Below are 53,701 nucleotides of genomic sequence, written 5' to 3'. Positions count from 1 at the left end.
CCCATGATCACGCCGCTCACCGCCAGCGATGCGCGCAAGGGCGCTCCCGCATCGACCTCGGCGCTGTCGGCCTTCATGCAGATATAGAGCGGCAGGATGAGGAAGAGTGGCGTCAGCCATCGGTCGGCGACGTTGTCGACGCCGGCAAGCAGGATCATCAGCGCAATGGCGCCGATCTCGATCAGCAGGATGCGCCCGGCAATTCTCGACCAGCGGCTGGAAGCGCGCGACATTGCCGGCAGCGATTTGGCAAAGAGCGCCAGAAAGATGACGACGGAGACGCCGGCAATGCCGACCATCGCGGAGATGAAGCGGAGAAAGCCGGTCGATATCTGCGAGAGATAGCCTTTCTCCTCACCGGTCATCTTGTGCAGCGTGCGATCGATGGCGAGGTCGAGATGCTGCAGGAACCAGATTGCATGCGGCGTGACGATAGCGATCGAAATCACGATGGTCAGTATCAGTCGCCGATCGAACAGGCGCTTGCGGAAATCGGTATCGATCAGCGCAGCGACGAATGCCGCGGCTGGAAGAAGCGCGAAATTATACTTCGATATGATGCCGATGCCGGTCGCAACGCCGACGATCGCATAGGAAATGGCCGACGGCGTCTTCAGCGTGCGGAAAAAGCCGTAGAGGAATAGCGATCCGGCAAAGATCGTCGCCACCGAATGCGTCAGGTCCCGCTGCGCCTCGAAGACGATCTGCGGCACGGTGAGCAGGCCAAGCGTCGCGACCACCACCAGGCTGCTGTTCTTCAATGTCAGCCGCGCCGTCAGCCAGTAGAAGACATAGGACAGGAACAGCATGGTGCATTTGAGGAGCGACAGCGAAAACAGCGACGCGCCAAGCAGCGATGTCACCCCGTACTGCACCCAGTTGTAGAAGGGAGGTTGCGAATTATAGCCGAAGGCGAACCACTGCGAGAGCAGCATCTGCTCCGCCTCGTCCAGCTCCAGCGCATTCGGAATGCTGAGCCGCACGATCAGGTGGAGCAGAAAATAGGTTCCAAGCACCGCCAGGATGAGATTGGGCCGGCGGCTGAAAAGGCTCTGCACCTCAGCTTTCTCGGGAGAAGATCTGGCGCACGATATAATTCGGCGAGGCATCGTCGCGGTAGTAGGTCCGCGCGATCATCTCCGCCAGGATGCCGGTCGTGATCATCTGCACGGACGACAGCAGCAGCACGACGCCGACCATGAGCATCGGTCGCGTGCCGATATCATTGCCCATGATGAACTTGTCGAAGCCGAGATAGAGCAGGATCAGCGCTGCGAGGCCGCCGAGGCCGAGGCCGAGCGAGCCGAAGAAATGGCCCGGACGCGCCTTGTAGCGCATGAAGAACATCACCGACAGCAAGTCCAGGATCACGCGGAAGGTGCGTGAGATGCCGTATTTCGACGTGCCGTGCTGGCGTGCGTGATGGGTGACAGCCATTTCGCCGATGCGCGAGCTCGGCACGACGCCGGCAACCCAGGCCGGGATGAAGCGGTGCATCTCGCCCATCAGCTTCACCTGCTTGATGATCGAGGCACGGTAGATTTTCAGGCTGCAGCCGTAGTCGTGCAGCTTCACGCCGGTGATGCGGCCGATGAGGTAGTTCGCGCACCAGGAGGGGATCTTGCGAAGCAGCAGCCCGTCCTGGCGGTTCTTGCGCCAGCCGACGAGCAGGTCGAGTTCGCGCCGTTCCAGCTCCGAAACCATCGAAGGGATATCCTTCGGGTCGTTCTGCAGGTCGCCGTCCATTGTGGCGATCAGCCGGCCTTGCGCGGTATCGATGCCTGCCTGCATGGCGGCGGTCTGGCCGAAATTGCGCTGCAGCTCGACGATGCGCAGCGTCAGTCCCTCGTGGTTGACGAACTTGCGGGCATTGACGAGCGTTGCATCGGTGCTGCCGTCGTCGACGAGGATCAGTTCCCAGCGATGCGGATAGTCGACCATCGCCGCGGCAATGCGCTCGACGAGCGGGCCGATGCTTTCTTCCTCGTTGAAAACAGGAACGACCAGCGACAGCTCGAGCGGTTGCACCTGATCATTCGCACCGCGAATGGACTCTACCGTTGTCTGCAACTTTCATTTCTCCTAAAAGGCCCAGCAATGGAAAACCCGCTGGAAAACCAGCCGCCGCAGCCAAACTTAGGAAGCCTGATACATGAAGACCCCGAGTGTTGAAAGCGGGCAATCCTGGTTTCTGCGCAATCGCATGAGCCTGCTGACGGTGGCAATCGTCGCAGCCTATGCGCTTTTCATCGAATGGTTCTGGGGCTGGTCGGTCATATTGCAGCAATGGGCGGCCGTCGGTCCACGTCCGGTCATCGGCGCGCTGATACTCCTGACAAGCACCTATTTCCTACGTACATGGCGCATCTACGATTATTTTCCACGGGAGACGGCGGGCCGTTTCGCGGCCCTCTTCCGCGTCACCCAGATCCATAATCTCCTGAACATCATGCTGCCGTTCAGGGCAGGTGAGACCAGTTTTCCGGTGCTGATGCGCACGGAATTCGCCATTCCCCTGACGCGCGGCACGTCAGCACTCTTCGTCATGCGGCTGCTCGACCTGCACGCGCTGCTGGCCGCCGCCGGCCTCGGCTTTGCTGTGGCCGCCCCGAACGCCGCGTTCGCCTGGCTCGTCTGGGTGCTCTTTCTGTTCCTGCCGATCTTCGCCTTTGCCGCCCGCAAGCCGCTGCTGCGCCTCGGTGCGAAACTTCTGCCGCGCAAGGCGCAGGCGCTGCTTCATGAAATCGAGAACGGCCTGCCTTTCGATGCCGTCGCCTTCAGCCGTGCCTGGGCGATGACGATCGTCAACTGGCTGGTGAAGGTGCTGGTGCTCGCCTGGGCGCTCGGCTTGATGGGCGTCACGCCGATGGCCGCAAGCTTCGGCGGCGCGCTGGGCGGTGAGCTTTCCTCCGTGCTGCCTGTGCACGCGCCTGGTGGCGTCGGCACTTATCCGGCCGGCATCACTGCCGGTGCCGTCGCATTCGGTGCATCGAGCGAACGCTCGGCCCTGGACGCCCTGGCTCAGGCAAGCGTCAGCGCGCATCTGCTCATCATCGTTTCCGCCTTGACCGGCACCGCCATCTCGCTGCCGCTCGGCCGCCGTAAGGGTTGAGGATGGTTCAGGGCGAGGCCGCAAGCTCCGCGATACGCTTGCGCAGAAAGACCTGCTCCGGTTCCTGCCGGCAGAGTGTCAACGCCGTCTCGTAAGCATCGATCGCCTCGGCCCTGCGTCCGAGCCGGCGCAGGAAATCCGCCCGCGCCGAATGCGCGAGATGGTAGGTCGTCAGTTCGCCCTTGCCGATGATGGCATCGACAAGCGCCAGGCCTGTCTCCGGTCCTTCGGCCATGGCGACCGCCACGGCGCGGTTGAGTTCGGCGATATCAGAGGGATGTGCGGCAATCAGCAGGTCGTAATAGAAGGCGATGCGCCGCCAGTCCGTTTCCTCGATGTTTCCGGTCTTCGCGTGCTCCGCGGCGATTGCCGCCTGAACCGTATAGATGCCGATATCAGACGTACGCATGGCGCTCGCCAGCAGCGACAGCCCCTCTGATATTCTTGCCCGGTCCCAGAGCGAGCGATCCTGATCGGCAAGCAGCACCAAAGCTCCCTCGCCATCCTGCCGGGCAGCACGGCGCGACTCCTGCAGAAGGAGCAGTGACAGCAGGCCAGCGACATCCGGATGCGGCAGCAGGGTTGCCAAGAGCCGCGCCAGCCGGATCGCCTCCGTCGTTAGGTCGGCGCGCACGATCATATTGCCCGAGGATGCCGAATAGCCCTCGTTGAAGACGAGGTAGATGACATGCAGCACGCGATCCAGCCGCTCTGGCAGCTCGGCTCCGACAGGCACTTCATAAGGGATCTTTTCCGTCCTGATCCGGTTCTTGGCGCGCACGATGCGCTGGGCGACGGTTGGCGCCGGCACCAGGAAGGCGTGCGCAATCTCTTCCGTCGTCAACCCGCAGACCTCGCGCAGCGCCATCGCCATCTGCGCATCGGCGGCAAGAGCCGGATGGCAGCAGATGAAGATCAGCCGCAGCATGTCGTCCTCGATCGGTTCCATGTCGCCGATCTCCGTTTCCGTGCCGCCAGGGTAGAGCCCATCCTCGATATGCTGCAGCGAGGCATTGAAACGCGCCCGCCGCCTGAGGTGATCGATCGCCTTGAAGCGGCCGGTCGACACCAGCCAGGCGACGGGATTGTTGGGCATGCCGTCAACCGGCCATGCCCGCGCCGCAGCCGCAAAGGCATCGTGCAACGCTTCCTCAGCGCGGTCGAAATCGCCGAGCAGGCGGATCAGCGTTGCGAGAACCCGGCGCGAATGCTGTCGATAGAGTTCCTCGATCACCCGTTCCAATTGCCTATCCTCACTGCGGCAGGGTGAGCGTTCTCACCGGCCGCAATTCGATCGCCCCGACCCGGACGCTCGGAATGCCCGCGACGACTTTGCGCGCCTCTTCGAGATCGGCCGCCTCGATGATGTAGATGCCGGCCAGATGTTCCTTGGTCTCGACATAGGGGCCGTCGGTCGAAGACAGAATGCCATGACGCACTCTTAGCACTGAGGCACTGTCAGGACCTTCCAATGCATCGGAATGGATCATGATGCCCTTATGCTCGAGCTCCTCGTCATACCGGAAATGCGCCCTCACGAGCTCGTCGCCCTCGGCCTGGCTGAGTGTGCCGTCCATGTCGGCGGGATTATAGATGAGGCAAACGAAGCGCATGGCTATTTCCCATCCTTGATCGAATAGGCGGGCCGGATCTCGATCGACGCATATTTGAGGATCGGGAAGGTGGAGATGATCGACTGTGCCTCCTCCATATCCCTGGCTTCGATCACGACGAAGCCGCCGAGATGCTCCTTGATTTCGGCGAAGGGGCCATCCGTCGCGGCGACAGTGCCGTTGCGAACCCTGAGCGTCACGGCCTGCGCCGGCTCGTAAAGCGCCAGCGCGCTGAGCATATGGCCGCTCTCGCGCCATCCGTCGTCGCTGACGATACATTCCTGCGTGATCGCCGCCCACTCTTCCTGAGTGACGAGTTTGCTCTTTTCAGTATCGAACCAGATCTGACCGAGAAACTTCATGACACGACCCCCTCAACCGAATTCATGGATGGGGCGAACCTCGATTGCGCCGAGCTTTGCCAGCGGAATGCCCGCTGCAACCCGGATCGCATCATTGAGGTCCTTGGCGTCGATCAGGATGAAGCCCCCGAGCGCTTCCTTCGTCTCGATAAAGGGGCCGTCGGTGACCGACATCTCGCCGCCGCGCACCCTCACCGTGACGGACGATTGCGGCGACTGCAGCGCCTGGGCGACGATCATGTGACCGCTCTCGGCAAGGTCGCGGTCATAGGCGCGCGAATCCCGATCGAGCTTGTTCTTCTCGTCCTGTGACATGGCCGACAGCACCGTGCCGTCGAACCAGACCTGGCAAAGATATTTCATCCTCTTGTCCTCCACGCTGTGTTTTCACAGTCCTTGGACGAGCAGCCTATGCGCTTTTCGACAGGGAAGAAAAAAATCTTTTGAGCGGTGCATGTGTCGAAAGGCCGGGGCAGCGCTCGACAAGCTTCCATCGAAACCTATCGAGGAGATGGAGCAATGAGCATGCTTGAAATCGCAATCGCGCATGTGATCGTCACGCGGGACATACGCAACGCGAGGCCGATCGAAAACGCCGAAGTAGTGAAGGTGTTGGTCAGGACCGGAATCGCACTGGCCATATTTGCCGGCGTCGTCGCGGCCTTGCAGATCGCAGCAGGCGCCTAGAAGAAAGACAGCCCGGCAAATGATGACGGGCTGTCCAAGATATCTTACTGAAACGCCGTTTCGAAGAAGCTGCGCAGCTTGCGCGAATGCAGGGCTTCCGGCGGCATGGCGGCAAGCTTCTGGATCGCCCTGATGCCGATCTGCAGGTGCTGGTTCACCTGCGTGCGGTAGAAGGCGGTCGCCATGCCCGGCAGCTTCAGCTCGCCATGCAGCGGCTTGTCGGAAACGCAGAGCAATGTCCCGTAAGGCACGCGGAAGCGGAAGCCGTTGGCGGCGATCGTTGCCGATTCCATGTCGAGCGCGATGGCGCGGGCTTGCGACAGTCGCTTTACCGGGCCCGCCTGATCGCGCAGTTCCCAGTTGCGGTTATCGATCGTGCCGACTGTGCCGGTGCGCATGATACGCTTCAGCTCGAAGCCTTCGTAACCGGTGATCTCGGCAACCGCCCCCTCGAGTGCCACCTGCACTTCGGCAAGTGCGGGGATCGGCACCCAGACCGGCAGGTCGTCGTCGAGCACGTGGTCTTCGCGCATATAGGCATGCGCCAGAACATAGTCACCGAGGCGCTGGCTGTTGCGCAGGCCGGCGCAATGACCGAGCATCAGCCAGGCATGCGGGCGAAGCACGGCCACATGGTCGGTGATCGTCTTGGCGTTGGAAGGACCGACGCCGATATTGATCATGGTGATCCCGGCATGGCCCTTCTTCTTGAGGTGGTAGGCCGGCATCTGCGGCAGGCGGGTAAGCGTTGCATCCGTTTCCGGAACGCTCGATCCTGCCAGCGTCACGATGTTGCCCGGCTCCACGAAGGCCGTGTAGCCGTCGCCGCCTTCGGCCATCAGCTTGCGCGCCCAGGAGCAGAATTCGTCGACGTAGAACTGGTAGTTCGTAAACAGCACGAAGTTCTGGAAATGCTCGGCACCGGTCGCCGTATAGTGCGACAGGCGCGCCAGCGAATAGTCGATGCGCTGCGCGGTGAAGGGCGCAAGCGGCGAGGGCTCGCCCGGAGGCGGCAGGTATTCGCCGTTGGCGATCTCGTCATCCGTCGTGTTGAGGTCAGGCGTATCGAAGAGATCGCGCAGCGGAATATCGACGAAAGCCGCCGCCGACGCTTCCACATGCGCGCCTTCGCCGAAAGCGAAGTGCAACGGGATCGGCGTGGAAGATTCCGAGACCACGACAGGCACGTTGTGGCTCTTCATCAGGAGCAGCAGCTGCTCCTTCAGATAATGCTTGAAGAGCTTCGGCCGCGTCACCGTCGTCGTATAGACGCCCGGTGCCGTCACATGGCCGTAGGAGAGGCGGGAGTCGACATGGCCGAAGCTCGTCGTCTCGATGCTGACCTGCGGGTAGAGGGCGCGGTAACGGCAGGTGACCGGCGCACCCTGGGCGAGCTTCGTGAAGCTGTCGATCAGGAAGGAGGTGTTGCGCTCGTAAAGCTCTGTCAAAGCTTCGACGGCTTTTACCGGATCATCGAAGGTTTGCGGCTCGAAAGGGGGAGGCGACGAAATGTCGAAAGCGGACAGGGGAGAGATTCGTTTGCTCATGGTGCATTATAGAGAGTTGTTTTTAACAAGCAAACGACGGGCGAAGGCTGAGCCTCAGATATTTTCCCGATATCAGCGGATGACGGTGCAGTAACCGCCGCTGCTTTCCAGGCAGGTATAGTTCGCGCCGAAATGCGACTGCAATGCACCGCCGCCGCCAGTACGCACGATAACTGCCGAAAACGAGATCGCGAAGATCGCCGCAAACAGCGTTATGATTGTAAACCGTCTCGCCAGAATGAACACGTCCACGTCCTTACCCCCGATATACGCACTTCATGGTGCTCTTTTGCCATGATGTGGCTGAACGGGTGCTGAGATGGCGGTTCATTTGGCGTTCAGTTTCCGAGGCCGGCTAAGGTCCTCAGAGGCTGGCTCACTGTCTCAGAGACGGGTCCAGGTCTGCGACTTGCAGAGGACATTCAGCACGCAGCCTTTCAGCTTGAGAGATCTGCCGGAAACGCTGCCCGAGCCGCTGTAGATCTTGTCGTCGGCGGGATCGGTGATCTCACCGCTATAGCTGCCGCCGGTGCCGGCTAGCGTGCCGATCTTCTTGCCGGCATATTTGCCCGACTTGAGTGTGATGCAGTATCCCCCACCACAGGGGCCGATCGCTGCCGTGTCGCCGGCGACCGTCTTCCAGTTGCCGACGATCGGTTCTTCCGCCTGTGCAAGGCCTGCCACAAGTGCCAGCGCGCCGGCGAGAACGAGGGTACGGATCATCTCTTTCCTCCATGAGATACGAAATGGCGCGAAAATAACTGACGCGAACGTAAAGGTAAATATCCCGTCGAAAGCGCCTGAAATGCAGCCTTCGGCATCCGTTTTTTCTGCCGGTGGCCTGATCGATGCTGATTTCAGGGTAAACAAATCCTCAATTTCCAAATCCTAATTTTTCGTAAAAGGCGCGCAAAAATCCTTAATTCGCAGGGATTCCGATGTTTAACAAAAACCCAATTTTACCAAGCATTTGCACTTTGTTTGCGTCAAATTAATCATGCATTTTAGGCGTTTTTTGAAAGCCGTTTGGCATAGTGAACCCATCAAACGAGCGGGGCAAACCCGCCGGACCGGCAAGGCCGAAAGCCACACAAGATGGCAAGGCCCAAAGGTAAAACAGGGTACGTCTAAACAGGCTAACAGGGATAGAACCGATGGCACGCTTTGAAATGCACAATGCTGAAATGGCCACCATGGGTGGCGACAACAACAGCGCCGATGTCTTCTGCGAAATGGGTCTGATGTATGCGACCGGCCGTGGTTGCGAGATCGATCTCGTCTCTGCCCACAAGTGGCTGAACATCGCCGCAATCAAGGGCAACGACCGTGCCGCCGAGCTGCGCGCCGATGTCGCCGCTTCGATGAGCAAGATGCAGCTTGCATCCGCGCTCCGTGCCGCCCGCGAATGGATGACGATCCACTAGGGAACGTCGCCACACGACAATTCGAAATAACAACCTCAAAAGAGGGGAGCTGGCGGGGCGCTTTGGACGGGGCCGACGCCGGGAGAAGGAAACCGCGACCGGCAACACCCGCCGGCCGCGGTTCACCCGTTTTTGGGTTTCTGTTGTCAGGCGAGTTTTTTCAAGACCAGTGGCAGCGCCGCTTCGAGCCGCGCCATATCGGCTTCCGGCCCGACGCTGACACGAATGCAGCGGTTCAGCGGCACGACACCCGGCATGCGGATGAAGACGCCACGCTCCATCAGCCCGTCCACGACGGCCCGCGCATGGGTGCCGTCGCGTCCGGCATCGATCGCCACGAAATTCGTGGCCGACGGCAGCGGCTGCAGGCTGTTCCTCCTGGCAATATCAGCGATCCTGTCGCGTGCGGCATGGATCTTTCCGATCACTTCGGAAAGGTAAGCCTGATCCTTGAGGGCTGCGAGTGCGGCGACCGTCGCAAGGCGGTTCATGCCGAAATGGTTGCGGATCTTGTCGAAGGCCTGCGCGGTGCCCGGCGTCGAGATGACATAGCCGACGCGGGCACCGGCAAGCCCGTAGGCCTTGGAGAATGTGCGGGTGCGAACGATGTTCGGCAGGTCGATAAGGGAATCGATCGAGGGAACGGCGGAGGCCGGACCGGTCTCGCTGTAGGCTTCGTCGAGGATCATCATGCAGGTTTCCGGCAGGGCGCGCGCAAAGGCGACGATCTTGTCGGCATCCCACCAGCTTCCCATCGGATTATCGGGATTGGCGAAATAGACGAGCGGCGCGTTCTCCCGCTTGACTGCATCGAGCAGAGCGTCGAGATCCTCGCGGTCGCCGGCATAGGGAACGGTGACCAGCCGGCCGCCGAAACCGTTCACGTGGAAATTGAAGGTCGGATAGGCGCCGAAGGACGTGACCACGGCGCCGCCGGGCTCGATGACCAGCCGCACGATCTGGCCGAGCAACTCGTCGATGCCGCCGCCGACGGCGATATTGGCCGGTGTCACACCGAGATGGGCGGCGAGCGCTTCGCGCAGCACGTAGTTTTCCGGATCGTTATATTTCCAGATATCGCCGGCCTGTTCCCGCATGGCGGCAATGACCGAGGGAGCCGGGCCGAAGCCGTTTTCATTTGCGCCGATACGTGCTTCGACCTTCAGGCCGCGCTGGCGCTCGATGGCCTCGGGCCCGACGAAAGGAACGGTGGAAGGCAAGGCGCCGGCAAGCGGCGTGAAGCGCGAGAAGGCAGACATGCGATGGCAATTTCCCGGAATTGTTGAAAAAGCCGCGCAAGAATAGGCTCTCGCTTCGCCAAGGCAAGCAAGATTATTTCTCGTTCGGCTCAGACGCGGCTGCCGTTGCGGCGCGCGTCGATCGCTTCCGTATTGCCGATCATGAAATCGGCCCGCACTACCTTGCGTAGAACGTCCGGATCGATGATGTTGATGAAACGAACACCGATGCGTTCATGATGGCGGTAGACCTCGGCACAGCCGATGCGGTAGGCAAGCCCCAGAATGTTCAGGTAATAGTGTTTGGGCAGGCCGGCCGTAGTCGACACGACGAAGGTCGCGCCGCCCTGGGAAATGTCGAGGATTTCGGCACTCCGCATCGAAATCCCGGTCAGACAGGGGCGAACGGCCACGATACGGGCCGGTCGTTTGACGTTGAACTCCTCCCACCGAATGTCGTAGACAGCCGACTTCACCGTGGCGAGGTGCGTTGCGCGGAGCATTTCCATTTCGCATTCTCCGTCAGACAGTTCAAATTTCGGGCTGTTCTACGGAGAGGCTCACACGAATGTTTTTCACATTCGTCAAATATAAAACTACAATTTTACCGAGTTTGAAATTTGTGCGTTAGCGGCACATCTATTGTACTCTCTTGGGAATATGACAGCGCCGCTCAGGCGAAAAATCTTGCCGCGCAATAGCCTCCAACAGCACTAAGTGCCGTCAGAAACGTGCCCCAGACCATGTCCACCAGGCTCATGGCGAGCGGCCAGTTCTTAAGTGTCGACAAATTTGTGATGTCATAGGTGCCGTAAGCCGCCAGTCCCAAAATGGCACCATAGAGAAGCGCCGTTCCGATCGAGCTGCTGGAGAGCGCCGGCAAGACCGCAAGTATCACAATCGCAACCGTGAAGAGCAGATAGAAGAGGGCTGCAATGGCAATATTCGGTGACGGCAACATCAGTTCGCCGAGCTGATCGCGGTAGAAGCTGCGGGCCACAATGCCGAGCCATATTGCGTCGATGACGGCAAGGGTGAGAAGGCAACCGGCGTAGGCGACAAATGCTGTCTTCATCGTCTTGATCTCCCGCTTCGGCCTTTCTACGGCGAGGCCGGCCTTTCGGATCGCCGACCGCCGCTCTTTCCGCAGAATTTCCCGAACTCTTTCAATTGCCGGGCGTTCTCTTCAAGCCATGCGCTGCTTCCAATGATGAAAGCGAGGAAACTCAAATGACAGACATCAAAATTCCCTGGGAATCCTGGGTCGTTGTCTGCGATGGGGCCAAAGCCCTGATCATGCAGAACGCGGGTGACGCGGAACTCATGAATCTCCAGGTTCGCGAAACCCTTACACAACCCAACCAGCCCGACCGTGAACTCGGCACAGACAAGCCGGGGCGCTCCTACGCCCCGAACGGGATGAGCGGCAGCGCCATGGAGGAGACCAATTGGCAGGATCAGGCAGAAGCCGACTTCCTGAAGGGGATTGCCGACAAGCTTGACGAACTCGTCCATGAGAAAGAAGCGCGCCGCATCGTTCTGGTCGCACCTCCGCGCGCTCTCGGAACGCTGCGCCCAAATCTCAGTGCCGACGCGCAGGCGGCGATTTCAGCCGAAGTGGCGAAGGACTATACCAACCTTCCCGTCGATCAGATCGAGCGGCATCTCGCCGCCTGATCGTCGCAAGCCATCGCTCTTCGAAACGCGGGTCGCAAGGCCCGCGTTTTCTTATGCGAATGAAGACGGAGATCAGAGCTCGGTTTCGAAGCTCAACCGCAGCACATGATGCAGGAATTCGGGGTTCAGCAGCATGTTGAAGCTGATGGTCACGAATTCGCCTTCGCGCTTGACCACGGTCGAGCCGATCTCGTCGTGGATGCCGAGGATTTCCAGGAAGAAATGCTGCGGTATTTCAACGCTGGGGCTGACTTCCAGCAGCGCGCCGGCAAGCGTGATGGTGCGGATCAGGCAGCGGACTTGCGTGCCGGTGCTGAGGTGGTGGCCGACAAAGATGATGTTGCCGGGCCGGTCGAGGTTGAATTCTCTGTAAGCCTGTTCGGGCTTGGGATGTTCTGTGTCGAGGTGCATCTGAAAGGCCATGTCAGCCTCCGCTTGTTGTATGATCTGACTTTAACGCAGGATTGCTCACATCTACTGAATAATGTCTTTAAAATTGAAAGCTTGTGCAAAATCTAACGGCATAACGCTTTTATTGCCGACAATACTGTCCAGAATCTGCCCAATTTTTCACCACCCGTGTGCCGTCATTGACTTGGCGTCCGTCGTCGCGCATAGAGAAGCCGGTTCGAGGCACCGGCCGCTCGCGGATGAAGATCCATGGTGAAGCCCTCGCGATCATGGTCACAGCCACTGTGCATGCTGACTGACGGCAATGCGAGCCCCCCTGACAGTCGAATGGCATGCCTTGAGAGGCTGAATCCATGACTCATACGCCTATGACTCGTATACCGATGACTGGGACCTATCCGCCGGTCGACGAATTGAAGACCCAGGCAAAACGCCTCCGACAGGCCATGACCGAACGCGGCAGCGAGATAAACCATGCCGCCGCTCTGGAACTGATCGCCCGCCAATATGGCGCCCGCGACTGGAATACTCTGTCGGCCCTTGCTGCAAAACCCAATGACAAGCCCGCCTCGCCGATTTTCGTCGGCGCCCATGTCCGCGGTCGCTACCTGAACCAGCCCTTCACCGGCAAGGTCCTGGCTCTTTCGGGTGTCGCGGGCAGCGAGTTCTACAGGGTCACCATCCATTTCGATGAGCCGGTCGACGTCGTGACCTTCGAGAGCTTCTCGGCCTTTCGTCAGCGCATCCACGCCCAGATCGATGAGAACGGCATCTCGCCGCGCAAGACCTCCAATGGCCTGCCGCACCTTGTCCTTGATCTCTGATCGCCTGATCGCAAATCCGGATTCCGTCCATGACATCAAATTCCGAAACCAATGCCTTCCTGACAGGCCCGCTGCCATCGGTCTTCGCCCGCACCGCGTTGCCGATTATCCTGATCACCACCATCAACGGCCTTTTTGCCGTGGTGGACGCCTATTTTCTCGGAGCTTATGTCGGGGCAGGGGCGCTTTCTGCCGTCACGCTGATCTTTCCCGGCCTGATGATGCTCGTCGCCCTGCAGTCGCTCGTCTCGAACGGCATGGCGAGCATCCTTGCCCGCGAGCTCGGCGGCGGCAATCGCGATGCGGCGCGCCGCACCTTCGCTGTTGCCCATGTGCTGGCGATCGTGGTCGTCCTGCTCGTCAACGGTATCTACTGGACCGTCGGCTGGCGGATCGTCGACAATGCGGCGGCAGGAGATCTTGCCGTTGCCGAAAATGCCCGGACCTTCATGGGGATCATGGTTGGAGCTGCACCCATAGCTTTCTTCCTGTCGCTCAATATCGATGCCCTGCGCAGCGAAGGCCGGATCGGCTTCATGACCATGGTGATGCTGACTGCCACAGGACTCAACATCGCCGCCAACTGGTTCTTCATGGCAATCCTGCAATGGGGTGTCGCAGGCTCTGCGCTCGGCTCCGTGCTGGCGCAGGCAATCTGCCTCGTTGCCGTACTGGTTTATCGCTGGCGCAATGAACGCGCGCTTCGCCCGGCAGCGGGCTTTCCGCTTGCGGACTGGCGGCCAATCCTGGCGCTCGGCGCCCCGATGAGCCTCGGTTTCATCGGCATCTCGCTCTGCTCGGCGGCTGTCATTTTCAACCTGTCGGTCTGGGGTGAGGGGGATTATGTCTCGACCATCGGCGCTTACGGCATCATTACCCGCGTCATGACGGTTGCCTATCTGCCGCTGCTCGGTCTCAACATCGCCTCCCAGACGATTTGCGGCAATAATTATGGAGCGGGTCTTTCGGAGCGGGTCGGCCGCAGTCTGCAGATCGCCCTGATCGCGGCCCTCATCTACTGCACCGGCGTCGAGATCACGGTGGAGCTGCTGGCAACGCGCCTCGGCCATGTCTTCGTCGCCGATCCCGTCGTCATCGCCGAAGTCTCGCGCATCCTGCCCTGGACGGTCGGCGCCTATTTCCTGTTCGGCCAGATGATCGTGCTGTCGGGCTATTTTCAGGCGATCGGCGATGCCAGGCGCGCGGCGATCTTCGGCCTGTCACGCGCCTATCTCTTCACGCTGCCGCTGACTTTCCTGTTGCCGCATGCTTTCGGGGAGATGGGCATCTGGATGGTGCCGGTCTTTGCGGAAGCCTGCATGTTCCTGCTGGCCTTTGCCGTCCTTACGCGGAATGCAAAGCGGCTGGGCTGGCGCTACGGGCTGCTGCCCGCTTGAGGGCAAAGCAATTCCAGCAAAAGTGTGTAGCGGTTTTGCGTCCGGAAATGCGTAAAGCAAAGGAAAAGACCGCGCCTCTCGGCGCGGCCTTGTTTTCAATCCTGGCTGGCTGCGGGCGCGGATGCCGCAGCAGCCTCCGCTTCCCCCAACGCCTGAGCGCATTCCTCGCAGCAGACTTCGACGGTCTTGCCACCAAGCTTGACGCTGATCGCATCAGGGCCGAGTTCGCAATCGCAGGCGGCGCATGTGGTCTTTTTCATCTGGTGATCCTCCGGTTTGTGCCCATTTGGGCAGGATCATAAAACCACTGCAGGCATTCTGCCTGCTGTCGAATTCTTTAGCGACTTTACGCTCGCAGCCGCGTCGCGCGCTGAAATTCCGCCGGCGTCTGACCATAGGCCTGGCGGAAGGATGAGGTGAAATGGCTGTGGCTGGAAAAGCCCAGATCGAGCCCGAGCGCCGTCAGATCGTCGTACTCGCCGAGAAGATCGAGCGCGCGGGCAAGACGAAGCCGAAGCTGATAGCGATAAAGCGGCGTCGCCTCCACCTGCTGGAAAACCTGCGTGAGATAGACAGGTGAAACGCCGACTTCGGTCGCGATTTCCGCCAGCGTCCAGCGCCGTGCGAGATCGGAGGAGAGCACGAGCTTTGCCCGGTCGACAAGCTTCTGCCGTCCAGCACTGGCACCCGCCGCATGCGAGGTGCGCTCGCCGAGCGAACGACGAACGAGGGTCAGCGCCAGCGTTTCCGCCTCCAGCGTCTCTGCGACACCTCGGTGAAGACCATGGCGCAGAAGCGCAACGAGGGCCTGTGCGCGTGGATCGACGCGCCGGCGCTGGCGTTTAAAGCCGAACAGTTCGCCGGCCTGCACCTGATCTCCAGGCGCAAGCTCGGCAAGCAGGGATTCGTCGATGGACAGATCGATGCAGGCATCGCCGCCATCGACCGGATGGCTGATGCGATAGCCTTGGCCGGCATTGAAGAACAGCACCTGATTGGCTTCCGCCACGGTGTCGTTGCGCCCGACATGGCGCATGAAGACGCCGCGATAGGGATAGACGAGGCTCGTCTTGTGGGCGCACTCCTCGTCGCTCTTGTGACGGCATTCGCCATTGCAGACGATGTCACGGATCGTGACGGTCTTCGTCTTCAGGAGCAATGCGGTCGAAAATTGCGACATCGGTCTTTCCGGAATTCGGGCAGCAGGGCATCGCCCGCCGCACCACCCTATCACAATCCCTTGTTGTTCCAGTAGTGGCTTGAGATATGCACGTCGCTTTCGATCTGGCCACGGGAGAGGCCGATATCCTTCAGCTGATCGTCGGACAGCTCCATGACGGCGCTGCGATTGCGCCGCTCGGCGAGCTTGCGCGCCATCCACCCCAAACCATCAACGAGGCTGGCAAGAAGCCGGGATTGCCTGATTTCTGACCGGCGGGTGGTCTGAGAGTATACGGTAAGGCTTGAGCCGCGCATGGTGTTCCTCCATCCATTGCGTTTGAATGGGAGGATTGAACCATTTGCGCGGCTCGCCCGCTGTCAGATTATTTAGCGATCTGCGGCCGGATCAGGCTTTCAGCAGCCACTCGTGCTCCGGTGCATTATAGAACTTCCAGACGCGCTTCGGCCCTGCCATGACATTGAGATAATAGAGATCGTAGCCATGAGTTGCCGCGCAGGGGTGATAGCCCTTCGGGACCAGCGTCACGTCGCCGTCTTCGATGGCCATCGCCTCATCGAGCGAGCGGTCGTCGGTATAGACGCGCTGGAAGCCGAAACCCTGCGGCGGGTTGAGGCGGTGGTAATAGGTCTCTTCCAGCATGCTCTCGTGCGGAAGATTGTCCTGATCATGCTTGTGCGGCGGATAGGAGGAAGTGTGGCCGCCAGGCGTAATGACCTCGACGACGAGCAGCGAATGCGCCGAGCTGTCATCTTCCGGCATGATGTTGTTGACATGGCGCACATTCGTGCCCTTGCCGCGCGTCAGCGGCGGATGCGTGCCGGGCGGAACGGCCTTCGCCTCATAGGTACCGCCGCCGGGTGCCGAGCAGACGGCTAGCTCGAGATCGGTCTCGGCTGTGACAGACCATGTCGATTCCATCGGTATATAGAGAGCGTGCGGCGCTCCATCGAAGGGGCTCATGCGTTCGCCAAGCGTGCCGAAATCCCTGGTGCCTGCCGAGGCCTTGCCCTTGCCGCTCACCCAGACGAGGCAGACTTCCCGCTCGCCCGTCTCTCCAGAGGCTGTTTCGCCCGGCTTCAACCGGTACATGTCGAAGCCGACATAGGTCCAGCCGGCGCTTTCGGGCGTCACATGCGTGACGCGGCCAGTCTTGCCTGACGGTTTTACCTTGAGGTTTGGCATTGGTGTTTCTCCTCCTGAATTGGTGGGTGCGGCCCCCTCATCCGGCTGCCGCCACCTTCTCCCCGCTGGGGAGAAGGGATATGCCGCGCCGCCTCTTTCCTCCCCTTCTCCCCAACGGGGAGAAGGTGCCCGAAGGGCGGATGAGGGGGCTCCTTGCTCTGACGGCCGTCCAGTTACCCCTTCGGGAAACCTTCCGTCTCCACCGTATAACCAGCCGCCGTCATCACCCGCATCAATTCTGCGTGGCCGATCTCGGCCATCTTCTGCGGCGGCGCTTTACGCGGATCCTGCTCGGCTTCGACGACAAACCAGCCCTCATAACCATAATCGGCAAACCGCTTGACGATCGCACCGAAGTCGAGCGAACCGTCACCCGGCACGGTAAAGGCGCCGAGCGCCACCGCATCGAGGAAGGACTGCCGGCTGCGGTCGAGCCCATCGACGACAGACTTGCGGATATCCTTGACGTGCACATGATTGATGCGGGCGTGGTGATTGTCGATGGCGCGCAGCACATCGCCGCCGGCAAAGGCGAGATGCCCGGCATCGAGCAGCAGCGGAATGCCGGCACCCGAATTCTTCATGAAGGCGTCGAGTTCCGGTTCGGTTTCGACGACGGCCGCCATATGGTGGTGATAGGAAAGCGGCATGCCCAGGTCGGCGCACCATTCGCCGAATTCGGTGACACGGCGCGCATAAGCCTTCATCTCGTCATCGGCAAGACGCGGCTTGGTCGCGAGCGGCTTGGAGCGGTCGCCCTGGATCGAGCGGCCGACTTCACCATAGACGATGCAGGGCGCATTGACCGCCTTGAACAGCTCGATCATCGGCGCGATGCGGTCCTTGTTGGCCGAGAGATCCTCGTTGACAAGCGTGCCGGAGAACCAGCCGCCGCAGAGCGTCACGTCGGCGGCGCGCAGGATCGGCAGCATCTCTTGCGGGTTGCTCGGGAAGCGGCGGCCCTGCTCCATGCCGGTAAAGCCGGCGGTGCGGGATTGCCGCAGGCATTCCTCGAGGGATACGTCGTCGCTGAGTTCAGGAAGGTCGTCGTTCCACCATGCGATGGGCGACATGCCGAGTTTGGCCTTCATCACTAGTCTCTCCTTAAAAATAGCGCGGAGGAGCGTTGCCGCTCCTCCAGAAATCATAGCAATCGATCAGCCAACGCGCTGGGCAGCGCGCGCTTTGACATAGGCCTCATGGGCCTTGTTGACTTCGCTGCGCGTGCTGACCTCAGGCACCGCGACATCCCACCAGTGGCCGCCGGCATCCGTGGTGATGAGCGGATCGGTGTCGATGACGAAGACCGAGGTGCGGTCGTTCTTCTTGGATTCCGCAATCGCCTGTTCCAGTTCGGCAATCGAGGACACCTTCACCGCAATCGCACCCATCGCCTCGGCATGCGCCCGGAAGTCGATCTCGGGCATGACCTCGTGATAGGAGTCCTTCAGCAGGTTGTTGAAGTTGGCGCCACCGGTCGCCATCTGCAGGCGGTTGATGCAGCCATAGCCCCGGTTGTCGAGCAGCACGATGTTGAGCTTCAGGCCGAGCATGACCGAGGTCGCAAGCTCCGAATTCATCATCATGTAGGACCCGTCGCCGACCATGACGACGACGTCCTTTTCCGGATGCGCCATCTTGGCACCGAGGCCTCCGGCAATCTCATAACCCATGCAGGAGAAGCCGTATTCCATATGGTAGCTGCCGGGCACGGTGGCCGGCCACAGCTTGTGCAATTCGCCGGGCAGGCCGCCCGCCGCACACAGAAGCGTGGTCTTCTCGCCGCCGATCGAGCGCACGACAGCGCCGATGACCTGCGCATCGGAGGGCAGGGCGGCATTGGTGGAACCCATCGCCTTGGCGGCAGCCTCCATCCAGACCTTCTTTTCCTTCGTTGCCTTTTCGACAAGGGCTGTCGGTGCCTTCCAGCCGGAAAGACCTGACGAAAGCGCCTTCAGCCCTTCGCGCGCATCGGCAACGAGCGGATGGCTGTCATGCTTCAGCGCGTCATAGGCTGCGATGTTCAGGCTGAGCAGCTTGAAGCCTTCATTCTTGAAGAGCGCCCAGGAACCGGTCGTGAAATCCTGGCAGCGCGTGCCGACGGCAATCACCAGATCGGTTTCCTCGGCAATGGCATTGGCAGCCGATGTCCCGGTTACACCGACCGATCCGAGCGCCAGAGCGTGACGCTCATCGATTGCGGATTTGCCGGCCTGGGTAACGACGACTGGAACGCCATGCGCTTCCGCAAAGGCAGCCAGTTCCTTGGTCGCCTGCGAATAGAGAACGCCGCCGCCGGCTACGATAACCGGCTTCTGCGATGCCTTGATCAGCGCAATCGCATTGGCGAGTTCGTCGGCATCCGGCTGCGGACGGCGCGCCGTCCAGACCTTTTCTTCGAACAGGCTTTCCGGATAGTCGAAGGCCTCCGCCTGAACATCCTGGCAAAGCGACAGCGTCACCGGGCCACAATCCAGCGGATCGGTCAGCACCTGCATGGCGCGCTTCAGCGCCGTGATGATCTGTTCTGGCCGTGTGATCCGGTCGAAATAGCGCGAAACAGGGCGGAAGGCATCATTAGCCGACACCGTGCCGTCACCGAAATCCTCGATCTGCTGCAGCACCGGATCGGGCGCGCGATTGGCGAAGATATCGCCAGGCAGGAAGAGCACTGGAATGCGGTTGACATGCGCGACACCTGCAGCCGTCACCATGTTCAACGCACCGGGGCCGATCGAGGAGGTGCAGGCCATGAAGCGCTGGCGGAAGCTCGCCTTGGCATAGGCGATTGCCGCATGCGCCATGCCCTGTTCGTTATGCGCGCGATACGTCGGCAGTTCCTGGCGGACCTGGTAGAGCGCTTCGCCCATGCCGGCAACGTTGCCGTGGCCGAAGATCGCCCAGACGCCGCCGAAGATCGGCACTTTCTTGCCGTCGACGATCGTCATCTGCTTTTTAAGGAAATGCGCGACGGCCTGAGCCATCGTCAAACGGATTGTCTTACCCATCGGGTCCTCCCGAACCTTCGCTCTATCTGTTTTCCCCTCCCCAACCCCTCCCCACAAGGGGGAGGGGCTAACCCGCCGGGCTCTCTGCATTCCGCCGCAACGTCTCGTCCAAAGGACGCTTGCTGATGGCGCAAGGCGATAGCCCCAAGTTAAGTCCCTCCCCCTTGTGGGGAGGGGTTGGGGAGGGGTCTAAATTCTATTTCTACCGAAGCCCACGCGTCTTAAGCCAGGCTTCAGTCAATTGCCGGAAACGTCCCGCCATATCGGCAATCGCTTCCTCGTCGTTGATCTTGCCCGAAAGCCAGCCGCGCGCCGCATCGGCAAAGATCGTGCGGCCAACCGCAAAACCCTTGACGGAGGGGGCAGCGAGCGTTGCTTCGAACCCCTTCACCAGTTCGTCGGCCGGAGCCTCGAGCCCCAGCAGCACGATACCGCGGCACCATGGATCATTTTTGGCGATCACCGCATCGATCTTCTTCCAGGCGCCGCTTGACGCCTGCGGCTCCAGCTTCCACCAGTCCGGCTTGATGCCGAGCGCATAGAGTTCTTCGAGCGCTGTCGAAACTGTATCGTCTGTCAGCGGTCCGTTCTTGCTGGAGATGATCTCCACCAGCAGTTCGCGGCCGACCTTGCGCGCAGCTTCGAAGAGCGTGCGCAGCTTCTCCTGCTGTTCCGTCTTGAGAGCCGCCGGATCGTCGGGATGGTAGAAGCACAGGCACTTGATGCAGTGGTCGAGCGGCCATTCCACCAGCTGCGAGCCGATATCCTGGCTGAACTCGAAGCGCAGCGGCTTGGAGCCCGGAAGCTCGACCGGCCGGCCGATCCAGGTGAAATTCTTCTTGGCCGCATCGAAAAATGCATCGCGCCCGAAGCGCTCGTCGATCAGCATGCCGTAGCCTCGCCGCCCATTGGCGACGCGGGAGGCGGCTTCCACCGCCAGCCGCTTGAAGGCGACGATCTGCTTGTAATTGACGCCGAGCTCGTCGCAGACGCTGGTCAATTGCGAACGATGGTCGATGGCAAGCGCCATCAGCAGCGGAATCTCGCCCTTGCGGGTCGAGGCCCAATGGATGTGGTTGATCGCCTCGTCCTTGCGCAGTGCGCGATGTTCGCTGCCGTTCTTCAGGAAGAAGTCGAGCTCCGCCCAGGTCGGATATTCCGGCGAGCAGAGCAGGCGGGAAACGGCAAAGGCGCCGCAGGCATTGGCCCAGGTGGCGCAGGTCTTCAACGGCTCGTCGCGCAGGAAGCCGCGCAGCAGGCCGGACATGAAGGCGTCCCCAGCGCCGAGCACGTTGAATACCTCGATCGGGAAGCCGTCGCCGACGATCCCGTCTTCCAGATTGTCGCTGATCGGGCCGTCATAGACGATGCAGCCCATCGCTCCACGCTTCAAGACGATGGTCGCCGGCGAAAGGCGCCTGATCTCCTTCAGCGCACCGAGAACGTCATCGGCACCCGACGCAATCAGGATTTCCTCTTCAGTGCCGACGATGAGGTCGCAATCCGGCAGCGTCTCCTTCATTTTCGAGGAGACGCGGTCGGACTTTACGTAGCGCTCGAAGCCCTCGGCATGGCCGGCAAGGCCCCAGAGGTTCGGCCGGTAGTCAATGTCGAAGATCACCTTGCGGCCATTGGCCTTGGCAATCCGGATCGCCTTGCGTTGTGCTGCCTCGGTATTCGGGCGGGAGAAATGCGTGCCCGAAACGAGCACGGCGCGCGAGGACTTGATGAAATCCTCGTCGATATCGCCTTCTTCGAGCGCCATGTCGGCGCAGTCGGAGCGATAGAAGATCATCGGCGAAACGCCTTCGGCTTCTACCGCGAGCAGCACCAGCGCCGTCAGCCGATCCTTGTCCGTCTTGATGCCCTTGGTCTCGACGCCTTCGCGGGCCGACTGCTCGATGATGAAGCGTCCCATCTGTTCGGCGCCGACACGGGTAATCAATGCCGATTTCAGCCCAAGCCGTGCAGTGCCGATAGCGATATTGGCCGGGCAGCCGCCGACGGACTTCGCAAACGAGCCGATATCCTCCAGCCGCGAACCGATCTGCTGGCCGTAAAGGTCGACAGAGGAGCGGCCGATGGTGATCACGTCAAGCGACGGCTCCGGCTGTGAGCCCGGATTCGGTTGTGCCATGATGTCCTCCCGCTAGATTTTCAGGCGGCCTGTAGCGCCCGCCAATTTTGAATAATGAAACATCGGTTCCGTCTCTTTGTCAATTCGGAATGTTTATTCCATTTTTGTCTTTGCGGGTTTGGAATGCTGAAGCTTGCGCCGCCGCTCGGCAATGGCGACCGGCAGCGCCATAGTGAGCGCCATCGATGCCGAGAGCGAGCGAAAACCGCCGAAATCAGCCTCCGCCACCTCGAACCAATGGGTGGCGCAGGCGGCCAGCGGTGAAAAGGCCGAATCGGTGATCGCAATGACCGGTACACCGCGATCGGCAAGTTCCTGGCTTTGAGTGAGGCTGTCGGCGGCGTAGGGGGAAAAGCTCGCCGCAATCGCGGCATCGCGCGGCGTGGCGAATTGTACCATCTCCGGATCGACGCCATTCGGCGAGGCGACGATCTGATGGCGTATGTTCAGCTTGGAAAAGGCATAGGTCATATGCGCCGTTAGCGGATAGGAACGCCGCTTGGCGATGAGATAGATGGTCTCCGCTGCCGCCAAAATATCGACCGCCTTTATAAATGTATCGGTCTGCACCGTCGCCGCAAGCCGGTTGACGGACTGGCTGGCCGCCGAGATGAAGCCGGAAAGAAGCGTCGCATCCTCGTCATCCCCGCCGGACTGTTCCAGCGTGACGAGACGTTCCTCGTAGCTCAGCGTCCGGTCGCGCAACCGCTCGCGAAAGATGCTCTGCAGGTCGGAGAAGCCTTCATAGCCGAGGTGATGCGCAAGGCGCACAAGGGTAGACGGCTGCACATCCGAGGCGGCGGCAATACTGGCCGTCGTGCCGAAGGCGATTTCATCGGGATTGCCGAGAGCAAAGGCGGCCACCTGCGCCAGCCGCTTCGGCATGTTTGCCTTGCGTTCGATGATGGTGCTGCGCAGGCTTTCGAAATCGCGCGGCACGCGCGCCCTTTGGGGATCACTATCCATGCTGACGGCTCAGAAGATGAAACAAATATTCCATATTTCGAAGCATAAACGATTTAAGTGAGGTCGCCTAATTGTTTTTAATCCGCTGAAAATCAAGGGTTTTGGACAATTTCCGGAAAGGCAGGGCGAAATGATGCCTCAGCGCCCGCTTGTCAAAATGATCCAAATATTCCAAAAATTCACACGGATTTGAGGAGGAGACCCTGACATGAAGCCACTCGGCATTGGTTTGATCGGCACCGGTTATATGGGCAAGTGCCATGCGCTTGCATGGAATGCGGTGAAAACGGTGTTCGGCGATGTCGAGCGGCCCCGTCTTGTGCATCTTGCCGAGGCAAACCCCGAACTCGCGAGCGCCCGCGCTGCCGAATTCGGCTTCGAGAAGGCGACGGCCGACTGGCGGGCGCTGATCGCCGATCCAGAGGTGGATGTCGTCTCTGTCACGACGCCCAATCAGTTCCATGCCGAAATGGCGATCGCCGCTTTGCAGGCCGGCAAGCACGTCTGGTGCGAAAAGCCGATGGCGCCCGCCTATGCGGATGCCGAACGCATGCTTCAAGTCGCCAGACAATCCGGCAAGGTCGCCGTACTCGGGTACAATTATATCCAGAACCCGATCATGCGGCATATAAAGACGCTGATCGGCCAAGGTGCGATCGGCTCCGTCAATCATATCCGCGTCGAAATGGATGAGGATTTCATGGCCGATCCCGATGTCCTCTTCTATTGGAAGAGTGAGTTGTCGGCCGGGTACGGCGCCCTCGATGATTTCGCTGTCCATCCGCTGTCGCTGCTCTGGTATCTCTTCGGTCATGTCGAGGCCGTCACCACTGACATGGTCAAGCCCTACGCCGACCGTCCGCAGAAGGAAGGCGGCCGCCGCGCGGTGGAGAATCACGATGCGGCCAATGTGCTGATGCGTCTCGGCGGCGGCATCTCCGCCGTGCTGATGGCCAATCGTGCCGCCTGGGGCCGCAAGGGCCGCATCGCGTTGCAGATCTACGGCTCACAGGGCTCTATCCTCTACGATCAGGAGCGTATGAACGAATTCGAATTCTATCAGGCCGAAGGACGTGGTTCCGAGCAGGGTTTCCGCAAAATACTGGCAGCACCCGTCCATCAGCCCTATGATCGCTTCATTCCGGCCCCCGGCCACGGTCTCGGCTTCAATGACCTCAAGATCATCGAATGCCGCGAGCTTATCCGGGCGATTTCCGGAGAGCCGGCGTCTATCGTGACATTCGAAGACGGTCTCAGGATAGAGAAGTCGGTTCATGCCATGGCACAGTCCTTCCATGAGCGCCGCTGGATCGAGATCGGCTGAGGTTAGCCTTCGCTTCCGTTGACGGCGTTTGGGGCAGGGGATAGGCCTTCTCCCTGTGGAATGGCTGATATTCGGGAGTGATATCGTGACGGACAGACTGGTGATCATCGGCGCGGGGCAGGCAGGCTTCGCATTGGCAGCCAAACTGCGTGCGCTGAAGGATATGCGCCCGATCACGATCATCGGCGCCGAAGACGTGCTTCCCTATCAGCGCCCGCCACTCTCAAAGAAATACCTGCTGGGCGAGATGGCCTTCGACCGCCTGCTGTTCCGCCCCGAGCATTGGTACCCGGACAATAATGTCGAGATTCGCCTGTCGACCTGGGCCGAGCAGATCAAGCGCGATGCGAAGCAGGTCTTGCTGCAGGATGGTTCCGTTCTCGACTATGGCACGCTGGCACTCGTGACGGGCTCGACGCCGCGTCGTCTGCCGGCGGCCATCGGCGGCGATCTCGATGGCGTCTATGTCGCCCGCGACAAGCGCGATGCCGATTTGCTGGCCGAGGAAATGCGACCCGGCCGCCGTGTGCTCATCATTGGCGGCGGTTATATCGGCCTTGAGGCTGCGGCCGTCGCCCGCCATCTCGGCCTTGAAGTGACCGTCATCGAGATGGCCGACCGGATCCTGCAGCGCGTCGCGGCGAAGGAAACCGCCGACATCATGCGCGCGATTCATAAGAGCCATGATGTTACGATTCGCGAAAAGACCGGCCTCAAACATCTTGTAGGCAAGGATGGCCGGGTGACCGGCGCCGAGCTTTCCGACGGCAGCACCATCGAGGTGGATTTCGTCATTGTCGGTATCGGTGTCGTGCCGAACGATCTCCTGGCGAAGGAAGCGGGTCTCGAAGTCGGCAATGGAATCATCGTCGATGAATTCGCCCGCACATCCGATCCATCGATCTTTGCGGCCGGCGATTGCGCGAGCTTGCCCTGGCAGGGCGGTCGCATCCGGCTCGAATCCGTGCAGAACGCCGTCGATCAGGCGGACGCTGCCGCTGCCGTCATTGCCGGCGGCAACGAATCGTACGACCCGAAACCCTGGTTCTGGTCGGACCAGTATGACGTGAAGCTCCAGATCGCCGGCTTCAATATGGGCTATGACGATACGCTGCTGCGTCCCGGCGCCCGCGAAGGAGCAAGCTCCGTCTGGTATTTCCGCGAGGGCAGGCTGATCGCCGTCGACGCCATCAACGATGCAAAGGCCTATGTGACGGGCAAGAAGATGCTGGAATCAGGAATCAATCCGGATCGGGCGATCCTGGCCGATCCTGCGGCCGATCTGAAGCAGTTGCTGGCCTGAATAAGCGCAGAGCGCGATCGGCTTTGGAGGCAGTTTCAGTTTTGACTGTCACCATCGCGTTTGCCGCCTAAATAAAGGACGTGTGAAAACTTCAAAAAAAGCTTGATCGTACCGGTGAATACCCATATCAGGGCTCCGACCGGAGAGGTGGCCGAGTGGTCGAAGGCGCTCCCCTGCTAAGGGAGTATACCAGGAATGGTATCGTGGGTTCGAATCCCATCTTCTCCGCCATTTTCCTTCAAACTCATAGAATGTTGACGTCGTATGGCTAGCCACCACCACGGGCGGTTTTTCCCTTTCGCGAATTCGGGCGTCGAACGACCGGTTATGGAATCGATCTGATCGCGAACCGAATCGCGTCGGGAATCAGCGGGCTTCTCGGCGTGAAGACTGAAATCGGTTTCTTCTAATGTATCACGACCGTTGCGCGACTGGCCGCCAATCACCCCCAAAGTGGCAGAATCAGGCGGAAAAATGGTGCCGATTTGGCACAGGAAGCGCCTCCGGCCTTTATGAAACCCCAATAAATACCGGGAAAATAAGCACTTTCTTAATAAAGCCTAAACAAGCAGCGGGGCCATTGCCCAACTTGTGGCCTTTCAGCAACAGGGTTTCGGTAAGGCTTTCGTAAACCCCTCCTGAACACAAGTTGGTGATTGCGTGACAGCCGCCGTCTTGTATTTTCACCCTCGGAAGCAAGGGCTTGACCGCCCGACTTCTTCAAACACCGGAGATGGGGCAGGGAAACGCTGTCCAGGCGTGATCCTATCTCCGATCGAAACTTGAATTGGAGGTCATTATGAACATCAAGAGCCTTCTTCTCGGCTCCGCTGCTGCTTTGGCAGTAGTATCCGGCGCTCAGGCAGCTGACGCAATCGTTGCTGCCGAGCCGGAACCGGTTGAATACGTTCGCGTCTGCGACGCCTACGGCACCGGCTACTTCTACATCCCGGGCACGGAAACCTGCCTGAAGATCAACGGTTACATCCGTTTCCAGGTTGACGTTGCTCCGAACGCAAGCTCGATCGGTGCTAGCGGCGGCGGTTCTGTTCCGAACGACTCGGACTGGGACGCTCGTACGCGTGGTCAGATCCAGTTCACGGCCAAGAGCGACACCGAATACGGCCCGCTTACCGGCGTGATCGTTATTCAGGCCAATGCTGACAACGCTTCTAACCAGAAGACGCAGCTTGATTCTGCTTACCTCGACATCGCCGGCTTCCGCGCTGGTCTGTTCTACTCCTGGTGGGACGATGGTCTCTCCGGCGAAACGGACGACATCGGCTCCCCGGTTACCCTGCATAACTCGATCCGTTATCAGTACGAAACCGGTGACTTCTACGCTGGCATCAGCGTTGACGAACTGGAAGACAGCCCGTTCTACGACGGCGAAACCCCTAACAACTTCGGCGTAGCTGTTGGTCTCGGTGGCAAGGCTGGTGCCTTCACCTACCAGATCACTGCTGGTTACGACACCGACAACGAAGAAGGCGCTGTTCGCGCTATGGGTACCGTTGCAATCGGTCCGGGCACGCTCGGCCTCGCAGCTGTCTACTCCACCAACCCGAACGCCTACTACAACAAGTCCGAATGGGCCGTTGCTGCCGAGTACGCCATCAAGGCTACCGACAAGCTGAAGCTGACCCCGGGCGTACAGTACTACGGCCACTACGGCATCGTCGGTGACGAATTCAACGACGACAACGATGCCTGGAAGGTTGGTCTGACGGTTGACTACCAGATCGTAGACAACCTCTCTGCAAAGGTTTCGGTTCAGTACCTCGATCCGGATGGTGCTGACGACGTAACCTCGGGCTACTTCCGCCTGCAGCGTGCATTCTAATCTGATCTGACTTCGGTCATTCAGGGAAGCCCGGCTTTCGAGCCGGGCTTTTTCTATTTTATGCTGGAGTCCGATGCCTATTGGCAGTCGGGAAACAGGCAAAATCCGGGGTGAACGGCTCAGCCGCCGGATCAGCGAAGCCTGCTGACAAACGTACCGATTCCCTCCGGAATGTCCCCTAGATGCAGAAGCGGCGCGTGACCTTGGCCTTTCGCCGTGATCTGAACGATCCCCGGGTGCCGCTTCGTCATCTCCTCTGTTGTCTCTCGCGATAGCAGATTGGAGTTCTCTCCTCTGATCACCAGCAGCGGTGTGGAGCGCAGCCTCTCGAATTGCGGCCAGAGGTCGGGGAGGGGATTGTTGAAATCGATTGTTTTCAACTGCTGGGCAATCGCCGGGTCATAGTCGGCGAGAGGTACGCCATTCTGTTCTCGATAGATGGCGTGCGCCATGCTCTCCCAGTCGGTGGGATCGAGCGAGGGAAAGGCAGCGCCGTGATTCTCCTTGAGGATATCGATCGCTTCACTCCAGCTTCGAGGTTTGCGGTCACGGTTGAGATAGTCCCTGATCGCCATCAGCCCGGCTGGCTCGATGACCGGGCCGATATCGTTTAAGATGACGCCCGTGAGCAGTTCCGGCTTTATTGCCGCCAGCAGATGCAGAATCAGCCCGCCGCGCGAGGTCCCAATGAAGATGGCGCGGTCTATGCCGAACGCATCGCAGGCGGCAATCACATCGCCGCATTCGACAGCGAGATTGTAATTCGCCTTGTTATCATCCCGATCAGACAGGCCACGTCCGCGATAGTCCACTGCCATGACACGCCGTGGGAAACCTGCGTCCCGCGACAGGATCAATGCGAGTTCGTGGAAATCGCGGGCATTGCGCGTAAGGCCCGGCAGGCAGACGACCGGCAACCGGTCGGTACTTTCACCGGTCGGCTGGTAGTTACGGGCGTAAAGCCTGAGCCCATCGGTAGATTCAAAGAATTTTTCGGTAAACCCGTTGGTGACTGCGTTAGCCATGACATCTCCATCCGGTCTTCTGAACCGAGATGTAGCGTGCTTTCAACGTGGCTACTAGGCGAGCTTAGGTCGCGCCGCGACCGCCGATGAGGTCGCGCTCGATATCAGGGGACTGACCCAGTCGAGCCTTATAGACCTCGTAATTCTCCATCACCCTCTGCACGTAGTTGCGCGTTTCGGGGAAGGGGATGCGCTCGATCCAGTCGACGATCTCGTCGACCGGTTTGCCGCGCGGATCGCCATAGCGGCCGATCCATTCCGGCACGCGCTTCGGTCCGGCATTATAGGCGATGAAGGTCAGGATATAGGAGCCGCCGAAAGCTTCGATCTGCTCGCCGAGATAATGCGCGCCGAGCGTCGCGTTGTAGCCGGCATCGGCTGTGAGCTTGTCCTTGGAATAGGTGATGCTGTGCCGCTTGGCGACGGCCTGGGCCGTCCCAGGCAGAAGTTGCAGCAGACCGCGGGCATTGGCTGCGGAAACGGCCGCCGGGTTGAAAGCGCTTTCCTGCCGGGCGATCGCATAGGCGAGCGCCTTGCCCGAGCCGGAAATATTGGCGTTGGCGGGAATGACGCCGACCGGGAAGGCCAGCGCCGCAACGTCGATGCCGCGCCCATAGGCGATCTTGCCGATCTGCAGCGAAAGATGATGGTTGCCCGCCTGCTCGGCCTTGGCCGTCAGGATCGCGAGCTCCCCGGGGCTCTGGAGCTGGTCGGCAAGGGCCAGGTAAATCGCTGCCGCACGCCAGCCATGACCTGCGGTCTCCAGCCGTCCGATCGCCTGCACGGCTTCGCGCTGCTGGAGATTCTGGCGGTCGGCTGGTGTCGGCGACGGATAGGTGACGTTCAAGGTCTTCCGCCCAAGCCGCTCAGCTGCCAGCTGCCCGTAGAATGTGCCCGGAAAATTCGCGGCCTTGGCGAAAAACTCGCTGGCCTTGCCCGGGCCGCCGGCTTCCGCTGAACGCCCGAGCCAATACCAGGCGCGAGAAACAGAGAGCGGGCCGTTCGAAACCTGCAGGATCTTGCGGAAATGTGTCTCGGCCGTCGTCGGGTCCTGCAATCCGCGCAGCGCATACCAGCCGGCATGGAACTGCGCTTCGACGATATCGGTCGGCACCGTCGCAACGGAGGCGGCGACGATCTGGTAGGCTGTCTTGAACTGGCCCTGGTCGACGAGACCGCGGCTGACGATCCGCTGCTCGTTCCACCATTCGCCCGAATTCATCAGTTCGGTCCGGTCGCGCGGTATCTGCTGCAGCAGCTTGGCGGCGTCGAGATACTTGTCCTGCTTGCGCAGATATTCGATGCGCGCGAACAGAAAGCCGGGATCGTTGCGCCATTTTGCATCGATCGCGGTTAGCAATGCGCCGGCATTGCCCGCATTGTTGTCGACGGCAGCCCATGCCTTGTAGAGCGATTGCGCCTGGCCCATGTCGCCGAAGCGCTTGGCCTGTGCCACGCGGCCGCGATACATCAGGTAGTCCATCCGCGTCTTGTGGTCGGCAGCGGTCAGCACGCCGGCAAATTCGGCCAAGATTTTGTCTTCGGTCGCCTTGTCGAGCGCCTGTCCGCGCCAGATCTTGCCGATATATTTCGCCGCCTGCGCAGATTTGCCGGTTGCTACAAGCGCGCGCGACATGATGATCGCACCCTGCCACGTCTCGGGCGCGGTATCGCCGAAGGCGTTCAGCACGGCAGCAGGAGCGGGATTCTCGTCATAGAGCGCGCGCTCGGAATTACCGCGGAGCCGCTCGAGACCCGGCCAACCCTTCAGCTCGTCCGAAGCACTGGCGATCTCATAGGAGGGAACGCCCTTCAGGCCGGAAGTCGCGATTGCCCAAGTCAGGATATGGCGGTCGAGTGTTCCTGCCGCCATCGTATTGCGGATGGCGAGCGCCTGCTGCGGATCCTTGTTGGAGAGCGCATCGAGACCCGCCTTCAGATCGCTGCTGACAGGCGCGATCGCCGAATTGCGCGGAATGGCGCCGGTCGTAATCGCCTCGGGGAAGGATGATGTCTCCGGCACGAAGCCCAGCGGCTTGACGGCCGGCGCGGGGGCGCCCTCGCCGGGGAGCGGCGATGCGGCGCTGCCCCAGGCCGCGGCCACCAGGCCGAAGGCGGACAGGATCAGAACGGCTCTCTTCATCCGTATGACTCGCAACGAAAACATGCCCTTCCATTTGGCTGGAGGCATCTTAACGAAACCTTACCATAACAGGTAAAATTCATTCACATTTGCTATCGGAATTTGCCCTATCCGACTTATGCGCGCTTGTCGCAGCCATTTTGCCGCTCTATGGTGCGCAACTCTTATTCATGGAATGCGGCTGAAGCAAGGATATCGGCCGTGAGGAGCTTTGCATGTTCAATGGGTCCATCCCCGCGCTCGTAACCCCCTTCACCGATGCCGGACTGATCGACGAAGACAGCTTCGCCGCTCATGTCGCGTGGCAAATCGGGGAGGGCAGCAAGGGCCTCGTTCCGGTCGGCACGACCGGTGAGTCGCCGACGTTGTCGCATGCCGAGCACAAACGGGTGGTGGAGCTCTGCATCGAAGTTGCGGGCAAACGCGTGCCTGTCATGGCCGGCGCCGGCTCGAACAATACGCGCGAAGCGATCGAGCTTGCCCAGCATGCCGAGAAGGTCGGCGCCGACGCGGTGCTCGTCGTCACGCCCTATTACAACAAGCCGACTCAAAAGGGCCTGATCGCCCATTATTCGGCGATCGCCGAAGCCGTTGACCTGCCGATCTACATCTACAACATCCCCGGCCGCTCGGTGGTCGACATGACGCCGGAGACGATGGGGGCGCTTGCCAAAACCCATAGGAACATCGTCGGCGTCAAGGATGCGACGGGTAAGATCGAGCGCGTCTCCGAGCAGCGCATCACCTGCGGTAAGGAGTTCCGTCAGCTTTCCGGCGAGGATGCGACCGCTCTCGGCTTCAACGCTCATGGCGGCGTCGGCTGTATCTCCGTCACGGCCAATATCGCGCCGCGCCTCTGCGCAGAGTTTCAGGCAGCGACGATTGCCGGTGACTATGCCAAGGCTCTGGAGCTGCAGGACCGGCTGATGCCGCTGCACAAGGCTGTCTTCATGGAGCCGGGCGTCTGTGGCGCGAAATACGGCCTCGCGAAGCTCGGCCGTATGAGCCGCACTGTTCGCTCTCCGCTGATGTCCTCGCTGGAACCCTCGACGGAGGCGGCGATCGATGCTGCCATGCGTCACGCCGGCCTGCTCAACTGAGGCTGCAAACCGGCCTGTCTTCACAAGACCGGGCCGCTCTCTTACATAGATGACAGGAAATGAGGGCGCGGCATTCGCGCCCCTCAAATGGAATTATCGTTATGGCCCCCAAAGGCAGCCAGCGTATCGTGAAGAAGGTCGTTGCGGAAAACCGCAAGGCTCGCTTCAACTACGAGATCATCGATACCTATGAGGCGGGCTTGGTGCTGATGGGCACCGAGGTCAAGTCATTGCGCGAAGGTAAGGCAAATATCGCCGAATCCTACGCTTCCGACGAGGATGGCGAGATCTGGCTGATCAATTCCTATCTGCCGGAATATCTGCAGGCGAACCGCTTCAACCATGAGCCGCGTCGCCGTCGCAAGCTGCTCTTGTCCGGGCGTGAGATCAACCGTTTGCGCGCGGGCATCAATCGCGAAGGCATGACGCTGATCCCGATGAAGATCTACTTCAACGATCAAGGCCGCGCCAAGATCGAGCTGGCGCTCGCGAAGGGCAAGAAGCTACATGACAAGCGCGAGTCCGAGAAGGAGCGCGATTGGAACAGGCAAAAGAGCCGTCTGTTGAAAGACAACGGCTGATCATTTGCCTGCGGCATTCTGCAATTCGTGAATGAAGGCTTAAAGCATGTCGCGCAAAAGTGTGCAGCGGTTTTGAGCTAACGACATGCGAAAACGAAAGACTAAAGCGTGGCAAGCGAATCCTAGAGATCGCGACGCGCTTTAGTCTTCGAAATCGCTGGCCGGCGCCACTTCGGCGGGACGCGGGGGACGTTCGGAAGGATCACGGCCGATCTCGGCTTTCAGCGACAGAAGATCGATGAAGTGGTCGGCCTGACGACGAAGGTCGTCTGCGATCATTGGCGGCTGGGTCGACATGGTCGAAATGACCGAAACCTTGCGTCCCTTGCGTTGCAGCGCTTCGACCAGATTGGTGAAATCGCCGTCGCCGGAGAAGATGACGAGATGGTCGACCGTTTCGGACTGTTCCATGGCATCGATCGCGAGCTCGATATCCATGTTGCCCTTGATCTTGCGACGTCCCATGGAGTCGGTAAACTCCTTGGCGGGCTTGGTCACGACCTTGTAGCCGTTATAATCGAGCCAATCGATCAGTGGACGGATCGAGGAATATTCCTGGTCTTCGATCAGCGCGGTATAGTAGTAAGCGCGCAGCAGATATCCACGTTTCTGAAATGCTTTCAATAGTTTGCGGTAATCGATATCGAAGCCGAGACTCTTGGATGCAGCGTAAAGATTGGCGCCGTCTATGAATAGTGCAATTTTCTCGCGTGGGTCAAACATCGCTTACCAATCCAAAGAGAGTAATCGAAATCCATAAGCCACCCAGGCCAATAAAAACAGCGGCTTGTGGATGTGGCGTAGAGCTGTTTCATACTTTATGAATTATTCATATATGAAAGATTTAGGGCACGATTCGCGATATTCCAAGCAACCCCCGGTGGAAATGTCATGTTGTGCATGGAAATTTGGACCGGCTACGGATAAAGGCGAGGGGACCCTAACGAAAAACTTGAATTTGCCCGGTTTTAATTGTATCGGGCGTTTTAATCCTGAAAAGACGACCGCAAAGGACAGGCAATGGCCCGTGTCACAGTAGAAGATTGCATTGACAAGGTGGAGAACCGCTTCGAGCTGGTTCTGCTCGCCAGCCACCGCGCCCGGCTGATTTCCCAGGGTGCATCGATCACGATCGATCGCGACAACGACAAGAATCCGGTTGTGGCTCTGCGCGAAATCGCCGATGAGACCTTGTCGCCCGATGATCTGAAGGAAGACCTGATCCACTCGCTGCAGAAGCATGTGGAAGTGGACGAGCCGGAGCCCGATCCGGCAAGCCTGATCGCAGCCGGTACGACGGCCGCCGCCGATGGCGAAGAGCAGGACGATGTGCCGGAAACGATCACCTTCGACCAGATGTCGGAAGAAGAGCTTCTGGCCGGCATCGAAGGCCTCGTCCCGCCGGAAAAGAGCGACGATTACTAAGCGCGTCCCTGGCCTCTGAGCGGCCGGGGCTTCCTGCGCGGCAAAAGATCGACGATTACCAATCATCAATCTTGCGCCTGTAAGGCTTAGGCATAATATTGCCCATGTGTGCGCCAGTCTGCGATTGGCGCCCTTTTATTTTATTGGAGTGGCTTTGGAATGATGCGGCAGTACGAGCTCGTCGAGCGGGTTCAGAAATACAAGCCCGATGCCAACGAAGCTCTGCTGAACAAAGCCTATGTCTATGCCATGCAGAAGCATGGGCAGCAGAAGCGGGCGAGCGGCGATCCCTATATCTCGCATCCGCTCGAAGTGGCCGCCATCCTGACCGACATGCATCTCGATGAATCGACGATCGCAGTCGCCCTCCTGCATGACACGATCGAGGATACCACGGCGACTCGCGCCGAGATCGACGAGCTCTTCGGCGAGGATATCGGCCGCCTGGTCGAAGGTCTGACGAAGATCAAGAAGCTCGACCTCGTGACCAAGAAGGCCAAGCAGGCGGAAAATCTGCGTAAGCTGTTGCTTGCCATTTCCGATGACGTGCGTGTCCTGCTGGTCAAGCTTGCCGACCGCCTCCACAACATGCGCACCCTCGACCATATGTCGCAGGAAAAGCGCGCCCGCATTTCCGAAGAGACGATGGAAATCTATGCGCCGCTTGCCGGCCGCATGGGCATGCAGGACATGCGCGAGGAACTGGAGGAGCTGTCCTTCCGGCACATGAACCCGGAGGCCTACGAGACCGTCACCAAGCGCCTCGAGGAATTGTCGAAGCGCAATGAAGGGCTGGTCAAGAAGATCGAAGCCGAACTGCGCGACCTCCTGATTGCGAGCGGGCTGACGGCTGCCTATGTCAAGGGCCGGCAGAAGAAGCCCTATTCGGTGTTCCGCAAGATGCAGTCGAAGTCGCTCTCCTTCGAGCAGCTTTCGGATGTCTACGGTTTCCGCATCATCGTCGAGGATATTCCCTCCTGCTACCGGGCGCTCGGTATCGTCCATACGCGTTGGCGCGTCGTGCCCGGCCGCTTCAAGGACTACATCTCGACGCCGAAGCAGAACGACTACCGGTCGCTGCACACGACGATCGTCGGCCCGTCGATGCAGCGTATCGAGCTGCAGATCCGCACCAAGCGCATGCATGAGATCGCCGAGTTCGGCATCGCCGCCCATACGCTCTATAAGGACGGCGCCACCAATGCTGATGGCGACATCCTGTCGCGCGAAAGCAATGCCTATTCCTGGCTCAGGCATACGATCGAGGCGCTGGCGGAAGGCGACAGCCCTGAAGAGTTCCTCGAACATACCAAACTCGAGCTGTTTCAGGACCAGGTTTTCTGTTTCACGCCAAAGGGCAAGCTGATCGCGCTGCCGCGCGGCGCGACGCCGATCGACTTCGCCTATGCCGTCCACACGAATATTGGCGACACGACTGTCGGCGCCAAGATCAACGGCCGCATCATGCCGCTCGTCACCCGCCTCAACAATGGCGATGAAGTGGAGATCATCCGCTCCGGCGTGCAGGTGCCGCCGGCCGCCTGGGAAGAGATTGTCGTCACAGGCAAGGCGCGCGCCGCCATCAGGCGCGCGACGCGCGTGGCGATCCGCAAGCAATATGCCGGTCTTGGCCATCGCATCCTCGAGCGCACCTTCGAACGTGCCGGCAAGATTTTCTCGCGCGAAGCCATGAAGCCGGCCCTGCACCGTCTGGGGCAGAAGGACGTGGAAGATGCGATCGCCGCCGTTGGCCGCGGCGAGATGTCCTCGCTCGACGTGCTGCGCGCCGTCTATCCCGATCATCAGGACGAGCGTGTTACCGTCAAGCCGGCCGGTGACGAGGGCTGGTTCAACGTTCGCAGTGCCGCCGGCATGATCTTCAAGATCCCCGGCAAGACCAAGGCTGATCTCGCTGGCGAACGCGCCTCCACCGAGAGCGATCCCGATATCGTGCCGATCCGTGGTCTCTCAGGCAATGTCGACGTCAAGTTCTCGCCGACCGGTGCTGTGCCAGGTGATCGCATCGTCGGCATCATGGATAAGGGCAAGGGCATCACCATCTATCCCATCCAGTCGCCGGCACTGCAGCGCTTCGACGATCAGCCGGACCGCTGGATCGACGTGCGCTGGGATCTGGACGAGGCCAACAAGTCCCGCTTCATGGCCCGCATCATGGTCAACGCGCTGAACGAGCCCGGTACGCTCGCCAAGGTGGCGCAGACGGTGGCAAGCCTCGACGTCAACATTCGCATGCTGAATACTGTGCGTGCGGCAACAGACTTCACCGAAATGGTGCTGGAGGTGGAGGTCTGGGACCTGCGTCAGCTCAATCAGCTTCTTGCTCAACTCAAGGATCTCGACTGCATTGCGACGATCCGGCGTCTCTATGAGTAGGATTTTGTTAAATTATTACCCTCGATAGAATTGCGGTTTGCACATTTTGTGACCATTTAATGGCCTGATGGGCACATCGAAATGGCAAGCCATGCGCATTGCGCATGGCTGTGCTCAGGTTACAGTGGTGGTAATTAACCGTTGCGACGACTATCTTCTGGTCATCAAGAAATGAAACGAAGATGAGGTAAAGCAATGTTTGAACCGATCAGAAAGTTCGCCCGCGCTCTTCGCGCTCCGACCGCTCAGGAACGTGAAATGGCCTATCTTAATGGCTCGCATGACCGTATCGATCTTGAATATCGTCAGCGCCAGGTCGATCGCGGCATCTTCCGCAGCCGCTAATCGCTGAGATATACTTGACGCAAGGAAGGGGGCGTTATGCATGATCCACGCCCCTCGAAAGAAAAGAAGAATAGACGGCCTGTTTGTTAAGCGGTTCCATTTGCCGCTCTTGTCATGGTCATGTGCGCTGCACTAAATACCGGCCATGTTGTTTCGTCGTCGCAAACCTGCGGGATTTATGGAAAAGCTGCGAGAGCTCGTATGGCCTCGCAAGGGTTTTCTGCGCCCGCCAAGATATCTCATGATGCGCGTCCTGCGCCTGACTGCCTCGCCGCATGCCGTTGCGGTCGGCGTCGCTGCGGGTGTCTTCGTTTCGTGGACACCCTTTATCGGCGTGCATTTCATCATGGCCTTCGTCATCACCTATTTCCTGTCGGGGAATATGGTGGCGGCAGCCCTTGGCTGTGCTGCATTCGGCAATCCGCTGACCTATCCGTTTATCTGGGGCATCACCTGGGAAGTCGGTCACCTGCTGCTCAGCCGGCAGGACCAGATGGACGGGCAGTCGATCAATCTCGCCGAGCTGTTCCAGAAACTGCATTTCACGGAACTCTGGAAGCCGGTGCTGGAGCCGATGCTGATTGGCGCCATCCCGCCCGCGACCGTTACTTCGGTTGCGCTTTATGTGCTGACATTCTACACCGTCCGGGGTTTTCAGGCGCGCCGACGCGCCCGGCTGATGGAGCGTGCGCGGCTTCGGATCGCCGATCCCGCCGCCGATCTGCCGACCGTCTGAGCCCGAAGCAGAATCATTCCGAAAGGCTTTTCGCATGATCATCGGCATTGGCAGCGACCTCATCGACATCAGACGCGTGGAGAAATCCATCGAGCGTTTCGGTGACCGCTTCACGCATCGCTGTTTCACCGAGGTCGAGCGTGCTCGCTCGGATCGCCGCGCCAACCGCGCCGAATCCTACGCCAAGCGTTTTGCCGCCAAGGAGGCTTGTTCCAAGGCGCTCGGCACGGGGCTTTCGCAGGGGGTTTTCTGGAAGGATATGGGCGTCGTCAACCTGCCGAGCGGCAAGCCGACGATGCAGCTGACGGGTGGTGCCGCAACCGTGCTGCAGGCTCTGCTGCCGGCAGGTCACAAGGCCGCCATTCATTTGACAATAACCGATGATTATCCCTTGGCTCAGGCTTTTGTGATCATCGAAGCGCTGCCGGATGCCGTATGATAGCGACCTCTCGTCGCTTTTAATGCCGTCGTTATTGCCGCCATCGGCCGAAGCCGCTAGAGAGAACATCAGAACGAAATGCGCCTTTATGGCGTCTTGAAGGAATAAGACTGCGTGTCCGAAAAAGTCGAAGCCAAGCCGAACGCCCTCTGGGAAAATATCAAGGTCATCATCCAGGCTCTGATCCTGGCGATGGTTATCAGGACTGTATTGTTCCAGCCCTTTACCATTCCCTCGGGCTCGATGATGCCGACACTGCTGGTCGGTGACTATATCTTCGTCAACAAGTTTGCTTACGGCTATTCGAAATATTCGCTGCCTTTCTCGCCTGACATTTTCAGCGGCCGCATTTTGGGTTCCGATCCGAAGCGCGGCGACATCGTCGTTTTCCGTTTCCCGCCGAATCCTGATGTCGATTACATCAAGCGCGTCGTCGGCCTGCCGGGCGATCATATCCAGGTTACCGACGGTATTCTCTATATCAACGGCAAGCCGGTTCCGAAGGTGCCGGACGGTACCTTCAACTCCGATTATAAGCTCGATCCGGGCCAGGACGTGCCGGTATTCCGCGAGACGCTGGACACTGGCAAGACTTACGACACGCTCGATCAGTCGCCGGTCTCGCGCGGCGACAACACCCGCGAGTTCATCGTTCCGGAAGGCCATTATTTCATGATGGGCGACAACCGCGACAACTCGCTCGACAGCCGCTTCGATGTCGGCTTCGTCCCCGCGGAAAACCTTGTCGGCCGCGCCAGCGTTATCTTCTTCTCGCTCGGCAACGACACGTCCTTCCGCGAAATCTGGAAATGGCCGACCAATATGCGCTGGGACCGCCTCTTCAAGGTTGTTGAATGAGCAAGGCGCAGACGCTCTCAGCGGCGGACCGCGCAAAGCTTGAAACCCTGATCGGGCATGAATTTGCCGAAAAGGAACGTCTGGACCGCGCGCTGACCCATGCCAGCGCGCGTACCGACAAGGGCAATTACGAGCGGCTTGAATTTCTCGGCGACAGGGTTCTCGGACTCAGCATCGCCGAGTTGCTGTTCCGCACGTTCGGGACTGCGGCGGAAGGCGAACTTTCGGTGCGGTTGAACCAGCTCGTCAGCGCCGAAACCTGCGCGGCGGTTGCAGACGAACTCAATCTCCATCTTTACATCCGTACCGGCGCCGACGTGAAAAAGCTCACCGGCAAGCGCATGATGAACGTGCGGGCCGATGTCGTCGAAAGCCTGATTGCCGCTCTCTATCTCGATGGCGGCCTGGAGGTCGCCCGTCGTTTCATCCTGCGGTACTGGGAAGGCAGGGCCGTGCGGGCCGATGGCGCCCGCCGTGACGCGAAAACCGAGCTGCAGGAATGGTCGCACGCCAAATTTGGCGTCACGCCCGTCTACCGGGTTGAGGAACGCAGCGGACCGGATCATGATCCGCGCTTCAGGGTGACTGTAGAAGTTGCTGGCGTTACACCGGAAACGGGAGTAGAGCGCTCCAAACGCGCCGCAGAACAGGTCGCTGCTACGAAAATGCTCGAGCGCGAAGGCATTTGGCAGCCGACGTCTGCCGGAAACTGACGGGATCAATGACAGAAGAAAACGAAATGGCAGCCGAGAACGCTGCCGAAAGCAGTCCGACGCATTCCGGCTTTGTCGCCCTCATCGGACCGACCAATGCCGGCAAGTCGACGCTGGTCAACCGCCTCGTTGGCGCCAAGGTATCGATCGTCAGCCACAAGGTGCAGACGACACGTGCCATTGTGCGCGGCATTGCCATCCACAACAATGCGCAGATCGTCTTCATGGATACGCCCGGCATCTTCAAGCCGCGCCGCCGCCTCGATCGCGCCATGGTGACGTCGGCCTGGGGCGGCGCCAAGGATGCCGACTTCATCATGCTGCTGATCGATAGCGAGCGCGGCCTGCGTGGCGATGCAGAGGCGATCCTCGAAGGCCTCAAGAATGTTCCGCAACCGAAGCTCCTTGCGCTCAACAAGGTCGATCGCGTCAATCGCGAAAGCCTGCTGGCGCTTGCCGCTGCAGCAAACGAGAAGATCGCCTTCGAGCAGACCTTCATGATCTCGGCTGAAAACGGTTCCGGCTGCGACGACGTCATGGATTATCTGGCAAAGACCTTGCCGGAAGGCCCCTGGTATTATCCGGAAGATCAGATCTCCGATCTGCCGATGCGCCAGCTTGCCGCCGAGATCACCCGCGAAAAGCTGTTCCTGCGCCTGCATCAGGAGCTTCCCTATTCCTCGCATGTCGAGACCGAAAAGTGGGAAGAGCGCAAGGATGGCTCCGTGCGCATCGAACAGGTCATCTATGTCGAGCGCGACAGCCAGAAGAAGATTGCACTCGGCAAGGGCGGCGAAACCATCAAGGCGATCTCTTCCGCCTCCCGCCGTGAACTGTCTGAAATCCTTGAACAGCCAGTCCATCTGTTCCTGTTCGTCAAGGTGCGCGAAAACTGGGGCGATGATCCCGAACGCTTTCGTGAGATGGGTCTCGACTTCCCGCGTTAAAGCATGTCGCGCAAAAGTGTGCAGCGGTTTGTGATAACAACATGCGGAAAGCAAAGTGACAAGAAAACCGGCAAGCGGGCTCCAGCTCCTTGTTTCCGTGTAAAAATTGCTGCCTGTTCCAAGGAACAAATCGGCCTGTCTGCGCATTGACCTGCCAACGGCGCTGCACCCTGCAGCGCCGGTTTTTGCGATGGCAGGGACAAGATGGCGACGGCAAAACCTACCCATTCCTTCAAGACACCCTGCGAGCAGTGTCCGTTGCGGCCATTACCGCATTTCCGGGAGTTCGACCGTGACGAACTGGAATTCGTCTCGAAGTTCAAGAGGGGGGAACTGGCCGTCGATGCCGGGGCGACCATCCTTGTCGAAGGCGCTCATAGCGCCCACCTCTTCACCGTGCTCTCCGGCTGGGGCTTCCGTTACAAGATGCTGGAGGATGGCCGCCGGCAGATCCTGAATTACGTCATGCCGGGCGACCTGGTCGGTCTGCAGGGCACGATCATGGGCGAGATGCAGCACTCCGTAGAGGCTTTATCGCCGGTAACGCTCTGCGTCTTCGAGCGCGATAAGCTGATGTCTCTCTATAACAAGCACGCTTCGCTGGCCTTCGACATCACCTGGATAGCGGCGCAGGAAGAACGGATACTCGACGAACACCTGTTGAGCATAGGACGCCGCACCGCGCTTGAAAGAGCCGCGTATCTGATCGCCTTCCTCTTCGAACGCGCACGGAAATTCGGCCTTTTCAATGGCCGCAATGTCATCCCGATCACGCAGCAGCACATTGCCGATACGCTCGGCCTTTCGATCGTTCACACCAACAAGACACTAAAAAAGCTCGCCGCGCGAAGCCTCATCCGCTGGCAGGAGCGCGGCTGCGATGTGCTGGACGGAGAAGGTCTGATGCAGGTGGCGGGCTGGGAAGGGTTGCGCGAAGGAAAGCGGCCTTTCATCTAAAGCACGTCGCGCAAAACTGTGCAGCGGTTTTGCGAAAATGACATGCGTCAAACAAAGCCTCGAAGCGTGGCAAGCGAATCTGAAAGATCGCGACACGCTTTGGAGTTTCCTGCTAGGATTGGTCAGCCTTGATGTCTTTTTTAAATGCAAAGCGATGCCGGAAAAAATAGAGTCGCGTCATCTTTCCCCGATTTTCGTTTTATCGACGGGAGGCGAAAATGTGGCTATCCAGTTCTGGTGGGCAACCACCGTCAACGGTCCAGGCGGGGCACCGACGGAATGATGTTTGCAAAAAGGTCGAAGCGCTGCAATGCTTGCGCTTCACGAGGGGCATGGAGATCATGAACGCAAGAACCCGTGTTCTGGTCCTGGAAGACAGTCTGATCATCGCCATGGAGGCGGAGGATATTCTGCGCCTGGTCGGCGCCGATACCATCGATATCGCCAATAGCCTCGATCAGGCCAGGGACGCAATCCAAGTCGCAGATTACGATTTCGCGCTTCTCGATGTGAATCTGGGTGAGGCGCTGAGTTTCGATTTCGCGCGCGATCTGTCGCAGGCCAATATTCCCTTCGGCTTCGTCAGCGGCTATTCCGATACACAGGATTTCCCGACAGACCTTCAGGACGTGCCGCTTCTCGTCAAGCCTTTCGACGAGAATGCGATGCGCGACTTCCTCCAGAAGCTTTTTCCATCGCCAGCGGAATGACATAGTTCTAGCCGTGCTTTAGAATGAATCGGCAGACTGAAGGACGGTTTTCCGATGCAATGGCAGGACCAGGCGATCATTCTTGGCGTCAAGCGCCACGGCGAGACGAGTGTCATCGCCGAGGTGATGACACGTGAGCGCGGCCGTCATCTCGGTCTCGTCCGTTCCGGCCGCTCGCGGACCATGCAGCCGGTGCTGCAGCCCGGCAACGAGGTGGAAGTCACTTGGCGTGCCCGGCTGGATGAACATCTCGGTGAATTCCGCCTCGAACCGGTGAAGCTGCGCGCCGCGCGGCTGATGGAGACGGCAACCGCCGTCTATGGCGTGCAGGCGATGGGAGCCCTCTTGCGTCTGCTGCCGGAGCGCGATCCGCATCCGCATCTCTTCGAGGCGCTGGAAGTCATTCTCGACCATCTCCACAATCCCGCCGATGCCGGCGAGCTTTTCGTCCGCTTCGAACTCGCAGTGCTGAACGATCTCGGTTTCGGCCTCGACCTCTCGGAATGTGCGGCGACCGGTACCCGCGCCGATCTTGCCTATGTCTCGCCGAAATCCGGCCGTGCCGTCAGCCGCAGTGCCGGAGAACCCTGGGCCGACAAGATGCTGCTTTTGCCGCATTTCCTGAGTACGCAAGAAAACCACGCAGCCGATCTTGAAGGCCTTACGACGGCATTCCGTCTGACTGGATTCTTTCTGCACCGCCATGTCTACGAGCCGCGTGGTCTGGAGGCTTCGGCGGCGCGTGAGGGCTTCGTTCAGGCAGCACTCAGGGCACTGAACCCGACCCCCCGGACGCTTTCCCCGCCGGATGAACTTTCTGCCTGACGGCTTTTCATCTCTGCAAAACAGTCTTCAATTTTGGCGGTTTACCCCCATGCGTGGGCCTCCTATCTCTCCTTGGATCGAACGCTCAAGGAGGAAGCCATGCTGACGAAGCCCGACACATCGACCACCATCAAGCTCTGGAACGGGCAGGAGATCCCCCGCCTCGGCATGGGCTGCTGGGCGATCGGCGGCCCGTTCTTTGCCGGCGAGACGCCGCTCGGCTGGGGCGAGGTGGACGATAATGAATCCATTGCAGCCATCAACCGTGCGATCGATCTTGGCATCCGCTTCTTCGATACGGCCTCGAACTACGGTGCCGGCCATTCGGAAGAGGTCCTGGGACAGGCGATCGGCAATCGCGCCGATATCGTCATCGCGACCAAATTCGGCTTTGCCACCAATCCGGAGACGAAGCAGGCGACCGGCGCCTTTGCCGATCCGGCCTTCATCCGCCAGTCCGTCGAGACGTCGCTGGGCCGGCTGAAGCGTGAGCGTCTCGATCTCCTGCAATTCCATCTCAATGATTTTCCGCTGGAACAGTCCGACGAAGTCTTCGATACGCTGCAGGCCCTGCGGGTGGAGGGCAAGATCGACGCTATCGGCTGGAGCACGGATTTCCCCGATCGTGCCGCCCGCCATGCCGGCCGGCCGGGTTTCGTCTCGATCCAGCATACGATGAACGTCTTCGAGCCCGTGCCTCAGATGATCGATGTGGTCGAAAGGAACGATCTGATCTCCATCAATCGCGGTCCGCTTGCCATGGGCCTGCTGACAGGCAAGTTCACGCCGGAAAAGGCCGTCGGTGCCAAGGATGTACGCGGTGCCGCACTCGAATGGATGGTCTATTTTAGAGATGGCCGTATCGCGCCCGAATTCGCAGCAAGGCTCGATGCCGTGCGCAGCCTTCTCATATCGGATGGACGCACGCTGACCCAGGGCGCTCTCGCCTGGCTCTGGGCGCGTTCGCCGCGCACCCTGCCCATTCCTGGTTTCCGGACGGTTGCGCAGGTCGAGGAAAATGCCGGCGCGCTGGAAAAGGGCCCGCTGCCTTCTGATGTGATGGCAGAGATCGACACGGCGCTGGCCCGCGTCTGAGGCCAGAAAAGGCCAAGGCCTATGCTCGGGCGCGAACCTTGAAGGCCCAGCCCTCCGGCCGGGCCTCGATGACCTTTACCTGGTCGCCGATCGTGACCCTGCCGGTGCCACGCGGGGTGACGTTCCAGCCGAAAAGCGGGCCGGGCACGCGCCGGTCGCCCGACATGCGGATGCGGCCCATGGCGGGCATGGGGTTCGCCACCTCGCGTGAACCCGTCAACTGGTCCTGCGTCGTCATGATGCAACGGGCGCAGGGCTTGACGAGGTCGAAGCGGATACCGGCAATCTCGATTGCCGCCCAGCGGTCCTCTGCCCAGGCTTCATCCGTGTCTATGACGACATTCGGCCGGAAGCGCTCCATTCCGACGCCGCCTTCGGCATGGGCCGAGAGGTCGGCGTTCAGTGCCTTCAGCGATCCAGTCGTCGTCACCAGGATCTGGTAGCCGTCAGAAAAGGTTACCGGTGTGTCTCCGCCTGCCCATTCGGCATTGGCCGTTCGTTGAGCCTGACCGTCGAAGAAGACGAGCTTCACTTCGCGACCGAGCCATTCCGAAAGCCTGGCATTGCTGTCGTCGTCGGCTAGCGCTGCGCTGACAGGTGATCTCCAGACGATGACGTCGAGCCGCCGGTCCGGATGCGGCGGCGGCACGGCAATCTCCGGCTTGCCCTGCATCAGCAGCCGAAAAGCGCCGGCCTCGGGCCGCACGTCGATGCGGGCGAGCGCAGGCAGCTCGCGTTGCGTGATGAAATGTCCGTCCGCGTCCGTCACCATGGCACGCCGGTCCCCGGGCAGACCGTAGGCATCGATCTCGGTAGAGGGCAGGGCGATACCGCGGGCGCTCTTGAGCGGGTAGATGAAGAGATCGCTGACACGCATCATAGGCTCCTAGATTTCGTCCATAAATGCCGCGAGGAAGTCGCGCAGGCTCCTGTCGCGGGCCGCTGCCAGTTCACGGCCGGTCCGGGTCTGGAAACCATCCGCCAGTTTGAACAGCTTCGTCTGGAAATGGTCAATCGCATAACGCTTGTCGTCGAGCGGACGGCCCTCGGCGGCAGGATCGAAAGGATCGTAGAGTCCCGATCCGAGCCGCCCGGCAATATAGAAACAGCGCGCCGCGCCGACCATGCCGATGGCATCCAGCCTGTCCGCATCCTGCAGGATCTTCGCTTCCAGCGTTTCCGGCGGCACATTCGCCGAGAAGCTGTGCGCCGTCACAGCATGGGCGACATCGGCGATATCCTCATCGCCCCATCCAAGCTCTTTCAATATCCGCGAAGCTTTTTCTGCTGCGAGCGCAGAGGCCTGGGCGCGCAACGGCGAATTCTTCTCGACGGCGACGCAATCATGCAGCAGCACGGCAGCGGCCAACACACGGCCCTTGCCGCCTTCCGCGGCGTGGATGCGCATGGCATTGCGGAAGACACGCAGAATATGGGCGAGGTCGTGAGACCCGTCGTCACCCTCGGTCGCATGTGGAATGAGCTCCACAGCCAGAGACTCGTGGGGAGAGAAGGCTTCGGCCTTGAACATTGTCGTCACCGGTTTTCAAAGGGTTCGTATCCAGTCGATAACCGCTTGGACAGCGAGTCGCAATGTTTCGAAATCAGTACCGGAGCTTGGCGAACGGCGTAGCGCCGCCATTCTTCTTCGGCGGCATGGAAAGCATGCGGGCTACGTCGCCAAAGGGTTTCGGGGGGCTGATATAATAGCCCTGGATCTCGTCGCATTCCTCGTATTCGAGCAGCGCCATCTGCTCTGCGGTTTCCACGCCCTCCGCGGTCACGCGCATGCCGAGCGCATCGCCGAGCAGGATGATCGCGCGCATGATCGCATGTGCTTCCTTATTCTCGACGATGTCGTTCACGAAGGACTTGTCGATCTTGATCTTGTCGAAGGGGAAACTCGAAAGGTAGCTCAGCGACGAATAACCGGTTCCGAAATCGTCCATGGAGATGCGAATGCCGCGTTCCCTGAGCGCATGCAGGATCGGCAAGGCCTCATCGAGATTTTCCATCAGCACGCTTTCGGTGATCTCGAGTTCGAGACGTGACGGCGAGAGTTCTGCGGCGGCAAGCGCTTCATTGACATCCCGCGGCAGGTCGCTGCTGCTGAACTGGATGGCCGAGACATTGACGGCGATCTTGATATCTTCCGGCCATTGCGCTGCATCGTTGCAGGCGCGGCGCAAAACCCAACGGCCGATATCGACGATGAGGCCGACCTCTTCGGCAAGCGGGATGAATTCCATCGGCGTGACTCGGCCGCGCACCGGATGATTCCAACGGATCAGCGCCTCGAAGCCGCAGATGCGATGCTGCGTCAGGTCGTAGAGCGGCTGGTAGTGAAGCTCGAATTCCTCGTTCTGTACGGCGGCGCGCAGATCGGCCTCCAGCGCATGGCGGGCCTGCATCTTCTCCTCCATCTCGCCGCTGAAGAAGCGCTCGTGGCGGCGTCCGTCCGCCTTGGCGTGGGAAAGGGCGACTGCCGCGTTACGCAGCAGCTTGTCGGTCTCGGTGGCATCGTCAGGGGCGATCGAAATGCCCATGGAAACAGTGAGTTCTACCTGCTTGTCGCCGCGAAAGAAGGGTTCGCTGAGCTCACGGCGGATCTGGTCGGCGAGGGCGGTGATGTTCCACGGCTGCTGGCGGTGCGTCTGCAGGATCGCGAATTCGTCCGAGCCGAGACGAGCAAGGATATTTTCCGAGCCGGCCGAGGCGCGGATTCTCTCCGCGACCTGCTGCAGGATCTTGTCGCCGGCCGACACACCCAGGGTATTGTTGATCGACTTGAACCGGTCGAGATTGAGATGCACGAGCGCGATCTGCTCATCGTCCTTGCGCTCGGCAAGGGCGGCATCGAGCTGCTCGCGGAAGCGAATGCGGTTCGGCAGGCCGGTGAGCGGATCGTGATGTGCGAGATAGGTGATGCGCTCGGCGGCCTTGCGGTCTTCTGTGATATCGGCATGGATGGCGATATTGCTGCCATCGGCAAGGATGGTGACGACGCTCTGGATGATGCGGCCATCATCCATCATCCATTCGCGCCTGCGGATGCGCCCTGCCTTCGAAGAGGCTTCCTGGCCTCGCTTTTTGCGGTGCGTCCCGGTGTTGGCGTGCTCCGTGCCGCGCGTTTTGCTCATCAGGTCGGCAATCGCCGTACCGGGTGTGATATCGCTTTCGGTAAAGCCGAAGAGCTGGCGGAAGCGCAGGTTGGAAAGGGTCAGCCGCTGATCCGCATCGAACACGCTGAGGCCGAGTGGCAGGTTGTTCAGCACGATTTCGAAGAGCTTGCGTTGTTCCGCAAGCGCCTGCGTGGTGGAAGTGATCGTGTTCTTCAATTCGCGGTTTTCGGTGAGCAGCGTCTCAGCGCTATGCTCGATTTCGTCATATTCGCTTTCATGGCTGCGATAGGTCGCGATCACGAGCTCCATCAGATGCTCTGCATCGATCGATCCGTCCTGGTTGACGGCCTGCGTGCACTGTTGCCAGAAAAGCGTCTGGGCTTTCATGCGCACCCCCCGCGGGACGGTTGCGATGAAAGCATGGCAATAGGCGAAGGCGTCTTCGATTGGCAAGGATGCCATATCGCGCCGGACATAAAAAAGACCTTTCTGAAATGACTGCAAGAATCAATTTTTATAAGCAACAAGCGGCCATTTTCGGCAACTCGCATGCGGTATATTCTACCTCCCCGATTAATAATCGGTTGCAACTTCACGACCCTTTATAGCTAGCCGGCAATTTGTTTGTATCTCGCAAACTACTGAAATACCGAAGGAACCTGGCTTACCGAGGGAAATTGAAAGCGCCGCTGATACGGGTAGTTACACTTTGTCAATCATAGTTAATCAACGGTTAACAGCTTATTGACCAGAAGCCCAAATCAGTTTAGTCAATGGGTCAAGCCCGATCTTTCCCACCCGTGTATTGCGTACAGACTCTCACCGGAAGAAGCGGTGAACGGAGGTTTGTATGACTGCTCTTTCATCAGTTTCAGACATCTCTTATGCATATTTGGCAACGCTCTCGCGGCTTGATGCCAATGGCGACGGCGTGCTGAGCCGCACGGAACGTGCGGCAGATAAGAAACCCGGCATCATCCGGGAATTTCTCGAAGAGGATAATTCGGGCAATACGCAGCCGAAATATCCGAGCAGCCTCGTCGCTCTCATGATGGAATACAGCGACAACGGCTCGGCGACCGGCACGGCCGTTCCCTATGCGCTGCAGCAGAGTGCCCCTGATGGCGATGACCAGGCGATGCAGGCCTATCGCAATACCTACGGCGAATTCGATCTCGGTATCGCAGCCTGAGCGTTGGTCGCTAGCTGCACTAGTCTGGAGCCGGCCTTGTGGCCGGCTTTTTCTTGCCTTTTATGCAGGCAGGAACACCTTCCCTTATGAGGCGTTGGGACACAGTCCCCGAAACGGAAGGAAACCCGATGAAAATCATATGCACCATCGCTGCCCTCGGCCTGCTTGCGGCTGCGTCCCAAGGCCTTGCCCAGGACAAGCAGACGGCGACGGCAAATTTCATCGGCCCTGACGGCAAGGAGTCCGGCCGTGCCACGCTGACCGCCGCGGCCAATGGTGGTGTCTTCATCGAGGCGGAAATCTCAGGCCTGCCCGTCAACAAGTGGGTCGCCTTCCACATCCACGAAACCGGCCGCTGCGATGCTGCAACCCATCACGAATCGGCCGGTGGTCATTTCAATCCGACCAAGGCCGAGCATGGCTTCCTCGCCACCAAGGGACCACATGCCGGTGACATGCCGAACCAGTATGTCGGTCAGGACGGCATCCTGCGCGCGCAGGTCTTCGACACCATGATCTCGCTCGACGGCAAGGAGGATGGTGTGCGTGGCCGCGCGCTGATGGTGCATGCGGAATCCGATGACTATCGAAGCCAGCCCTCAGGCGGCGCCGGCGACAGGATTGCCTGCGGTGTGATTGAATAAGCAGTAGGGCTATGTCTGCGGGGACGCCCTCGGCGTCCTCTTGCGGCCCGGAGCGTTGACGGGTGCTTCTTCCAAGGCTGGCTCTATAGTGGGAGCGTTCGAAGGCTGCGCTGGGGCTGAGGTATCATCCACCTCTCCCATCTTGTCGAAGGCGAGTTTGACGCGCTTGATCATGTCACGGCTGAGGCTCCACCAGTCGCCGGTCGATGCCCAGTAGCGCAATGTCATGCTGACCGCGCTGTCGCTGAGACTATCGATGAAGACACTTGGTGCCGGCGTTTTGAGCACTCGTTTGTCGGCTGTCGCAAGCTTCATCAGTGTTTCCATTGCGAGGTCGAGATCGTCTTTGTGCGTAATGCTGATCTTCAGATCATTCTGCCGGGTTGGCTGGCGGCTGTAGTTTGTGATCGGCGTATTCCAGAGGATCGAATTCGGCGCCAGGCGATAGAGGCCGTCCCCCGTCTTCAGTTCCGTGGCGAAAAGGCCGATCTCGAGCACCGTCCCGGTCACACTGCTTGTCTCGATATACTCCCCGACGCGGAAGGGGCGCAGCACGAGCAGCATGATGCCGGCTGCGATATTCTGCAACGTGCCCTGCAGCGCCAGACCGACGGCAAGGCCGGCGGCGCCGAGAGTGGCGATAATCGATGCCGTCTGCACGCCGAACTGCCCGAGAACGGTGACAAAGACCAGCACCAGCAGCGCATAGCGCACGACATTGGTGAAGAAACGGGCAAGCGTCTCGTCGATGCCGCGCACGCGCGAGATGCCCTCATAGGCCCAGCGGCTGATGAGGCTCGCCGTCACCCAGCCGACGATGAGCAGGATGATCGCGCCCAGGATGGAGAAAGAATATTGTACGGCAAGCGCGCTCGCCTGATCGAGCGCCGAACGGGTTGCAATGATAAGGTCGGAGGCCTGCTGTTCCATCATATGCTCCTCGAATGCATCGTCGAGGGCTAGATGGAGCAGGGGCCAAGGGCGTCAACCGTTCGAATCGTCCCGGATGGTCAGCACGAAGGGTACGTTGCCGTCGGCATCCGCACCGCGGCCGATGGCTCTCACGGAATCGACGAGCCGCCCGCGCCGATCAAGCAGCGCGTCGCCGATTTCGACGATCCGTGCATTGGGTGTCGCATAGGGCGAGGCGGCGCGCAGCCGGCGGGCAAGTGCCATGTCCTCCTGCTCGGGCGCCAGCGACAGGGCGGCAATCAGCGCTGCGGCGGGTGAGCGCGAAACGCCCATCCAGCAATGGATCAGAAGGGGCGCCTCCTGCTGCCAGCCGGCGGCGAAATCGATGATCGCCTGCACATGCCTCTCGTCGGGCGCCACGAGATCGCCCGTGCCCTTGAAGGTGATATCGTTCATGTTAAGCAGCAGATGCCGATCGGCTTGGATCACGCCTGGACGGTGAAAGGCCTGTTCCTTCGCCATCAGGCTGATCATCTCGCGCGCCTTGTGCCGCACCGCCATCTCGGCAATGCGCGCCAGCGGAGAAACCACGATCACGGTCACGGGGTCACGCCCCGGGCTGCCTCGATCTCCGCAAAGCGTTCGCAGAAGAGCCGCTGCGCTTCGAGAGCTGGGAAAGGATCCATCGAGAGCATGTCCCTGGTGATGCCGCGCGGCTGGCCAAAGAATTTCTGTGCCTCTGCCGGCGTGAAGCCCGCAAGCACCGTTGCCTCAAAATAGGCGGCGATCGTATCGGCCTTCTTGATCTTGTCCTTGAGTTCGCGGGAAGGGTGCGGCGGCAGGCCGAAGCGCAGATGCACGGCGGCCTCCAGCCGCTTTTCGACCGTCTTGTATCCGCCACCGACGACCGCCTTGAAAGGGGAGATCATATCGCCGATCACATATTCCGGTGCGTCATGCAGCAGCGCCATCAGGCAATCGCCGGGTGTGGCGTCATTGAAGTGCCGGAAGATGGTTTCAACAATGAGACAATGCTGCGCAACTGAAAAAGCATGGTCGCCCGACGTCTGACCGTTCCACCGGGCGACGCGGGCAAGCCCGTGGGCGATATCGGTCAGTTCGACATCGAGCGGCGAGGGGTCGAGCAGATCGAGTCGCCGCCCGGACAGCATGCGCTGCCAGGCGCGTGGAGCCTTCGCAGTCGTCACGCGCTCGCCTCGTCCGAGGAGGTCGGGAAGCTGAGGCCGGACCAGGCCGGCAGGCTGAGCGTCACGGAAACATCGCCGGCAAGCAGCGGCGTACCGGATGCCATCGCCTCGCCGGCGCGGTCGATGCGCACGATCGCCAGTCCGTTTGTTCCCTCGACGGAGCCGAGCGTGCCGACCGGCTTGCCATTGGCGGTAATTTCAGTGCCGCTGGCGGGCAATGCGGCGCCGGCCGAAACAGTCACGACGCGGCGTCGTGCGGTGCCGCGATGATGCATACGGGACACCACTTCCTGGCCGACATAGCAGCCTTTCTTGAAGGAGAGGCCACCATTGAAATCCATCAGCACATCATGCGGGAAGGCATCCTGAAGCGCATAATCAGGCCCTGACGTAACGATGCCATGCTCGATGCGCAGCGCATCGTAGAGGGTCGCATTGTGGCTGCCATGATGACCGGCACGACGCAGCACGGTGACACCGGCCTTGGCGAATCGGCTGTCCTTGATGCCCGCTCCGGCCTCCTCGCCCCAGGAAATGGTGACGCCATCCTCTGCAACTGGCGTCAACGTCACCGGCGCGCGCAGGCGGTACATGGTCAATCGCTTCAGCAGCGCTTCGCGCTGGGAGGCGTCCGTTTCGATGACAAAGCCATCGCCGTCGCGCCAGATCATGAAGTCGAACAGGATCTTGCCCTGCGGCGTCAGCAACGCGCCCGGCCGCGCCTCGTCCGCACCAAGCGAGACGATATCAGTGGTGATGAGATTCTGCAGGAAGGCTTCTGCTTCAGGGCCGCCGACGGCAATAAGCGAGCGGTCTTTCAGGAATACGGCTGGCATGGCGAAACCTGTCGCGTTGGTGATCGCTCAGAGGTAAGTCTTTGAAGCTGATGGTGCAAGCGCTCTACAGCATCGGCGCAAAATCGGAAACGATTTTCGGAAAGCCTGATGCTTAGTTTCAATGAGTTAGAGCGTCCTTTGTGCATCCCAAAGGAGCCACGACGCTCTGGCGTCAGTCGCCGGCTGTGAAGAACTTCCATTTGCCGTCGGGCGTGATGCCGAGGCGGTAGAAATTATAGCCGCCGAACTCCTGCATATCGGAGAGGTCGCCTGCCGTGACGATGCGCAGCAGTTCGACGCGTTCCGGTGGGGTCAGCGATTTCAGGTCCTTCTCGGCGAAATAGGGCCAGACATACATGTCATCAGCCGTGCCCTGGCCGACATGCACGAAGCCGGTCGATATGACATCGAGCATTATGGCGAGGATCTCGTCGCCGTCAGGATCGCCGGAGAGATCCTTCAGCGTGCCGATTGGATCGTCTGTCGGTTCGCCGACCGTGACCTGTGTCTGGTCCGCGCCAGTGCCCATCAGCGGACGCAGGCGTTCGAGGTCGCCGGAGGCGGCCGCCTCAACGATCTGTTCGCGCATCTTGCGCACGGGTTCCGGCACCTTGCTGATGTCGTAGATCACTTCGGCGGGCTTGGAATTGTCGGACGCGCCCGGCGTCTTGTCGACGCTCTGGCCTTCCTTGTTGACGAGCGGATCGGGCATGGGGACACCCGAGGAGCCGTTCTGCGGTGCTGCCGGCTGCTGTGGGTTCTGTTGCGCCGTGGCGGGCGCATCGGGCTGGCCCGGAATCTTCTGAAGTTCAGAAAGTGCGTAGGCGGAAGATGCGGACAGCACGCTGCCTGCGGCAAGGCCGACGGCAAGCAGGACCGGCGCGAGCGCAATTCGCGATGAAATATCTTTACCGGTACGCATGAAACTCTCTGTATTGCCCTTATTGCAGGGTCCGGTTGGTGGAAAACTCACCTGCCAGCATGCGGTCGCGCAGCGAATCCAACAAGGCTTCGGCGCTGCTTTCTCCATGCAGTCTGATTGTCTCCCGCAGTGCATGGGCAATCGCAGCATCGGCAATGATTTCAGGCTCGATACCATCGGCCATTCCGTCGGCCCAAGCCTCGTTCTGGTATTCCAGAGCCGCCTGCATCTTTTCGTGGACGATCATGTCGTCGATGTCGTTGAGGCTTGGTTCCATTGTCTTTTCCTCAGAACTTCTCATGTCTTACCGCTATGTTAACAACACTAACAGCCTTTTCCCAAAACGACACGTCCGCATGCGAAAACAGGTTAATTAAACGTCAATTTCCAAACCGCGAAGTAATTTCTGTGGCAAGTGTTGCACCTTCGTTACGGTAGCGCTCTTCTGCCACGATGGCCGCCTGGGTGCAATCCGTATAAACCGAGGCAAAAGTGCGGTAACCGCGATTGAAGGCTGCGGTCAGTTTTTCCTTGCGCTGCGGCTCCCCATTCGTCTCGGAATCGAGCAGTTCCTGCATGTCGGCTCGCCATTCATCCGCGCCCTGAGCCTTGCAGAGCGTACGCAGGTAATGCACCGAACCCAAGACCTCTGCCAGCCGCGCCAGCTTGTCGTCATAGGGTACGACCACGACCGGCGGTGCGATCTCTTCCGTCGGCGGGGGAACTGTATTCTTGCTGCCCCGCGCCTCACCTTGCGCCATTGTCGGACTGGCCCAGACGAGGCCGCCAAAGACAAGAGATGACAAGAGAACGCGTCGAACGGGAATCATGCTCCCAGTTGATACAGGGAGCATGACAGGAACAAGGCGGATGTGGCAGTTTCCACTTCTATTCTGCCAACTCTTCCGGCATTGGCCTCATTCGCCGGCTGCCAGCCGCTCGACGCATTCGAGCACGCTCTGCGGCGCCGGCATGCGGCGGATCTCTTCCACGCTGTACCAGCCGATTGCTGCTGCATCATCGGCAGCTTCTGCCACCAGATGGCGGTCCGCCTCGACGCGGAAGACGGAGAGAAAGAAATGGCTGCTGATGCTGCCGTCGGGCGTATGCGTCTTCAGGTCATAGGTGGAGAATAGGCGCGGGTTTCGTGCCTGGATACCGGTCTCCTCGAAGAATTCACGCAATGCCGTCTCTTCGGGTGTTTCGCCGGGCTCGCCGCGGCCGCCGGGAAAGGCATACATGTCGGCCGAGGGCGGGTTTCGCCGCAGCACAAGAAGGAATCGGCCATCACGTTCCAGGATGGCGGAGGAGGCGGGTCTGGCTTCGGAGGTCAT

The 53,701-nt window shown here is 60.0% G+C and carries 61 protein-coding genes, 1 tRNA gene and 1 pseudogene (1 of these 63 only partly in view); 28 read left to right on the top strand and 35 right to left on the bottom strand.

The window, feature by feature from the left end:
* A protein-coding gene (locus AC1DNW_RS03110; protein ID WP_162748624.1) for a glycosyltransferase family 39 protein crosses the window boundary here: on the bottom strand, positions 1–1,058 show its 5' portion. The gene continues 433 nt to the left of window position 1, outside the view; 1,058 of the gene's 1,491 nt are visible here — the first part of the coding sequence; it begins with the start codon at positions 1,056–1,058; its stop codon lies off the left edge, out of view.
* Position 1,059: 1 nt separating this feature from the next.
* On the bottom strand, positions 1,060–2,070 hold the full coding sequence (locus AC1DNW_RS03105; RefSeq protein ID WP_113300940.1) for a glycosyltransferase family 2 protein: 1,011 nt from the start codon (positions 2,068–2,070) through the stop codon (positions 1,060–1,062).
* A gap of 82 nt (positions 2,071–2,152) precedes the next feature.
* Here AC1DNW_RS03105 and AC1DNW_RS03100 point away from each other — a divergent pair, with 82 nt between their 5' ends.
* Positions 2,153–3,112, top strand: coding sequence for a lysylphosphatidylglycerol synthase domain-containing protein (locus AC1DNW_RS03100; RefSeq protein WP_113311474.1), 960 nt, complete (start codon positions 2,153–2,155; stop codon positions 3,110–3,112).
* A 7-nt stretch (positions 3,113–3,119) separates the two neighbouring features.
* On the opposite strand, the gene AC1DNW_RS03095 is transcribed toward AC1DNW_RS03100, so the two are convergent.
* From AC1DNW_RS03095 to AC1DNW_RS03080, 4 genes are read right to left on the bottom strand one after another with little or no spacing between them, the layout of a single operon-like run.
* The gene (locus AC1DNW_RS03095; protein ID WP_113311473.1) at positions 3,120–4,355 is read right to left on the bottom strand and encodes an RNA polymerase sigma factor; all 1,236 of its coding nucleotides are present in this window, start codon (positions 4,353–4,355) and stop codon (positions 3,120–3,122) included.
* A 10-nt stretch (positions 4,356–4,365) separates the two neighbouring features.
* Complete coding sequence (locus AC1DNW_RS03090; RefSeq protein ID WP_113311472.1) at positions 4,366–4,725, bottom strand: YciI family protein; 360 nt, start codon at positions 4,723–4,725, stop codon at positions 4,366–4,368.
* A 2-nt stretch (positions 4,726–4,727) separates the two neighbouring features.
* Positions 4,728–5,087, bottom strand: a complete 360-nt coding sequence (locus AC1DNW_RS03085) for a YciI family protein (protein WP_113311471.1) — start codon at positions 5,085–5,087, stop codon at positions 4,728–4,730.
* Positions 5,088–5,099: 12 nt separating this feature from the next.
* Complete coding sequence (locus tag AC1DNW_RS03080) at positions 5,100–5,450, bottom strand: YciI family protein (protein WP_113300945.1); 351 nt, start codon at positions 5,448–5,450, stop codon at positions 5,100–5,102.
* A gap of 156 nt (positions 5,451–5,606) precedes the next feature.
* On the opposite strand from AC1DNW_RS03080, the gene AC1DNW_RS03075 reads away from it, so the two are divergent.
* Positions 5,607–5,774, top strand: coding sequence for a hypothetical protein (locus AC1DNW_RS03075; protein ID WP_477851849.1), 168 nt, complete (start codon positions 5,607–5,609; stop codon positions 5,772–5,774).
* A gap of 44 nt (positions 5,775–5,818) precedes the next feature.
* Here AC1DNW_RS03075 and amn read toward each other — a convergent pair whose 3' ends face one another.
* From amn to AC1DNW_RS03060, 3 genes are all read right to left on the bottom strand, one after another.
* The gene (gene amn / locus AC1DNW_RS03070) at positions 5,819–7,321 is read right to left on the bottom strand and encodes an AMP nucleosidase (protein WP_113300946.1); all 1,503 of its coding nucleotides are present in this window, start codon (positions 7,319–7,321) and stop codon (positions 5,819–5,821) included.
* Positions 7,322–7,393: 72 nt separating this feature from the next.
* Positions 7,394–7,573, bottom strand: coding sequence for a hypothetical protein (locus AC1DNW_RS03065; RefSeq protein WP_113300947.1), 180 nt, complete (start codon positions 7,571–7,573; stop codon positions 7,394–7,396).
* Between the two features lie 132 nt (positions 7,574–7,705).
* Positions 7,706–8,044, bottom strand: a complete 339-nt coding sequence (locus tag AC1DNW_RS03060; RefSeq protein ID WP_113300948.1) for a DUF2147 domain-containing protein — start codon at positions 8,042–8,044, stop codon at positions 7,706–7,708.
* A gap of 431 nt (positions 8,045–8,475) precedes the next feature.
* Between AC1DNW_RS03060 and AC1DNW_RS03055 the strand changes: the two genes are divergently transcribed.
* The gene (locus AC1DNW_RS03055; RefSeq protein ID WP_113300949.1) at positions 8,476–8,745 is read left to right on the top strand and encodes a tetratricopeptide repeat protein; all 270 of its coding nucleotides are present in this window, start codon (positions 8,476–8,478) and stop codon (positions 8,743–8,745) included.
* A 146-nt stretch (positions 8,746–8,891) separates the two neighbouring features.
* On the opposite strand, the gene AC1DNW_RS03050 is transcribed toward AC1DNW_RS03055, so the two are convergent.
* The 3 genes from AC1DNW_RS03050 to AC1DNW_RS03040 all read right to left on the bottom strand — a co-directional run bounded on the left by AC1DNW_RS03050 (position 8,892) and on the right by AC1DNW_RS03040 (position 11,058).
* Positions 8,892–10,004, bottom strand: coding sequence for a pyridoxal phosphate-dependent aminotransferase (locus tag AC1DNW_RS03050; protein WP_113311470.1), 1,113 nt, complete (start codon positions 10,002–10,004; stop codon positions 8,892–8,894).
* Positions 10,005–10,093: 89 nt separating this feature from the next.
* Positions 10,094–10,492, bottom strand: a complete 399-nt coding sequence (locus AC1DNW_RS03045) for a PilZ domain-containing protein (protein ID WP_113300951.1) — start codon at positions 10,490–10,492, stop codon at positions 10,094–10,096.
* 164 nt (positions 10,493–10,656) lie between these two features.
* Entirely contained in the window at positions 10,657–11,058 is a 402-nt protein-coding gene (locus tag AC1DNW_RS03040) for a DUF2177 family protein (protein ID WP_113300952.1), read from the bottom strand.
* 155 nt (positions 11,059–11,213) lie between these two features.
* On the opposite strand from AC1DNW_RS03040, the gene AC1DNW_RS03035 reads away from it, so the two are divergent.
* Entirely contained in the window at positions 11,214–11,660 is a 447-nt protein-coding gene (locus tag AC1DNW_RS03035) for a host attachment family protein (protein ID WP_113300953.1), read from the top strand.
* 72 nt (positions 11,661–11,732) lie between these two features.
* On the opposite strand, the gene AC1DNW_RS03030 is transcribed toward AC1DNW_RS03035, so the two are convergent.
* The gene (locus AC1DNW_RS03030) at positions 11,733–12,071 is read right to left on the bottom strand and encodes a hypothetical protein (RefSeq protein ID WP_113300964.1); all 339 of its coding nucleotides are present in this window, start codon (positions 12,069–12,071) and stop codon (positions 11,733–11,735) included.
* Positions 12,072–12,454: 383 nt separating this feature from the next.
* Between AC1DNW_RS03030 and AC1DNW_RS03025 the strand changes: the two genes are divergently transcribed.
* Together AC1DNW_RS03025 and AC1DNW_RS03020 are read left to right on the top strand one after the other, a co-directional pair.
* A complete protein-coding gene (locus AC1DNW_RS03025; RefSeq protein ID WP_113311469.1) occupies positions 12,455–12,895 on the top strand; it encodes a glyoxalase superfamily protein in 441 nt (146 codons plus the stop codon).
* Between the two features lie 29 nt (positions 12,896–12,924).
* On the top strand, positions 12,925–14,292 hold the full coding sequence (locus AC1DNW_RS03020; protein WP_113311468.1) for an MATE family efflux transporter: 1,368 nt from the start codon (positions 12,925–12,927) through the stop codon (positions 14,290–14,292).
* Positions 14,293–14,387: 95 nt separating this feature from the next.
* Here the strand turns inward: AC1DNW_RS03020 and AC1DNW_RS03015 are convergent, their stop codons facing one another.
* From AC1DNW_RS03015 to iolB, 4 genes are all read right to left on the bottom strand, one after another.
* Entirely contained in the window at positions 14,388–14,552 is a 165-nt protein-coding gene (locus tag AC1DNW_RS03015) for a hypothetical protein (protein WP_477832853.1), read from the bottom strand.
* Positions 14,553–14,638: 86 nt separating this feature from the next.
* Entirely contained in the window at positions 14,639–15,472 is an 834-nt protein-coding gene (locus AC1DNW_RS03010; protein WP_113311467.1) for a helix-turn-helix domain-containing protein, read from the bottom strand.
* A gap of 50 nt (positions 15,473–15,522) precedes the next feature.
* A complete protein-coding gene (locus AC1DNW_RS03005; RefSeq protein ID WP_113311466.1) occupies positions 15,523–15,768 on the bottom strand; it encodes a YjiS-like domain-containing protein in 246 nt (81 codons plus the stop codon).
* A gap of 91 nt (positions 15,769–15,859) precedes the next feature.
* The gene (gene iolB, locus AC1DNW_RS03000) at positions 15,860–16,657 is read right to left on the bottom strand and encodes a 5-deoxy-glucuronate isomerase (protein ID WP_113311465.1); all 798 of its coding nucleotides are present in this window, start codon (positions 16,655–16,657) and stop codon (positions 15,860–15,862) included.
* 19 nt (positions 16,658–16,676) lie between these two features.
* Between iolB and AC1DNW_RS02995 the strand changes: the two are divergent.
* Positions 16,677–16,811 (top strand): annotated as a pseudogene (locus AC1DNW_RS02995) (endonuclease domain-containing protein); the annotation flags it as partial.
* Between the two features lie 19 nt (positions 16,812–16,830).
* On the opposite strand, the gene iolE reads toward AC1DNW_RS02995, so the two are convergent.
* From iolE to AC1DNW_RS02975, 4 genes are all read right to left on the bottom strand, one after another.
* Complete coding sequence (gene iolE, locus AC1DNW_RS02990) at positions 16,831–17,748, bottom strand: myo-inosose-2 dehydratase (protein ID WP_477851860.1); 918 nt, start codon at positions 17,746–17,748, stop codon at positions 16,831–16,833.
* Between the two features lie 66 nt (positions 17,749–17,814).
* Positions 17,815–19,665, bottom strand: a complete 1,851-nt coding sequence (gene iolD, locus AC1DNW_RS02985; protein WP_477851847.1) for a 3D-(3,5/4)-trihydroxycyclohexane-1,2-dione acylhydrolase (decyclizing) — start codon at positions 19,663–19,665, stop codon at positions 17,815–17,817.
* Between the two features lie 202 nt (positions 19,666–19,867).
* On the bottom strand, positions 19,868–21,802 hold the full coding sequence (locus AC1DNW_RS02980; protein WP_477851845.1) for a bifunctional 5-dehydro-2-deoxygluconokinase/5-dehydro-2-deoxyphosphogluconate aldolase: 1,935 nt from the start codon (positions 21,800–21,802) through the stop codon (positions 19,868–19,870).
* 93 nt (positions 21,803–21,895) lie between these two features.
* The gene (locus tag AC1DNW_RS02975) at positions 21,896–22,768 is read right to left on the bottom strand and encodes a MurR/RpiR family transcriptional regulator (RefSeq protein ID WP_113301968.1); all 873 of its coding nucleotides are present in this window, start codon (positions 22,766–22,768) and stop codon (positions 21,896–21,898) included.
* Between the two features lie 208 nt (positions 22,769–22,976).
* On the opposite strand from AC1DNW_RS02975, the gene AC1DNW_RS02970 reads away from it, so the two are divergent.
* The 4 genes from AC1DNW_RS02970 to AC1DNW_RS02955 all read left to right on the top strand — a co-directional run bounded on the left by AC1DNW_RS02970 (position 22,977) and on the right by AC1DNW_RS02955 (position 27,238).
* Positions 22,977–24,092, top strand: a complete 1,116-nt coding sequence (locus tag AC1DNW_RS02970; RefSeq protein WP_477851844.1) for a Gfo/Idh/MocA family protein — start codon at positions 22,977–22,979, stop codon at positions 24,090–24,092.
* A gap of 85 nt (positions 24,093–24,177) precedes the next feature.
* Positions 24,178–25,395: an NAD(P)/FAD-dependent oxidoreductase gene (locus AC1DNW_RS02965; protein ID WP_477851843.1), complete on the top strand. Its 1,218-nt coding sequence runs from the start codon at positions 24,178–24,180 to the stop codon at positions 25,393–25,395.
* Between the two features lie 141 nt (positions 25,396–25,536).
* Positions 25,537–25,626: transfer RNA gene (locus tag AC1DNW_RS02960), tRNA-Ser, on the top strand.
* 568 nt (positions 25,627–26,194) lie between these two features.
* The gene (locus AC1DNW_RS02955) at positions 26,195–27,238 is read left to right on the top strand and encodes a porin (protein ID WP_113509051.1); all 1,044 of its coding nucleotides are present in this window, start codon (positions 26,195–26,197) and stop codon (positions 27,236–27,238) included.
* Between the two features lie 131 nt (positions 27,239–27,369).
* Here the strand turns inward: AC1DNW_RS02955 and AC1DNW_RS02950 are convergent, their stop codons facing one another.
* Positions 27,370–28,263 (bottom strand): alpha/beta fold hydrolase, encoded by an 894-nt coding sequence (locus AC1DNW_RS02950; protein WP_477851842.1) that lies wholly within the window; start codon positions 28,261–28,263, stop codon positions 27,370–27,372.
* A gap of 64 nt (positions 28,264–28,327) precedes the next feature.
* Entirely contained in the window at positions 28,328–30,406 is a 2,079-nt protein-coding gene (locus tag AC1DNW_RS02945) for a lytic transglycosylase domain-containing protein (RefSeq protein WP_477851841.1), read from the bottom strand.
* Between the two features lie 215 nt (positions 30,407–30,621).
* Here AC1DNW_RS02945 and dapA point away from each other — a divergent pair, with 215 nt between their 5' ends.
* Together dapA and smpB are read left to right on the top strand one after the other, a co-directional pair.
* Positions 30,622–31,506, top strand: coding sequence for a 4-hydroxy-tetrahydrodipicolinate synthase (dapA, locus tag AC1DNW_RS02940; protein WP_113295184.1), 885 nt, complete (start codon positions 30,622–30,624; stop codon positions 31,504–31,506).
* Between the two features lie 101 nt (positions 31,507–31,607).
* Complete coding sequence (gene smpB / locus AC1DNW_RS02935) at positions 31,608–32,087, top strand: SsrA-binding protein SmpB (RefSeq protein ID WP_007820124.1); 480 nt, start codon at positions 31,608–31,610, stop codon at positions 32,085–32,087.
* 141 nt (positions 32,088–32,228) lie between these two features.
* On the opposite strand, the gene AC1DNW_RS02930 is transcribed toward smpB, so the two are convergent.
* Positions 32,229–32,810 (bottom strand): LabA-like NYN domain-containing protein, encoded by a 582-nt coding sequence (locus tag AC1DNW_RS02930; RefSeq protein WP_007820126.1) that lies wholly within the window; start codon positions 32,808–32,810, stop codon positions 32,229–32,231.
* Positions 32,811–33,107: 297 nt separating this feature from the next.
* On the opposite strand from AC1DNW_RS02930, the gene rpoZ reads away from it, so the two are divergent.
* The 13 genes from rpoZ to AC1DNW_RS02865 all read left to right on the top strand — a co-directional run bounded on the left by rpoZ (position 33,108) and on the right by AC1DNW_RS02865 (position 43,531).
* The gene (gene rpoZ, locus AC1DNW_RS02925) at positions 33,108–33,512 is read left to right on the top strand and encodes a DNA-directed RNA polymerase subunit omega (protein ID WP_113295185.1); all 405 of its coding nucleotides are present in this window, start codon (positions 33,108–33,110) and stop codon (positions 33,510–33,512) included.
* Positions 33,513–33,671: 159 nt separating this feature from the next.
* Positions 33,672–35,906: a RelA/SpoT family protein gene (locus tag AC1DNW_RS02920; protein ID WP_113295186.1), complete on the top strand. Its 2,235-nt coding sequence runs from the start codon at positions 33,672–33,674 to the stop codon at positions 35,904–35,906.
* A gap of 195 nt (positions 35,907–36,101) precedes the next feature.
* Positions 36,102–36,251: a DUF3563 family protein gene (locus AC1DNW_RS02915; protein ID WP_113295187.1), complete on the top strand. Its 150-nt coding sequence runs from the start codon at positions 36,102–36,104 to the stop codon at positions 36,249–36,251.
* A 145-nt stretch (positions 36,252–36,396) separates the two neighbouring features.
* Positions 36,397–36,987, top strand: a complete 591-nt coding sequence (locus tag AC1DNW_RS02910; protein ID WP_113295188.1) for a DUF2062 domain-containing protein — start codon at positions 36,397–36,399, stop codon at positions 36,985–36,987.
* A gap of 34 nt (positions 36,988–37,021) precedes the next feature.
* Positions 37,022–37,426: a holo-ACP synthase gene (gene acpS / locus AC1DNW_RS02905; RefSeq protein ID WP_113295189.1), complete on the top strand. Its 405-nt coding sequence runs from the start codon at positions 37,022–37,024 to the stop codon at positions 37,424–37,426.
* 114 nt (positions 37,427–37,540) lie between these two features.
* Positions 37,541–38,284 (top strand): signal peptidase I, encoded by a 744-nt coding sequence (lepB, locus tag AC1DNW_RS02900; protein ID WP_113295190.1) that lies wholly within the window; start codon positions 37,541–37,543, stop codon positions 38,282–38,284.
* Entirely contained in the window at positions 38,281–38,997 is a 717-nt protein-coding gene (gene rnc, locus AC1DNW_RS02895; RefSeq protein WP_113295191.1) for a ribonuclease III, read from the top strand. The genes lepB and rnc overlap by 4 nt, the downstream gene beginning before the upstream one ends.
* 8 nt (positions 38,998–39,005) lie before the next feature.
* A complete protein-coding gene (gene era / locus AC1DNW_RS02890) occupies positions 39,006–39,944 on the top strand; it encodes a GTPase Era (RefSeq protein WP_113295192.1) in 939 nt (312 codons plus the stop codon).
* A 204-nt stretch (positions 39,945–40,148) separates the two neighbouring features.
* On the top strand, positions 40,149–40,901 hold the full coding sequence (locus AC1DNW_RS02885; protein WP_113295193.1) for a Crp/Fnr family transcriptional regulator: 753 nt from the start codon (positions 40,149–40,151) through the stop codon (positions 40,899–40,901).
* A gap of 37 nt (positions 40,902–40,938) precedes the next feature.
* Positions 40,939–41,184, top strand: a complete 246-nt coding sequence (locus tag AC1DNW_RS02880) for a hypothetical protein (protein ID WP_162748623.1) — start codon at positions 40,939–40,941, stop codon at positions 41,182–41,184.
* Between the two features lie 58 nt (positions 41,185–41,242).
* Complete coding sequence (locus AC1DNW_RS02875) at positions 41,243–41,611, top strand: response regulator (protein WP_477832845.1); 369 nt, start codon at positions 41,243–41,245, stop codon at positions 41,609–41,611.
* Positions 41,612–41,665: 54 nt separating this feature from the next.
* A complete protein-coding gene (gene recO / locus AC1DNW_RS02870) occupies positions 41,666–42,436 on the top strand; it encodes a DNA repair protein RecO (RefSeq protein ID WP_113311457.1) in 771 nt (256 codons plus the stop codon).
* Positions 42,437–42,535: 99 nt separating this feature from the next.
* Positions 42,536–43,531: an aldo/keto reductase gene (locus AC1DNW_RS02865; protein WP_113311456.1), complete on the top strand. Its 996-nt coding sequence runs from the start codon at positions 42,536–42,538 to the stop codon at positions 43,529–43,531.
* Positions 43,532–43,550: 19 nt separating this feature from the next.
* Here AC1DNW_RS02865 and AC1DNW_RS02860 read toward each other — a convergent pair whose 3' ends face one another.
* The 3 genes from AC1DNW_RS02860 to AC1DNW_RS02850 all read right to left on the bottom strand — a co-directional run bounded on the left by AC1DNW_RS02860 (position 43,551) and on the right by AC1DNW_RS02850 (position 47,040).
* A complete protein-coding gene (locus tag AC1DNW_RS02860) occupies positions 43,551–44,408 on the bottom strand; it encodes an MOSC domain-containing protein (RefSeq protein ID WP_113311504.1) in 858 nt (285 codons plus the stop codon).
* Between the two features lie 9 nt (positions 44,409–44,417).
* Positions 44,418–45,062 (bottom strand): HD domain-containing protein, encoded by a 645-nt coding sequence (locus AC1DNW_RS02855; RefSeq protein ID WP_113311455.1) that lies wholly within the window; start codon positions 45,060–45,062, stop codon positions 44,418–44,420.
* Between the two features lie 73 nt (positions 45,063–45,135).
* A complete protein-coding gene (locus AC1DNW_RS02850; RefSeq protein WP_113311503.1) occupies positions 45,136–47,040 on the bottom strand; it encodes an EAL domain-containing protein in 1,905 nt (634 codons plus the stop codon).
* A 463-nt stretch (positions 47,041–47,503) separates the two neighbouring features.
* Here AC1DNW_RS02850 and AC1DNW_RS02845 point away from each other — a divergent pair, with 463 nt between their 5' ends.
* Together AC1DNW_RS02845 and AC1DNW_RS02840 are read left to right on the top strand one after the other, a co-directional pair.
* Positions 47,504–47,845 (top strand): hypothetical protein, encoded by a 342-nt coding sequence (locus AC1DNW_RS02845; protein ID WP_113311454.1) that lies wholly within the window; start codon positions 47,504–47,506, stop codon positions 47,843–47,845.
* Positions 47,846–47,973: 128 nt separating this feature from the next.
* Positions 47,974–48,489 carry a superoxide dismutase family protein gene (locus tag AC1DNW_RS02840; RefSeq protein WP_477851839.1) on the top strand — a complete coding sequence of 172 codons (516 nt, stop codon included), beginning with the start codon at positions 47,974–47,976 and terminating at the stop codon, positions 48,487–48,489.
* Between the two features lie 9 nt (positions 48,490–48,498).
* Here the strand turns inward: AC1DNW_RS02840 and AC1DNW_RS02835 are convergent, their stop codons facing one another.
* The 8 genes from AC1DNW_RS02835 to AC1DNW_RS02800 form a co-directional block, all read right to left on the bottom strand.
* On the bottom strand, positions 48,499–49,419 hold the full coding sequence (locus tag AC1DNW_RS02835) for a mechanosensitive ion channel domain-containing protein (protein ID WP_113311502.1): 921 nt from the start codon (positions 49,417–49,419) through the stop codon (positions 48,499–48,501).
* A 54-nt stretch (positions 49,420–49,473) separates the two neighbouring features.
* A complete protein-coding gene (locus tag AC1DNW_RS02830) occupies positions 49,474–50,004 on the bottom strand; it encodes a tyrosine phosphatase family protein (RefSeq protein WP_113311452.1) in 531 nt (176 codons plus the stop codon).
* Positions 50,001–50,609 carry an HD domain-containing protein gene (locus AC1DNW_RS02825; RefSeq protein ID WP_113295203.1) on the bottom strand — a complete coding sequence of 203 codons (609 nt, stop codon included), beginning with the start codon at positions 50,607–50,609 and terminating at the stop codon, positions 50,001–50,003. Before AC1DNW_RS02825 ends, AC1DNW_RS02830 begins: the two co-directional genes overlap by 4 nt.
* A complete protein-coding gene (gene ygfZ / locus AC1DNW_RS02820) occupies positions 50,606–51,445 on the bottom strand; it encodes a CAF17-like 4Fe-4S cluster assembly/insertion protein YgfZ (protein ID WP_113311451.1) in 840 nt (279 codons plus the stop codon). The genes AC1DNW_RS02825 and ygfZ overlap by 4 nt, the downstream gene beginning before the upstream one ends.
* Before the next feature lie 172 nt (positions 51,446–51,617).
* Positions 51,618–52,367: a hypothetical protein gene (locus AC1DNW_RS02815; RefSeq protein WP_113311450.1), complete on the bottom strand. Its 750-nt coding sequence runs from the start codon at positions 52,365–52,367 to the stop codon at positions 51,618–51,620.
* 19 nt (positions 52,368–52,386) lie between these two features.
* Complete coding sequence (locus tag AC1DNW_RS02810) at positions 52,387–52,644, bottom strand: hypothetical protein (RefSeq protein WP_113184571.1); 258 nt, start codon at positions 52,642–52,644, stop codon at positions 52,387–52,389.
* A gap of 103 nt (positions 52,645–52,747) precedes the next feature.
* Positions 52,748–53,221, bottom strand: coding sequence for a TIGR02301 family protein (locus tag AC1DNW_RS02805; protein ID WP_477851838.1), 474 nt, complete (start codon positions 53,219–53,221; stop codon positions 52,748–52,750).
* Between the two features lie 63 nt (positions 53,222–53,284).
* Positions 53,285–53,701 carry an NUDIX domain-containing protein gene (locus AC1DNW_RS02800; RefSeq protein ID WP_113311448.1) on the bottom strand — a complete coding sequence of 139 codons (417 nt, stop codon included), beginning with the start codon at positions 53,699–53,701 and terminating at the stop codon, positions 53,285–53,287.

It is taken from the genome of Rhizobium sp. 05L429, from assembly GCF_056397645.1.
The sequence above is the reverse complement of the archived record's forward strand: the minus strand, read 5'-3'. Positions and strand labels throughout refer to the sequence as shown.

What these genes read in the sequence shown, in the direction of transcription:
- iolD (WP_477851847.1), bottom strand. Translation starts at nt 19,665, where the DNA reads ATGGGTAAGACAATCCGTTTGACGATGGCTCAGGCCGTCGCGCATTTC.
- AC1DNW_RS02855 (WP_113311455.1), bottom strand. Translation starts at nt 45,062, where the DNA reads ATGTTCAAGGCCGAAGCCTTCTCTCCCCACGAGTCTCTGGCTGTGGAG.
- rpoZ (WP_113295185.1), top strand. Translation starts at nt 33,108, where the DNA reads ATGGCCCGTGTCACAGTAGAAGATTGCATTGACAAGGTGGAGAACCGC.
- AC1DNW_RS02885 (WP_113295193.1), top strand. Translation starts at nt 40,149, where the DNA reads ATGGCGACGGCAAAACCTACCCATTCCTTCAAGACACCCTGCGAGCAG.
- AC1DNW_RS02955 (WP_113509051.1), top strand. Translation starts at nt 26,195, where the DNA reads ATGAACATCAAGAGCCTTCTTCTCGGCTCCGCTGCTGCTTTGGCAGTA.
- AC1DNW_RS02930 (WP_007820126.1), bottom strand. Translation starts at nt 32,810, where the DNA reads ATGTTTGACCCACGCGAGAAAATTGCACTATTCATAGACGGCGCCAAT.
- AC1DNW_RS02860 (WP_113311504.1), bottom strand. Translation starts at nt 44,408, where the DNA reads ATGCGTGTCAGCGATCTCTTCATCTACCCGCTCAAGAGCGCCCGCGGT.
- AC1DNW_RS02850 (WP_113311503.1), bottom strand. Translation starts at nt 47,040, where the DNA reads ATGAAAGCCCAGACGCTTTTCTGGCAACAGTGCACGCAGGCCGTCAAC.
- AC1DNW_RS03025 (WP_113311469.1), top strand. Translation starts at nt 12,455, where the DNA reads ATGACTGGGACCTATCCGCCGGTCGACGAATTGAAGACCCAGGCAAAA.
- AC1DNW_RS03090 (WP_113311472.1), bottom strand. Translation starts at nt 4,725, where the DNA reads ATGCGCTTCGTTTGCCTCATCTATAATCCCGCCGACATGGACGGCACA.
- AC1DNW_RS03075 (WP_477851849.1), top strand. Translation starts at nt 5,607, where the DNA reads ATGAGCATGCTTGAAATCGCAATCGCGCATGTGATCGTCACGCGGGAC.
- dapA (WP_113295184.1), top strand. Translation starts at nt 30,622, where the DNA reads ATGTTCAATGGGTCCATCCCCGCGCTCGTAACCCCCTTCACCGATGCC.
- AC1DNW_RS02835 (WP_113311502.1), bottom strand. Translation starts at nt 49,419, where the DNA reads ATGGAACAGCAGGCCTCCGACCTTATCATTGCAACCCGTTCGGCGCTC.
- AC1DNW_RS03085 (WP_113311471.1), bottom strand. Translation starts at nt 5,087, where the DNA reads ATGAAGTTTCTCGGTCAGATCTGGTTCGATACTGAAAAGAGCAAACTC.
- iolE (WP_477851860.1), bottom strand. Translation starts at nt 17,748, where the DNA reads ATGAAGGCCAAACTCGGCATGTCGCCCATCGCATGGTGGAACGACGAC.
- AC1DNW_RS02980 (WP_477851845.1), bottom strand. Translation starts at nt 21,802, where the DNA reads ATGGCACAACCGAATCCGGGCTCACAGCCGGAGCCGTCGCTTGACGTG.
- acpS (WP_113295189.1), top strand. Translation starts at nt 37,022, where the DNA reads ATGATCATCGGCATTGGCAGCGACCTCATCGACATCAGACGCGTGGAG.
- AC1DNW_RS03100 (WP_113311474.1), top strand. Translation starts at nt 2,153, where the DNA reads ATGAAGACCCCGAGTGTTGAAAGCGGGCAATCCTGGTTTCTGCGCAAT.
- rnc (WP_113295191.1), top strand. Translation starts at nt 38,281, where the DNA reads ATGAGCAAGGCGCAGACGCTCTCAGCGGCGGACCGCGCAAAGCTTGAA.
- AC1DNW_RS03080 (WP_113300945.1), bottom strand. Translation starts at nt 5,450, where the DNA reads ATGAAATATCTTTGCCAGGTCTGGTTCGACGGCACGGTGCTGTCGGCC.
- smpB (WP_007820124.1), top strand. Translation starts at nt 31,608, where the DNA reads ATGGCCCCCAAAGGCAGCCAGCGTATCGTGAAGAAGGTCGTTGCGGAA.
- AC1DNW_RS03040 (WP_113300952.1), bottom strand. Translation starts at nt 11,058, where the DNA reads ATGAAGACAGCATTTGTCGCCTACGCCGGTTGCCTTCTCACCCTTGCC.
- AC1DNW_RS02810 (WP_113184571.1), bottom strand. Translation starts at nt 52,644, where the DNA reads ATGGAACCAAGCCTCAACGACATCGACGACATGATCGTCCACGAAAAG.
- AC1DNW_RS02875 (WP_477832845.1), top strand. Translation starts at nt 41,243, where the DNA reads ATGAACGCAAGAACCCGTGTTCTGGTCCTGGAAGACAGTCTGATCATC.
- AC1DNW_RS03035 (WP_113300953.1), top strand. Translation starts at nt 11,214, where the DNA reads ATGACAGACATCAAAATTCCCTGGGAATCCTGGGTCGTTGTCTGCGAT.
- ygfZ (WP_113311451.1), bottom strand. Translation starts at nt 51,445, where the DNA reads ATGCCAGCCGTATTCCTGAAAGACCGCTCGCTTATTGCCGTCGGCGGC.
- amn (WP_113300946.1), bottom strand. Translation starts at nt 7,321, where the DNA reads ATGAGCAAACGAATCTCTCCCCTGTCCGCTTTCGACATTTCGTCGCCT.
- AC1DNW_RS02800 (WP_113311448.1), bottom strand. Translation starts at nt 53,701, where the DNA reads ATGACCTCCGAAGCCAGACCCGCCTCCTCCGCCATCCTGGAACGTGAT.
- AC1DNW_RS03015 (WP_477832853.1), bottom strand. Translation starts at nt 14,552, where the DNA reads ATGAAAAAGACCACATGCGCCGCCTGCGATTGCGAACTCGGCCCTGAT.
- recO (WP_113311457.1), top strand. Translation starts at nt 41,666, where the DNA reads ATGCAATGGCAGGACCAGGCGATCATTCTTGGCGTCAAGCGCCACGGC.
- AC1DNW_RS03020 (WP_113311468.1), top strand. Translation starts at nt 12,925, where the DNA reads ATGACATCAAATTCCGAAACCAATGCCTTCCTGACAGGCCCGCTGCCA.
- AC1DNW_RS02945 (WP_477851841.1), bottom strand. Translation starts at nt 30,406, where the DNA reads ATGAAGAGAGCCGTTCTGATCCTGTCCGCCTTCGGCCTGGTGGCCGCG.
- AC1DNW_RS02920 (WP_113295186.1), top strand. Translation starts at nt 33,672, where the DNA reads ATGATGCGGCAGTACGAGCTCGTCGAGCGGGTTCAGAAATACAAGCCC.
- AC1DNW_RS03045 (WP_113300951.1), bottom strand. Translation starts at nt 10,492, where the DNA reads ATGGAAATGCTCCGCGCAACGCACCTCGCCACGGTGAAGTCGGCTGTC.
- AC1DNW_RS03055 (WP_113300949.1), top strand. Translation starts at nt 8,476, where the DNA reads ATGGCACGCTTTGAAATGCACAATGCTGAAATGGCCACCATGGGTGGC.
- AC1DNW_RS03060 (WP_113300948.1), bottom strand. Translation starts at nt 8,044, where the DNA reads ATGATCCGTACCCTCGTTCTCGCCGGCGCGCTGGCACTTGTGGCAGGC.
- AC1DNW_RS02970 (WP_477851844.1), top strand. Translation starts at nt 22,977, where the DNA reads ATGAAGCCACTCGGCATTGGTTTGATCGGCACCGGTTATATGGGCAAG.
- AC1DNW_RS02910 (WP_113295188.1), top strand. Translation starts at nt 36,397, where the DNA reads ATGTTGTTTCGTCGTCGCAAACCTGCGGGATTTATGGAAAAGCTGCGA.
- AC1DNW_RS03030 (WP_113300964.1), bottom strand. Translation starts at nt 12,071, where the DNA reads ATGCACCTCGACACAGAACATCCCAAGCCCGAACAGGCTTACAGAGAA.
- AC1DNW_RS03005 (WP_113311466.1), bottom strand. Translation starts at nt 15,768, where the DNA reads ATGCGCGGCTCAAGCCTTACCGTATACTCTCAGACCACCCGCCGGTCA.
- AC1DNW_RS02880 (WP_162748623.1), top strand. Translation starts at nt 40,939, where the DNA reads ATGACATGCGTCAAACAAAGCCTCGAAGCGTGGCAAGCGAATCTGAAA.
- AC1DNW_RS02815 (WP_113311450.1), bottom strand. Translation starts at nt 52,367, where the DNA reads ATGCGTACCGGTAAAGATATTTCATCGCGAATTGCGCTCGCGCCGGTC.
- AC1DNW_RS02915 (WP_113295187.1), top strand. Translation starts at nt 36,102, where the DNA reads ATGTTTGAACCGATCAGAAAGTTCGCCCGCGCTCTTCGCGCTCCGACC.
- AC1DNW_RS02950 (WP_477851842.1), bottom strand. Translation starts at nt 28,263, where the DNA reads ATGGCTAACGCAGTCACCAACGGGTTTACCGAAAAATTCTTTGAATCT.
- AC1DNW_RS02805 (WP_477851838.1), bottom strand. Translation starts at nt 53,221, where the DNA reads ATGCTCCCTGTATCAACTGGGAGCATGATTCCCGTTCGACGCGTTCTC.
- AC1DNW_RS02975 (WP_113301968.1), bottom strand. Translation starts at nt 22,768, where the DNA reads ATGGATAGTGATCCCCAAAGGGCGCGCGTGCCGCGCGATTTCGAAAGC.
- iolB (WP_113311465.1), bottom strand. Translation starts at nt 16,657, where the DNA reads ATGCCAAACCTCAAGGTAAAACCGTCAGGCAAGACTGGCCGCGTCACG.
- AC1DNW_RS03010 (WP_113311467.1), bottom strand. Translation starts at nt 15,472, where the DNA reads ATGTCGCAATTTTCGACCGCATTGCTCCTGAAGACGAAGACCGTCACG.
- AC1DNW_RS03050 (WP_113311470.1), bottom strand. Translation starts at nt 10,004, where the DNA reads ATGTCTGCCTTCTCGCGCTTCACGCCGCTTGCCGGCGCCTTGCCTTCC.
- AC1DNW_RS02865 (WP_113311456.1), top strand. Translation starts at nt 42,536, where the DNA reads ATGCTGACGAAGCCCGACACATCGACCACCATCAAGCTCTGGAACGGG.
- AC1DNW_RS02845 (WP_113311454.1), top strand. Translation starts at nt 47,504, where the DNA reads ATGACTGCTCTTTCATCAGTTTCAGACATCTCTTATGCATATTTGGCA.
- era (WP_113295192.1), top strand. Translation starts at nt 39,006, where the DNA reads ATGACAGAAGAAAACGAAATGGCAGCCGAGAACGCTGCCGAAAGCAGT.
- AC1DNW_RS02840 (WP_477851839.1), top strand. Translation starts at nt 47,974, where the DNA reads ATGAAAATCATATGCACCATCGCTGCCCTCGGCCTGCTTGCGGCTGCG.